At 34.6% G+C, this 57,671-nt stretch carries 22 protein-coding genes (2 of these 22 running past the window's edge); 4 read left to right on the top strand and 18 right to left on the bottom strand.

The features are described from left to right. From ATE84_RS19520 to ATE84_RS19605, 18 genes are all read right to left on the bottom strand, one after another. Positions 1 to 10,146, bottom strand: partial view of an RHS repeat-associated core domain-containing protein gene (locus ATE84_RS19520; RefSeq protein ID WP_101449560.1) — the 5' portion only. 582 nt of this gene lie to the left of the window's left edge; 10,146 of the gene's 10,728 nt are visible here — the first part of the coding sequence; the start codon lies at positions 10,144 to 10,146; its stop codon lies off the left edge, out of view. 647 nt (positions 10,147 to 10,793) lie between these two features. Further along, positions 10,794 to 11,075: a hypothetical protein gene (locus ATE84_RS19525; RefSeq protein WP_101449561.1), complete on the bottom strand. Its 282-nt coding sequence runs from the start codon at positions 11,073 to 11,075 to the stop codon at positions 10,794 to 10,796. Between the two features lie 6 nt (positions 11,076 to 11,081). Beyond that, positions 11,082 to 20,996 carry an RHS repeat-associated core domain-containing protein gene (locus tag ATE84_RS19530; RefSeq protein WP_101449562.1) on the bottom strand — a complete coding sequence of 3,305 codons (9,915 nt, stop codon included), beginning with the start codon at positions 20,994 to 20,996 and terminating at the stop codon, positions 11,082 to 11,084. 15 nt (positions 20,997 to 21,011) lie between these two features. After that, positions 21,012 to 21,731, bottom strand: coding sequence for a hypothetical protein (locus ATE84_RS19535; protein ID WP_101449563.1), 720 nt, complete (start codon positions 21,729 to 21,731; stop codon positions 21,012 to 21,014). After that, entirely contained in the window at positions 21,731 to 32,611 is a 10,881-nt protein-coding gene (locus tag ATE84_RS19540) for a leucine-rich repeat domain-containing protein (RefSeq protein ID WP_101449564.1), read from the bottom strand. The genes ATE84_RS19535 and ATE84_RS19540 overlap by 1 nt, the downstream gene beginning before the upstream one ends. A 72-nt stretch (positions 32,612 to 32,683) precedes the next feature. Further along, positions 32,684 to 38,908, bottom strand: coding sequence for a hypothetical protein (locus tag ATE84_RS19545; RefSeq protein WP_101449565.1), 6,225 nt, complete (start codon positions 38,906 to 38,908; stop codon positions 32,684 to 32,686). A gap of 21 nt (positions 38,909 to 38,929) precedes the next feature. After that, a complete protein-coding gene (locus ATE84_RS19550; protein WP_233195851.1) occupies positions 38,930 to 39,574 on the bottom strand; it encodes a hypothetical protein in 645 nt (214 codons plus the stop codon). Beyond that, entirely contained in the window at positions 39,546 to 40,052 is a 507-nt protein-coding gene (locus ATE84_RS19555; RefSeq protein WP_158237305.1) for an OmpH family outer membrane protein, read from the bottom strand. The genes ATE84_RS19550 and ATE84_RS19555 overlap by 29 nt, the downstream gene beginning before the upstream one ends. A gap of 530 nt (positions 40,053 to 40,582) precedes the next feature. Then, a complete protein-coding gene (locus ATE84_RS19560) occupies positions 40,583 to 41,083 on the bottom strand; it encodes a GTP-binding protein (protein ID WP_101449567.1) in 501 nt (166 codons plus the stop codon). A gap of 126 nt (positions 41,084 to 41,209) precedes the next feature. Then, on the bottom strand, positions 41,210 to 41,668 hold the full coding sequence (locus ATE84_RS19565; RefSeq protein WP_101449568.1) for a small multi-drug export protein: 459 nt from the start codon (positions 41,666 to 41,668) through the stop codon (positions 41,210 to 41,212). 118 nt (positions 41,669 to 41,786) lie between these two features. Next, positions 41,787 to 43,550: a hypothetical protein gene (locus ATE84_RS19570; protein WP_101449569.1), complete on the bottom strand. Its 1,764-nt coding sequence runs from the start codon at positions 43,548 to 43,550 to the stop codon at positions 41,787 to 41,789. Beyond that, positions 43,543 to 45,774, bottom strand: coding sequence for a tryptophan-rich sensory protein (locus ATE84_RS19575; RefSeq protein WP_101449570.1), 2,232 nt, complete (start codon positions 45,772 to 45,774; stop codon positions 43,543 to 43,545). Before ATE84_RS19575 ends, ATE84_RS19570 begins: the two co-directional genes overlap by 8 nt. After that, positions 45,771 to 47,069, bottom strand: a complete 1,299-nt coding sequence (locus tag ATE84_RS19580) for a BatA domain-containing protein (protein WP_101449571.1) — start codon at positions 47,067 to 47,069, stop codon at positions 45,771 to 45,773. Before ATE84_RS19580 ends, ATE84_RS19575 begins: the two co-directional genes overlap by 4 nt. A 1-nt stretch (position 47,070) precedes the next feature. Continuing rightward, positions 47,071 to 47,967, bottom strand: coding sequence for a DUF58 domain-containing protein (locus ATE84_RS19585; RefSeq protein ID WP_101449572.1), 897 nt, complete (start codon positions 47,965 to 47,967; stop codon positions 47,071 to 47,073). Further along, positions 47,964 to 48,980 (bottom strand): MoxR family ATPase, encoded by a 1,017-nt coding sequence (locus ATE84_RS19590; RefSeq protein WP_101449573.1) that lies wholly within the window; start codon positions 48,978 to 48,980, stop codon positions 47,964 to 47,966. Before ATE84_RS19590 ends, ATE84_RS19585 begins: the two co-directional genes overlap by 4 nt. Positions 48,981 to 48,990: 10 nt before the next feature. After that, complete coding sequence (locus tag ATE84_RS19595) at positions 48,991 to 49,611, bottom strand: DUF4159 domain-containing protein (protein ID WP_101451111.1); 621 nt, start codon at positions 49,609 to 49,611, stop codon at positions 48,991 to 48,993. A 133-nt stretch (positions 49,612 to 49,744) separates the two neighbouring features. Further along, positions 49,745 to 51,061, bottom strand: coding sequence for a TldD/PmbA family protein (locus ATE84_RS19600; protein ID WP_101449574.1), 1,317 nt, complete (start codon positions 51,059 to 51,061; stop codon positions 49,745 to 49,747). A 32-nt stretch (positions 51,062 to 51,093) separates the two neighbouring features. Then, the gene (locus tag ATE84_RS19605) at positions 51,094 to 52,734 is read right to left on the bottom strand and encodes a TldD/PmbA family protein (protein ID WP_101449575.1); all 1,641 of its coding nucleotides are present in this window, start codon (positions 52,732 to 52,734) and stop codon (positions 51,094 to 51,096) included. A 681-nt stretch (positions 52,735 to 53,415) separates the two neighbouring features. Here ATE84_RS19605 and ATE84_RS19610 point away from each other — a divergent pair. From ATE84_RS19610 to ATE84_RS19625, 4 genes are all read left to right on the top strand, one after another. Continuing rightward, entirely contained in the window at positions 53,416 to 53,814 is a 399-nt protein-coding gene (locus ATE84_RS19610) for a DUF983 domain-containing protein (protein ID WP_101449576.1), read from the top strand. Continuing rightward, a complete protein-coding gene (locus tag ATE84_RS19615) occupies positions 53,811 to 54,446 on the top strand; it encodes a Crp/Fnr family transcriptional regulator (protein WP_101449577.1) in 636 nt (211 codons plus the stop codon). The genes ATE84_RS19610 and ATE84_RS19615 overlap by 4 nt, the downstream gene beginning before the upstream one ends. Positions 54,447 to 54,512: 66 nt before the next feature. Then, complete coding sequence (locus ATE84_RS19620; protein ID WP_101449578.1) at positions 54,513 to 56,252, top strand: SulP family inorganic anion transporter; 1,740 nt, start codon at positions 54,513 to 54,515, stop codon at positions 56,250 to 56,252. Positions 56,253 to 56,315: 63 nt separating this feature from the next. Further along, positions 56,316 to 57,671: the 5' portion of a rhodanese-like domain-containing protein gene (locus ATE84_RS19625; protein ID WP_101449579.1), read on the top strand. 60 nt of this gene lie beyond the right edge of the window; 1,356 of the gene's 1,416 nt are visible here — the first part of the coding sequence; the start codon lies at positions 56,316 to 56,318; its stop codon lies beyond the right edge, outside the window.

Here is a 57,671-nt window from a genome sequence, read left to right on the forward strand (position 1 = left end):
TGCCATACGATCACCATTATACGCCCGACTAAACATATCATATCCTCCTAACATCAAAGCAGCGTCAAAAAGGTAATTTCCTGTTATATTCTTTGACGGCCTTGTGGCGGTATGACTTGGAGCATTTTCAAGTTCCCATCCCAAAGGATCTCTTGCCCTAAAGCTAAGAGGGTTATTTTTGGGATGATTAAAATCAATTATTGACATCCTTGTACCTACATCCCACCAAAATTCCTCAGAGAAAACAGATTCCAACCCTTCCAACTCTATCATGTGTATAACCCTATTCTCACTAAATGCATAAGGAGAGTTCCATGGATATTCTTTTGCCAAAGGATCCACCGCGAAGAACCTACCCACACGAGGATCATGCATCCTAAACTTATAATTTATAGAATTCCCTTCTCCTTTGACTTCATTATCCATTTCCTGTCCCTGAAAACCATATCTGTAGTTGCCAGAGTTTCCATGCCTATTGGGTAAAAGCATCCCAAAAGGATAGTAATCACTAAATGTAAGAACGTCTGGTGTAAAGGTAGTTAAATTTCCTGTAGTAATCGCACTCTTACGGTCACTTACCACACTCAATACATTACCCAAATGATTACTTAATTCATAGCGCTTGTCTCCTACGGTATTACTAAAAGTAGTTATAGCAGGCATATCTGTAGTCGTGAGCAGTATGTTCTTTTCTTCTAACCCTAATCGGCTACTACCATAGATATGATGTTCTCGTAAACGCATATCGGCAGCAACAGATCCACTGGTGTTTGCCTCGTATACCCCCATCGTATTCCCTTGGGCGTCGCGTGCGTACAGCGTGGTTTTGTTTTCTGGTAATACCGTTTTAGAAATACGATTTCCCAGACCATCATAAGCAAAGCTTATTGTTGTACCATTACTTTTAGTGATCTGTTTTACCTTACCATCTACACGCCACTCGATATTGGTAATTCCTTCTTTTTTATCAGAAATCAGTTGTCCGATAGCATTATATGTATAATTATCTGGATTCTGATCCTCCAGATCATTAAACTGGCTACCTGCAATAGCATCATCTACATGCCCTAATTGATTAGAACGTTTTTGTAATCCTGTATCGGGATCAGTAACCGTTTTATACGTATAGGTAAGGTCATCCATATTCACTACCGTACTCTGGCTATTGACTGCTGATCGTTTTAAAGTATCGAGGTTGCCATTATTATCATATGCATATTCTGAGCTATAATTTTTAGTACCTACTGTTCCTGCTATTTTATACCCCTGCATTTTTTTAATACGGTTAAGCTGGTCATACTCGTAATGGTTGCTCTGTGATGCGAGCATAGACTCATTATTATCAATCAGACTGGTTACCATCTGCTTGATATTACCATTATACAGGTTTTTACTGCTTTGTAATCCTGATGTATTGCTATATGCAAATGAAGTCGCATTGGTCGTACCTACAGATTTATAATCACCAGTATAGTAACTTAGTGAATACCCCATAGCATCTTTGGCTACGGTAGAACCATTGGCTCCATCTCCTCCCATATCGGTATCAGGACTTAGGCTTTCTGAGTTTACTCCTTTTAACCATCCTTGTAAGGTGTATGCATAATCAATTCCCTGTACTTTCTTGTCTCCAAGTACTGTTCTGGCCAGTGGACCATGTGCAAAGTATTGATAACTCGCATCCTGTTCCCAGATCATTCCATGATCAGAAGTTTTGACATTAACAATACGGTTGTCTGCATCGTACTCATATTTATGAATAAACTGATCTGGCTTCCCTTTTTGATAGGTTACCGTATTTACATTACCACTAATCAGATCATAGGCATACTGGGTGCGTTTCATACCCGAAGTAGGATCATCTAGCGTTAGTGCCATTTGCTTATTATGCTGTACCAGTTCTTTTACATTACCGTGGATATCATAGGTATAGAAAATCGCATGGTTATATTGCCGTTCGATTGTAGCTGTACCAAAGGTATCGTAGTAATAAATTGCAGATACGCGATTACGTGTCGTACTTGCATAACTATCTGCATCCAGCACCGTCTCAAAGATCTCTGTTGCTGCAATTTGTAAATCATTATATCGGGTGCGGGTTACTTCTACTCGATTTGCAGCGACATTAACAGGGTAGTTGTCTTCTACTCGTGTAAGGACTTCATTACCACCGGTAGTATATACCAATTTACCCGTAGTATCATTGATACTTATTCCTTTATCTGGTATCAGTTCTCCTGCTTCGATAATTCTACCCAACTCATCATAGGTAGTATAGCTAAATCTGTTATTAATACGTTGTTTTGCATTCTGAGAAGCGATAATCCTACCCAGTTTATCATAAGCAAAACGGGTAATCCCACCATCTGGTGTTTTTTGCCATACCAACTGATTGAGAGAATTGTAACGGTATTGTGTTAGCAACTCATGATTTGGCAACAGACCTGCATTCTCTTTGGCTATGTTATTTGCCCGGTGTTGATTGATTTGTTCATTAAGTGTTACTCCTGATGTATTTGTGGCCAATAATTCTGCCTTGGTAAAACGATCTACTCCTTCTGGAGGAACTGTTTGTAACAGGTTACCGGATTGATCATAATAGTATAGGGTATATTGATATTCTTTATCAAAATACTTCATATCAAAAGTCTCTACAGCATCATCGATTGCTTTTTTGATATATCCTTTAACAAATTCTTCGCGTTTGATCGTGATAAAACTCTCATAAGCATCTCTGGTATACGCAGCTCGTACACTTTTTACAAATTGCTTACAGTCACTATCTTCTGGGACATCTATAGTAACATCACTAAAATCTGTAAGGAAGGCTCTTGGTACACAAACACCTTTGTTCTCCGGTTGATTAAGGTAATCTGTAGTAAAGGCTGCCCAGGTTTTTATTGTACCGCTACCACTAGTATGTGTAAAGTATAAATCGATAATAGCTGGCTTATCTTTGTAAGGTTTACTCATCCCAGGATATCCAAAATTAAACTCGGTAGCTCCAAAACGAGCCATAGACATATAATGTAAGTTTAAGGTCGAGGTGATTTTAAATTTGGTGAGGTAATAATCATAATCATCGACCAGGTATTGTAACGAGTTTTTACAAAATTCTTCCTCTGACACTACATCTCCTTCTTCTTTATCTCCGATACGGTTCATTACCGTTGTATAAGCAGCATACTTCGCTGTACAACTTACAGGCTCTACCAACGGTGGAACACAAACGGTAGGACCACAAGGGATGATTTCGTCTGCGATAACGGTGGCGGATCTTGCTGAAAGTTCATTAGTTCTACTTGATGATGGACTAGAAATAGTATTTGCTCCAGTCGTACCACATAACGTTTCTCTTTCTGTAATTTCCGAAGTTATTCTATTTTTAGTTGTTTGGACTGATTCATTAAGACCCATCTCTAACAAAACATTGAAGTAATAAGTATATCCTTTACCATAATCTCCTGCCTTCATTTCAGGTATGGCAAACGCAGTTACAAAATGAGTTATGCCTACATTTTTAGCGGTTTGAATTAATCCATTTGTGTTTTTATATCGTACGGTAGCATATATAACCCCTTGTATTGTTTCTCTAATAAAAAACACATCTAATATTTGAGCAACATCTTTAAAATCCTCTTCAAAAATGATATCAATCCTATTAACTATGGTACGTTGACGTACTCCACCAATTACATTACCTCTTTTTACTCTTGTATCTAATTGAAACCCTCCTCCAAAAGTTGATGTACTTTCGTAAACCGAACTTAAGTTATCAATTGGTCTGACTGATATATTTAAAGTATCTTTGAATGAAGGTATTTGAAAATTGGTATTGGGGGCTTCTAAAGTTGTAGCAAGGAACTTCTCGACTCTAGTATTGAAATCAACACCAGTAGACCCCGAAGAAATAGAGTTGAGTGGGATTCTTATTCCTGAAGAAGAACCAGATGTTAAATATACATTCATTGCATCCTTTAAATAATTTTCAAATGCTCTTTCTTCAGCTTCAGAGCCCGGTTGTACAATCGACACATTGACATTGTCAATATCCTGAATTTTTGATGCTATCGAATATCCTGTATATTTGGTAAACAAATCACAATCAAAGTCAAAATAAATACGATACCTTGGTGCTATACAAGATGCTGAATCCTTAATTCTACTGAATACTGATATATCATTTCTATATAACTCCAGATAACCATTAGGGTTATTGAAAACATATCCATTTGTCCAGTTTAATGTAGGTACGTAATTAACTATTCCTGCCGAGCTATTGTTTATTTCTTCATATGTTATAGATTGAATATTTACTCCTGAAGCTGTAATACTTTGATAACTTCCTATCTCTATTGAAAAAACCAAAATATCTGCATAGGCTATATAAAAATCAACGTTGTCATCATTTAATGAGCCTCCATGAATACCTTTTTTGTGTTTTTTGAATTTCATGATAATCTGTGTCACATCAGAGAAATCATATACTCCGCCATTAAAACATGTCTCCGGATAATTAGTACATTGAGCTGCACTTTGAGCAGTAAAGAAATCTTTCAAAAATTTATTATATTTTGAATTACTCGCCGAATACACATTTTTTCCTAAATTATTAGCGTTTAACGCACCATTATTTATTAAGTTATTGATAAGCCCAGTTAAATTTTCTGAAAGCTTTTCTTTGAGAGTACAGACAGGATCAATCGGTACAATAGGATTAAAAAATGGGCAATCCACCTGACTTTGAGACTCTTGAACCCCACCTTCTCCAACTGGATATGTAAATACTAATTTCAAATTAGGTTCTACCGTACGTATGATCCCTTCAGTAGTTCTATAGGTGATACTTAACCGCGTATTACCAGAACCTTTTTCTCCTTGTGATAATTTGGCATTTCTCGAAAAAGCTTCAGATCTACTTGCTCCTCCAGAATCCTCTCTTAAATCTAAACAAAGTATATCCTGAATTTTGGCAAAGTCTTGTTGGCTGGCTAAATCTTGAAAATTAATAATAAAACTGGCTGTTGGATTAAAAGAATCAAAACGGCTGAGACTTTCTGAAGTATTTCTTATTCCAGTAAAACCAATACTTATTGTATGGTTAGAAGTAGATTTTATGCCTGATGCTTGCTCTATTCGAAGATCAACCTGTCTATCTGAAATTGGATTCAATCTACGTTGTAGTCGTTTTTGCAATTGTAAATCTTCTTTAAAAGAGGTCATCTTGGCAAATTCCAAAGGTTTTCTTTCATCTAATGGCAAAAACTTAAATGCGAAATCTAGTACTTCTTTAAATCGGTCTTCAAATAATTTTTCTGTTTCCGAATTAGAAGGACAAGCTACCTCGTTATTACATTGGATATCCTCGCCTACCAAATCATTAATATCCCCACAACATAATAGATTAATCAATCTACAGGACGACCTAGTGTTCTTTCCTGATCTTGCAGCAAAACTAGTGTTTCCACCAGAGCAAGATTCATATAGCTTGGCGGTGACTACCTTAGGAAAATGATCGGCTTCCCGATAGGTGATATTTAATTGCTGTTCCTTAATCTCTCCCTTATCTGTATAGGTATAGTTTACATTGGCTCCTGTAATGATCTTGATAGTTGCTGCATCTAATGCGTTCTCCAGTACCATCGTAAATTTAGTCACTCCGGCTACGTCTATGGTATACGTACCTACAGGACCTGTTCTCCAAACTGCTGTTCCGGCTCCAAAGAAGGTCGCCAGATAACTCCCTTTGTATGAATCTAATGCATCCAGAGTTACACTCGCATTATTGATCGTATTATTCTTTTCGAGCTCATATAACAGATTTCGTATCCCGGTCTCAAAACGTGAGGTATTATTACACCCAGAGATATCTGTTCCACTACCATCACCTATATATTCTCCTATACCATCAGCATCTGTAATACTACAATTAGAGATTCGAGCCTGAGTACTACCTGTCAAAATAACCTCCTGAGTAGTGGCAGTACTACCAGTACCTATACGTACTTCGGCTACCAGACTGTATTTAAATACTTTGGCGACGTCATCATAACTAGGGTAGATTTGTTTGATATTGGTAATCATCCAATTCGAGGTTCCATAATTCCCCCAGGTCTTGCCAAAAACAGATGCTGCCGGCAGACTTACTTCAATCGGGATATCACCAACATCCAGGTTATTTTGGTTAAATCGAATCTGAAGCGTTCTATCTCCATTTGTCTTCGTGTTTTTTACGGTAATAGCAACGTCTGTGGGATGTTCTCCTCCTAAATCAGTAAATAGTGCAGGACTTAGATAAGCTCCCGTATAGGCATTACTTGTACTGATTCCTGAGCCATATTCCTTAAAATAATACGTAAGGTACATCTCTAAGTCTCTGGCCTTGGGACAAACTCCGGTTGCAACATAATACTCATAATTGGTAAACCCTGCCAGGTCATCATAAATATCTCTTGAGTTATCACCAGAACTATATAAATTATCAGATGGCTTAAAACGCTTCTCTTTTTTATCATATTGAGCTACATGCGCATCCTTACATAATCCATTAGCGGTACCCGTAATTAACCCCTCTACTTTATTATTGACTGCGGTACTATAATTAGATAGTACTGTAAGTAATGTGGTAGGGGCTGCTTGTGTACCTATACAACCATTATAACATCCTTTGTTTATCCCATAAATATTACCAAATAAGCTTTGGATCGTTTGCTTGGCAGTGGCATAATTTGCTTTATACGTATTCCAGAACTGATCTTTTTTTGCAACATCGGTAAATGTATCTACCTTACCCACTATAGCTCCTGCTGTTGGATTCGCTCCTAAGCCCAAATCACAACTCGAGATACTGTTACATACCAAAGTTGCCAAAGTAAACTCCATTACATTCTTATCACTACCGTTATAGTTTTGAGTAAGAGATTCTTTGATGATATCTTTTCGTGCTCCATGGGAGGTCGTGTTTTCTACTCTGGGGATTACACTCGAAAAATAAGGGTCTCTGCTTGATAACGTTTCTAATGCTCCTAGTAAACCTGCTGTTTTTGCAGCTGTATATGTTTTAACAGATTGCAGGTACATATCAAAGCCATCAGAATTCATCTTTGCTCCACTAACCGTGGCAGTGACTTCACAAACAGCATTGGCATATTCTAAATAACAATATTCAGGGTGATATACTAGCAATGATGATGCCCATTGCTCCTGCCAGATGGCATCACTTAGAAAATCAGAGACATTAGCAAGATATTGGGGTTCTACATATACAAAGTCACGATCACCTGGCTTTTCTATAATAACGGCGCCTTCTTGTAATTTTGGAGTATAGCTGATATCTTCTTGTACCTCTCCCGCATCATTGGTAGAAATTTTGATTGTTTGCTTTATTTTTACATAACTGATCGTACCTTCTTCGTTATAATAGTGTCCTTTTGTGTATACTCCTGTTCCACTTGGTGCAGCGTCATATGATGCATGACGAGGATTTCGCCAGCTATTAAAGACTCCCGAAGAAGTTCTGGCACTGTACAACTCATTGGATTCATTATAAATATTCAGCTTAGCACTATTGGCAGAAGTAGACGATCCTGCATTATTTGAATTCTGGTTATTATATATATTTGCTATATATGCGCCATACTGACCTAATGGTTTCATATCATTAAGCAATGCTGATGCTGCTATACCACAACTAATCGAATTGGCTACGATATCCTCGGTGGTATCGGTAGCATCAATCGTACCGTCTGCACAAGGGGCATTACAAGCTCTAACTAAAGCATCCCATTGGATACCAAACACTTCGCTCAATCTTGTCTTTTCATTGGCTAATTCTGCAGCGGATAGATAGTCTAATTTTGAATAATCATAATTGGCTACCTGAGTAGTTACATAAGAAGCTCTCCCTCCATAATCAGCTATTAAAGCTTTCTCACAATCTTCGCAAGTCACAAAACATCCTTCAAAACTAAGTACCGGTAAATTGGTTACCTCTTCGGGGCTGACATAACAGGCATCATTTTTATCCTGAAGCTTTTTAACATACGCATCTGCATATGCTTCCAAAGATTCTCTACTCACCACCAAACTTTTGGTAATACTATAACTCCCTCTCTTTACCGGTGATACAAATTCTGGTAATACAAACTTCCCTGGGGTTCCTTTACTTAGGTCTATCTTTTGTTTTTTGGAACCCGAAATAAGAGAATTCCCATCGATATCTAAGACATCAATCGCCAGATCATATACCAAAGGATATTGTACATTGTTGGTTGTAGTACAGGCATATTCAAAAAACGGATCATTAGCAACACTATAGTTAAACGTTCGGTTTTCTGCAAAAGCAGAAACCTTGGTACCTGCATATTCTAAGGCATCTTCTAATGCGCCATAGGCCTGAGTAGCTGTTTTTATATTATTATCGGCATTAGTGTCTTTGGCTTCTCTGGATAACTTACCTAACAGATCAACGTTTAGCTCTTTATGTAATAACCCACTGGCATCTACTTCATCTGAGGTTCCGATCAGGTTCGTCGGAGTATACCCTGATAATGCAGTAGCAATAGTCCTTCCTTGTGGATCGATATAACTAATACTGGCCTGACCATTAGGGTCAATCACCATATTCTTTTTATAATGTGCTTTATTCCCTACACTATAACCAAACAAACGGTTTAATTCTTTCTGCTCTGGAGTACCATAATAATACTCCATCTCCTGACCGCTACCCAATTGGTGGGTAACTCCCACACCACTCTTTCTACGGATACGTCCCGTGTTATCTGGCATATATTCGATCTGAGAGAAGGGATGTCCCTCTGCATCAGGTACTCGATCCTTAAAATCTCCACCACTATCATTAGCTGCAGAATAGTATTTACTCGCGCCATTTGATGTAGCCATAGCTTTTGCGGTAGTAGACTGATCCAGAACATTCTGACTATTCAGATCAAAATCTGTATAATCATATGGGGTACCTGCTTGTAAGGTACTCTGATTAAAATCTCTGACATACCCTATTTGCTTTTGTGTTGTAGGAACTGGTAATACTTCTACTGCAACACGACCTTGCGCATCATAGATCACCTCACCTACAATAGTGTTGTCATCTGAATTGATCTTGGTAACCGTTTGACGATTACGTAGCGTACCATCAAAATAGCTAACTACTTCTTTTTTCTTACCTTCTTCTGCATAACTTGACTGAAATTGCCAGTTCTTAGATTTTTCATGATCACTGGTCAACTGATAGACATCAGGCCAACTGGAAACTGTAGTTTTTGATGTAGCTCCACTACTCCATCTTCCATACTTATATTTCGAAACATTCGACTGATAACGACCTACTGCGCGTACTCTATAGATGATATATCCTTTGCTATAAATTAGTGGAATACTATACGTACTATTTGTAGTTTGAATACGAGTGTTGTTTTTCTCAAAATCACGGGTGCTAAACTTAACCTGGCTCGGAGTTAGTGCGGTATCAAAAGTAGGCCCATAACTATCTATCCAGGTCCATTCTAACTGGTAATGATCTACTCCTTCAACCGATCCCCAACTTACCGATAATTCGTTATGAGATGTATCATATACTCCGGTAACATCTGGTGTGGTATCTGATAACTGCTTATAATTCTCCAAAGATAACTCTGATGAAAGGGCTATGTTTTCTGGAACATAACCATTGAGATCTGCAGCCAAACCTGCCCCTAGATTTTCATAAGAACCTTGTTGAATGGTTATACGAGCGCCGTAACTATCAGATATAACATGTTTGCTTACACCAATACCACTACTTCCTGATCCTGAAACCGTATTATGTGCTACCGATAATTTTACTTCATAACGCTTTGATGTATCAAAAGTACCGTTAGATAGTCTTGGAGTTACATTTAGGGTTAATCCATAACGAAACCATCCATAGGGAGGCTGATCTGAATCTACTCGTAAAATCAAACTCGTAGCCGATGAAACCGTAGTTGCATTGGTTAAAATGTTTAGATTAGGACTGAAATCAAGTGCAGTACCTGAACTAATCGCACTACTAATTTCTGATGGGGTATAAGATAATTTGTCCTGACCATAACCTAGGGTCAAAACAAAAAATAAAATAAAAAACTTAAGATATATGCTAGTATTTTTCATAAATACAGTACCGTTTTAGTATGCCTGATGAGTTAAGTGATATCCGTGGAATTATAATAGCACGATTACAAATTCGTGTTGTTACAATTGCTAATGCAATAATACTAGCTCTTAGTTCCATTTTTCGGAACTGGGAAATATTTTTTTACAATAATTATGTATTTTGAGCCTATACACTTATCTATGATATGGATAGCATTTCCTTAGTATATCAGAATCTACTTGCCAAAGATGTATCGGGAGCATCATCACTCCTTTTCTTGAAACAACAAAAGCTACCTGTTACAGTAGCTTTTATCTATAAAATTATATTTCATCCTTTGATCATTGCGCAAAGTCGGGAGACATTTTCGTAGCAATACCGTTTTTTATTTAATCACTCTTCGCAGAGCGAGCAAAAACTGCCCGATACCGTTAGGGAACATATGCTTTTTACAATCGATGCAATGATCAGAGATGCTAAAGCTAGGTTAGCATACTCCTAAAAAACAAAAACCATCTATTTCTAGGTAGCTTTATTATTTCTTATTTTATCTCTCTTGACCCATCTACTCACACCGCTTACTCATAACCGGTACTAGTGTGGACACTAGCATTAGCAATCAGATACGCTATACCCGAGCGGGGGATTTTGTTAACCGTAAGGATTACAAATCCGCACTATCGGTTTCTCCGAAATCGTCCTTTAAATATAATGCTACTTGATGCATCCTAAATGTATGACTTTCATTTTTCCAAAGATTAGAATCCAACAAAATTTCTTCTGCCTCGAACTCATCAATTTTATATCCTTTATAAAGAACTATCCAAGCCTCTGTCATCGAAGCCCCTAAGTTATACAAATGATTAATCAATAATTTGATATCTTCCGTATTGTTTAACGATTTAGTTTTGGTAGTATTAAATAATATTTCAATTTTAGGGTGCATAATTAATTATTTTATAGGTATTTCAATCAAACGATCATCTGAATCAGGAAGTTCAGAACCTTCGGGACGGTCTCTATAAAAACCTAATCTCAAGAAATCATATCCTTCTGATTTTGCGAATTCCGTTAGATCTCTTATTAGTTGTCTATGTGCAGTTGGACCAACTAAATTTTGAGCCGATAAAACATATTTATCTAATGCATCAAAAACCTCAATCTCTCCAAATGTTATTGAATTATCATCAGGATTAATTGTTACTTCTGCTTGTCCAATTATATCTCTTCCATTTTTTCTAAATTCTCCTTCAAAAAACCCACTTTCATTAATAGTAAACTTACCATTTGCTGTTGGCACTTCTCCAACGTATCCACCATAAGATGCATTTAATATAGTATTTAAAAAATTAGAATCATTAAATTCAGGAATAGTTTCAATTGAAGGTGCTTGTAACTCTACTGGTATTCTACTCATTCCTCCTCTAAATGCAGGAATATTATCTTGAACAGGTAGTACTTGTTCCATTATTTCTTGTCTTAAAGCTTCAGACACTGCTGGAAATGTTTCCACCTCTAATTTCGGTGATTCATTAGGAGTAAAACCTCCTGGAACAATTGAAGGAGTCTCACTAGGTAATGTAAACGCCCTTTCCGCAAGATTACCAAGAGCTCTAGCTCCATTCCTTATATTATCTCGTTGTTGGTATATTCCTACGGTTGTAACAACACCTGCAGTTACTACAGTAGCTCCCTCTAGAGATGCTAGCCAAGCTGCCACAACAACACAAGGAGGACAATCTCCTTTAACATCATTAAAGAGAATAGGATTATTCTTCATAGATGTATATGGAGACTCGTTAGGGAAAGTAACAGGATCAATACTTAACCATCTTGCAACTCTTGGATCATATTGCCTAAAATGTGTAGTATAACTATTTCCTTCTCCTTTTAACTCATCGTCTTTCTCACTCCCTTGATATCCATATCTATAATCTGCACTATTACCATGTCTATTAGGTAACAACATACCAAAAGGATAGTAATCACTAAATGTAAGAACGTCTGGTGTAAAGGTAGTTAAATTCCCGGTAGTAATCGCACTCTTACGGTCGCTTACCACACTTAGCACATTGCCTAAATGATTACTTAATTCATAGCGCTTGTCTCCTACGGTATTACTAAAAGTAGTTATAGCAGGCGTATCTGTAGTCGTGAGCAGTATGTTCTTTTCTTCTAACCCTAATCGGCTACTACCATAGATATGATGCTCACGTAAACGCATATCGGTAGCAACAGACCCACTGGTGTTTGCTTCGTATACCCCCATCGTATTCCCTTGGGCATCGCGTGCATACAGCGTGGTTTTGTTTTCTGGTAGTACCGTTTTAGAAATACGATTTCCCAGACCATCATAAGCAAAGCTTATTGTTGTACCATTACTTTTGGTGATCTTTTTCACCTTACCATCTACACGCCACTCGATATTGGTAATTCCTTCTTTTTTATCAGAAATCAGTTGTCCGATAGCATCATATGTATAGTTATCTGGATTCTGATCCTCCAGATCATTAAACTGGCTACCTGCAATAGCATCATCTACATGCCCTAACTGATTAGAACGTTTTTGTAATCCCGTATCGGGATCAGTAACCGTTTTATATGTATAGGTAAGGTCATCCATATTCACTACCGTACCCTGGCTATTGACTGCTGATCGCTTTAAAGTATCGAGGTTGCCATTATTATCATATGCATATTCTGAGCTATAATTTTTAGTACCTACTGTTCCTGCTATTTTATACCCCTGCATTTTTTTAATACGGTTAAGCTGGTCATACTCGTAATGGTTACTCTGTGATGCGAGCATAGATTCATTATTATCAATCAGACTGGTCACCATCTGCTTGATATTACCATTATACAGGTTTTTACTGCTTTGTAATCCTGATGTATTGCTATATGCAAATGAGGTCGCATTGGTCGTACCTACTGATTTATAATCACCGGTATAGTAACTTAGTGAATACCCCATAGCATCTTTGGCTACTTTAGAACCATTGGCTCCATCTCCTCCCATATCGGTATCAGGACTTAGGCTTTCTGAGTTTACTCCTTTTAACCATCCTTGTAAGGTGTATGCATAATCAATTCCCTGTACTTTCTTGTCTCCAAGTATTGTTCTTGCCAGTGGACCATGTGCAAAGTATTGATAACTCGCATCCTGTTCCCAGATCATTCCATGATCAGAAGTTTTGACATTAACAATACGGTTGTCAGCATCATACTCATATTCATGAATAAACTGATCTGGCTTCCCTTTTTGATAAGTTACCGTATTTACATTACCACTAATCAGATCATAGGCATACTGGGTGCGTTTCATACCCGAAGTAGGATCATCTAGCGTTAGTGCCATTTGCTTATTATGCTGTACCAGTTCTTTTACATTACCATGGATATCGTAGGTATAGAAAATCGCATGGTTATATTGGCGTTCGATTGTAGCTGTACCAAAGGTATCGTAGTAATAAATTGCAGATACGCGATTACGTGTCGTGCTTGCATAGTTATCGGCATCCAGCACCGTCTCAAAGATCTCTGTTGCTGCAATTTGTAAATCATTATATCGTGTACGGGTTACTTCTACTCGATTTGCAGCGACATTAACAGGGTAGTTATCTTCTACTCGTGTAAGGACTTCATTGCCTCCTGTGGTATATACCAATTTACCCGTAGTATCATTGATACTTATTCCTTTATCTGGTATCAGTTCTCCTGCTTCGGTGATTCTACCCAACTCATCATAGGTAGTATAGCTAAATCTGTTATTAATACGTTGTTTTGCATTCTGAGAAGCTATAATCCTACCCAGTTTATCATAAGCAAAACGGGTAATCCCGCCATCTGGTGTTTTTTGCCATACCAACTGATTGAGAGAATTGTAACGGTATTGTGTTAGCAACTCATGATTTGGTAAGAGATCTGCATCCTCTTTGGCTATGTTATTTGCCCGGTGTTGATTGATCTGATCATTAAGTGTTACTCCTGATGTATTTGTGGCCAATAATTCTGCCTTGGTAAAACGATCCACTCCTTCTGGAGGAACTGTTTGTAACAGGTTACCGGATTGATCATAATAGTATAGGGTATATTGATATTCTTTATCAAAATACTTCATATCAAAAGTCTCTACAGCATTATCGATTGCTTTTTTGATATATCCTTTAACAAATTCTTCGCGTTTGATCGTGATAAAACTCTCATAAGCATCTCTGGTATACGCAGCTCGTACACTTTTTACAAATTGCTTACAGTCACTATCTTCTGGGACATCTATAGTAACATCGCTAAAATCTGTAAGGAAGGCTCTTGGTACACAAACACCTTTGTTCTCCGGTTGATTAAGGTAATCTGTAGTAAAGGCTGCCCAGGTTTTTATTGTACCGCTACCACTAGTATGTGTAAAGTATAAATCGATAATAGCTGGCTTATCTTTGTAAGGTTTACTCATCCCAGGATAACCAAAATTAAACTCGGTAGCTCCAAAGCGAGCCATAGACATATAATGTAAGTTTAAGGTCGAGGTGATTTTAAATTTGGTGAGGTAATAATCATAATCATCAACCAGGTATTGTAACGAGTTTTTACAAAATTCTTCCTCTGACACTACATCTCCTTCTTCTTTATCTCCGATACGGTTCATTACCGTTGTATAAGCAGCATACTTCGCTGTACAACTTACAGGCTCTACCAACGGTGGAACACAAACGGTAGGACCACAAGGTATGGTTTCGTCTGGGATAACGGTGGCGGATCTTGCTGAAAGTTCATTAGTTCTACTTGATGATGGAGCAAAGGAGTTTTCAAAATTATTATTTTCTACATTAGCATGTCTTACAGATATTCTATCAAAATACGATTTATCAATTATGCTTTTCGGTTTATTAAAAGCTAATGAACGACTTAGCATAGGAGGAGAAGAAACGTTTACTTTTAAAACATCACATAACACCAATTTTAATTGAGTTAAAGAGTTAGTAGTTCCTGGGACTTTTTCGTCTCTAACAGATTCAATCTTAACATTTTTTGCTGTCTTAATATTCCCTAAATTATCTTTAAAGGTAATAGTGCAAATTTTACTTTCGTAATAATCTTTTTCAAGCCCCGTCCTAATAATTTTTATATCTATTATTTCAGAGACATTAAAAAAATCTTCTTCAAAGTACATTATATATCTTAACAACGAACCTGTCTTATAATTTGCGATAATAGTTAAGTGATGATTAATTGCTACTTCATTAAACATACTACCATACAAATTTGTTCTATATGAACTAAAATCATTATCATAAACAAGATTAGGTCGGTTTTCTACATAATAAGGCTCTAACAATGTTTTGTATCGCTCATTTAATTTAAAATTACCAAAAAAAAGTTCATCATATATGGTCGCAGCTGCTTCCTTTGTTATATCTCCTTTTTTAAGTTTTAAAGCCGCGTTAAAACTACCTTTTAACAACTCTTCTAGTTGATTCTCTTCATAACTATTAGTAGAACATACATCCACATCTGTATTATCTAAACTATCAGGATCAGCTTGAAGAGAATAATTAATATACTTATCCATTAAATCACAACCAAAATATAAATATTCTATTTTATTTCTTTGATAAATAGCTACATTATCCCTAATTTGTCTAGAATATAATTCAGTTTCTTTTAAAACACCTTCCCTATCTAAATATTTCAAATTAAATTTTTGACTACGATTGATTACCCCTAAATAAGTAAACCCTTGAATTTCTTGAATATTTCTTAAATCTGATGCGGTAGAGAAATGAGTTTCATGGATGTCTGAAAATTTTATCTTTAAAATACTAGATTTTCTACTACTATTGAATGGTGATTGATAAAATGACAAACCACTAAATATATAATTTTTATTAGAAAAATCAATAGCCTGATCGCAATCAAAAGGGTTAGATTGGCAATAATATGCGCTATTAAATTTAAAAAAATCTTGTAAAAAATTATTATATAGTGAATAATCTTTCAAGGGAATAAGTTTGTATAAATTATCGGATGCCATTTTCCCTTTTGTAATCAATGCATTTAATAAAGACACAAAGCTTTCTTCAAACTTTTTGCCATAAAATGATTCGTCTACACAAATTCCATCCGGAGTTCCTACCAAATCATTAATATCCCCACAACACAAGAGATTGATCAATCTACATTTACCGGTAGTAGCACAAGATTCATACAACTTGGCAGTGACTACCTTAGGAAAATGATCGGCTTCGCGATAGGTTATATTTAATTGCTGCTCTGTAATCTCACTTTTGGCATTATACAAGTAATTTACATTGGCTCCTGTGATTATTTTTATAGTTGCTGCATCTAATGCTTTCTCTAGTACCATCGTGAATTTAGTCACTCCGGCTACGTCTATGGTATACGTACCTACAGGACCTGTTCTCCAAACTGCTGTTCCGGCTCCAAAGAAGGTCGCCAGATAACTCCCTTTGTATGAATCTAATGCATCCAGAGTTACACTCGCATTATTGATCGTATTATTCTTTTCGAGCTCATATAACAGATTTCGTATCCCGGTCTCAAAACGTGAGGTATTATTACACCCAGAGATATCTGTTCCACTACCATCACCTATATATTCTCCTATACCATCAGCATCTGTAATACTACAATTAGAGATTCGAGCCTGAGTACTACCTGTCAAAATAACCTCCTGAGTAGTGGCAGTACTACCAGTACCTATACGTACTTCGGCTACCAGACTGTATTTAAATACTTTGGCGACGTCATCATAACTAGGGTAGATTTGTTTGATATTGGTAATCATCCAATTCGAGGTTCCATAATTCCCCCAGGTCTTGCCAAAAACAGATGCTGCCGGCAGACTTACTTCAATCGGGATATCACCAACATCCAGGTTATTTTGGTTAAATCGAATCTGAAGCGTTCTATCTCCATTTGTCTTCGTGTTTTTTACGGTAATAGCAACGTCTGTGGGATGTTCTCCTCCTAAATCAGTAAATAGTGCAGGACTTAGATAAGCTCCCGTATAGGCATTACTTGTACTGATTCCTGAGCCATATTCCTTAAAATAATACGTAAGGTACATCTCTAAGTCTCTGGCCTTGGGACAAACTCCGGTTGCAACATAATACTCATAATTGGTAAACCCTGCCAGGTCATCATAAATATCTCTTGAGTTATCACCAGAACTATATAAATTATCAGATGGCTTAAAACGCTTCTCTTTTTTATCATATTGAGCTACATGCGCATCCTTACATAATCCATTAGCGGTACCCGTAATTAACCCCTCTACTTTATTATTGACTGCGGTACTATAATTAGATAGTACTGTAAGTAATGTGGTAGGGGCTGCTTGTGTACCTATACAACCATTATAACATCCTTTGTTTATCCCATAAATATTACCAAATAAGCTTTGGATCGTTTGCTTGGCAGTGGCATAATTTGCTTTATACGTATTCCAGAACTGATCTTTTTTTGCAACATCGGTAAATGTATCTACCTTACCCACTATAGCTCCTGCTGTTGGATTCGCTCCTAAGCCCAAATCACAACTCGAGATACTGTTACATACCAAAGTTGCCAAAGTAAACTCCATTACATTCTTATCACTACCGTTATAGTTTTGAGTAAGAGATTCTTTGATGATATCTTTTCGTGCTCCATGGGAGGTCGTGTTTTCTACTCTGGGGATTACACTCGAAAAATAAGGGTCTCTGCTTGATAACGTTTCTAATGCTCCTAGTAAACCTGCTGTTTTTGCAGCTGTATATGTTTTAACAGATTGCAGGTACATATCAAAGCCATCAGAATTCATCTTTGCTCCACTAACCGTGGCAGTGACTTCACAAACAGCATTGGCATATTCTAAATAACAATATTCAGGGTGATATACTAGCAATGATGATGCCCATTGCTCCTGCCAGATGGCATCACTTAGAAAATCAGAGACATTAGCAAGATATTGGGGTTCTACATATACAAAGTCACGATCACCTGGCTTTTCTATAATAACGGCGCCTTCTTGTAATTTTGGAGTATAGCTGATATCTTCTTGTACCTCTCCCGCATCATTGGTAGAAATTTTGATTGTTTGCTTTATTTTTACATAACTGATCGTACCTTCTTCGTTATAATAGTGTCCTTTTGTGTATACTCCTGTTCCACTTGGTGCAGCGTCATATGATGCATGACGAGGATTTCGCCAGCTATTAAAGACTCCCGAAGAAGTTCTGGCACTGTACAACTCATTGGATTCATTATAAATATTCAGCTTAGCACTATTGGCAGAAGTAGACGATCCTGCATTATTTGAATTCTGGTTATTATATATATTTGCTATATATGCGCCATACTGACCTAATGGTTTCATATCATTAAGCAATGCTGATGCTGCTATACCACAACTAATCGAATTGGCTACGATATCCTCGGTGGTATCGGTAGCATCAATCGTACCGTCTGCACAAGGGGCATTACAAGCTCTAACTAAAGCATCCCATTGGATACCAAACACTTCGCTCAATCTTGTCTTTTCATTGGCTAATTCTGCAGCGGATAGATAGTCTAATTTTGAATAATCATAATTGGCTACCTGAGTAGTTACATAAGAAGCTCTCCCTCCATAATCAGCTATTAAAGCTTTCTCACAATCTTCGCAAGTCACAAAACATCCTTCAAAACTAAGTACCGGTAAATTGGTTACCTCTTCGGGGCTGACATAACAGGCATCATTTTTATCCTGAAGCTTTTTAACATACGCATCTGCATATGCTTCCAAAGATTCTCTACTCACCACCAAACTTTTGGTAATACTATAACTCCCTCTCTTTACCGGTGATACAAATTCTGGTAATACAAACTTCCCTGGGGTTCCTTTACTTAGGTCTATCTTTTGTTTTTTGGAACCCGAAATAAGAGAATTCCCATCGATATCTAAGACATCAATCGCCAGATCATATACCAAAGGATATTGTACATTGTTGGTTGTAGTACAGGCATATTCAAAAAACGGATCATTAGCAACACTATAGTTAAACGTTCGGTTTTCTGCAAAAGCAGAAACCTTGGTACCTGCATATTCTAAGGCATCTTCTAATGCGCCATAGGCCTGAGTAGCTGTTTTTATATTATTATCGGCATTAGTGTCTTTGGCTTCTCTGGATAACTTACCTAACAGATCAACGTTTAGCTCTTTATGTAATAACCCACTGGCATCTACTTCATCTGAGGTTCCGATCAGGTTCGTCGGAGTATACCCTGATAATGCAGTAGCAATAGTCCTTCCTTGTGGATCGATATAACTAATACTGGCCTGACCATTAGGGTCAATCACCATATTCTTTTTATAATGTGCTTTATTCCCTACACTATAACCAAACAAACGGTTTAATTCTTTCTGCTCTGGAGTACCATAATAATACTCCATCTCCTGACCGCTACCCAATTGGTGGGTAACTCCCACACCACTCTTTCTACGGATACGTCCCGTGTTATCTGGCATATATTCGATCTGAGAGAAGGGATGTCCCTCTGCATCAGGTACTCGATCCTTAAAATCTCCACCACTATCATTAGCTGCAGAATAGTATTTACTCGCGCCATTTGATGTAGCCATAGCTTTTGCGGTAGTAGACTGATCCAGAACATTCTGACTATTCAGATCAAAATCTGTATAATCATATGGGGTACCTGCTTGTAAGGTACTCTGATTAAAATCTCTGACATACCCTATTTGCTTTTGTGTTGTAGGAACTGGTAATACTTCTACTGCAACACGACCTTGCGCATCATAGATCACCTCACCTACAATAGTGTTGTCATCTGAATTGATCTTGGTAACCGTTTGACGATTACGTAGCGTACCATCAAAATAGCTAACTACTTCTTTTTTCTTACCTTCTTCTGCATAACTTGACTGAAATTGCCAGTTCTTAGATTTTTCATGATCACTGGTCAACTGATAGACATCAGGCCAACTGGAAACTGTAGTTTTTGATGTAGCTCCACTACTCCATCTTCCATACTTATATTTCGAAACATTCGACTGATAACGACCTACTGCGCGTACTCTATAGATGATATATCCTTTGCTATAAATTAGTGGAATACTATACGTACTATTTGTAGTTTGAATACGAGTGTTGTTTTTCTCAAAATCACGGGTGCTAAACTTAACCTGGCTCGGAGTTAGTGCGGTATCAAAAGTAGGCCCATAACTATCTATCCAGGTCCATTCTAACTGGTAATGATCTACTCCTTCAACCGATCCCCAACTTACCGATAATTCGTTATGAGATGTATCATATACTCCGGTAACATCTGGTGTGGTATCTGATAACTGCTTATAATTCTCCAAAGATAACTCTGATGAAAGGGCTATGTTTTCTGGAACATAACCATTGAGATCTGCAGCCAAACCTGCCCCTAGATTTTCATAAGAACCTTGTTGAATGGTTATACGAGCGCCGTAACTATCAGATATAACATGTTTGCTTACACCAATACCACTACTTCCTGATCCTGAAACCGTATTATGTGCTACCGATAATTTTACTTCATAACGCTTTGATGTATCAAAAGTACCGTTAGATAGTCTTGGAGTTACATTTAGGGTTAATCCATAACGAAACCATCCATAGGGAGGCTGATCTGAATCTACTCGTAAAATCAAACTCGTAGCCGATGAAACCGTAGTTGCATTGGTTAAAATGTTTAGATTAGGACTGAAATCAAGTGCAGTACCTGAACTAATCGCACTACTAATTTCTGATGGAGTATAGGATAATTTGTCCTGACCATAACCTAGGGTCAAAACAAAAAATAAAATAAAAAACTTAAGATATATGCTAGTATTTTTCATAAATACAGTACCGTTTTAGTATGCCTGATGAGTTAAGTGATATCCGTGGAATTGTTCTGCTAATGTGATCTTCTGTTTTGATAAAACATTGATGTAATCCTTAAGAACAGGAGCTGTAGAATTTTCTAATCCTCTATATTTTAAATAAATGACCAAACGACCATAGTCCATTTTTCTGGTAGTATTATTATCTACAAACGGGATCAGTTTAGAGAAAAACAATTCTTGTTTTTCTATCCAATAATTCTCTTTATTAATATGTAGTATCACTTTACCATATTGGTTCTGAATATTAGGTTTGGTAGATACCATTTCACAAATCAAAACTCCATTCTTTTCTGTAACTATAGTTTTATCATAATACTCCAAGAAACTATTAATATTTAATAACTGATTTGATGGAGAAGACTTAGAGTTCATATAAATCGCCGTTTTTGCAGCATGATTGATATTCAATTGCCCCTCTGTGAATTGAAGGATTTCTGAATCCATAATTTTAATTAGAGAAAAATCATTATTCTTTACTATTTTCCCCTCATAAGATTCTGTAACAGTATTTCCTGTTAATCCCCTATGCATATTATAAGTCACATCAATCTGATATTGTTTTTTATCATTGTATGACTGTGTTACCTTATCAAAGAGATCTTTTACATCTGTATTTTGTGCATTGCCCTGCTGTATACCTCCTATACAACATAATAAAATGGCTATATACTTATATATATTTTTCATTATTTCTGCCCATTAAGTTTAGAATTTCCAGAACGTGTTTCCTGAATAGTAAAGACTCCTTTTTCTGTTTCTTTTTTGACGCGTATCAAACCACCTTCCTGATCATATTCATAAAAGGTTGCGTAATTATTTTCGTCTAATTCTGATTTCAACCTTTGTGTAATAGGATCGTATACAAAAGTTTTCATATTACCTTTAAAAGGATGCATCCTGATATCATCAAAATATATGTTCAACTGCTCTAACCCGTCTCCTTGTATATTACTTTCTAAACGAATTTGCATATTAGTTGCTTCTAACGGGATTGTAAAATCAGCAGAAACCCTTTGCCATCCATCCACTATTGCTCCTTTTGGTTTAAATTCGATATCTGTTCTATTTTGAGGGTTAATATCAATCCCTTCTTTATTTCTATATCGTAATCGCAATAATGAATTTACATACTCCATTGCCTGATAATCTGGATCTATAGTGTAGGTATATTTAGTAATTTTAGAAAACATCCCTGATGTTCTATAACTAGTATTTACAATATTATTTCTGTTATAGGACAATGATCCTCCATCGATTTTAAAAGAGGAAGTCATACAAAACTTAGTACCACATATAGAAGTTCCTGTAAAATTTAAAGCAAGAGTAGGATTATTCAGAAGTGGATAAGAGTAACTATGCCCTTTCACATATGGTGTTGTATATCTAAATTGAGGTGCCTGTTTTTTACCCGGAACCAATGAAAACTCAAACCCTACCGTTCTTTCAGGACCAACCCCATCTTGTCTTTCTTTGACATATTTAAAATCATATATGGTTAAATTTTTATCTACAGCATTTTTAAGAAATGGAATTAACACATCAAATTCTCGACTATCGGGTTTTGGAACATAAATCTCTGGGATATGTCTATTTCCAACTACTGAAGCTAAAATTTTGTCTTTCACAATATGATTTAATAAATCTACAAATACATTGCTCACTTCACTGAAATTTCTGATTATCGGATTAGTTGCTTGCAATCCATCTTCTCGTACCCAAGCACTTATTACATAATGTTCTCCTGGTTGTGGGCGAAATCTTTCGCATCCTATCAATGAAGGAGGTAGTTCTTCTTTTATTGTTACTGTCACTTCCTCTCTAAATGTGCTTGTACAACAACCAATATCACCTGGTGTACAGTTTATATCAGTTTGGGCTGCATAATAAGTTCTTCCATCAACAAGTTTTTCTGTAGGACTGTATGCTGTTCCTCCGAAAGCTGCATCATACCATAGGATATTATTTCCTGTAGCTACCAAATCTGAAACATGTACTGGATCATTTGTATAAAAAATCTGATTTTTATTGGTAACTATTGGTGAAGGAACATCAAAAATAGAAACGGTGATTCGCTTTCTGGTACTTTCATTATTTAATGGGTCCCGTTGAACTGCATAATATACTCCTTTATCAACTAAACCTTCTGCAGATGTATATGTCTCTGTTCCGGTAGCTGTTTTGTACCAAATCAATGTATGACCACTTAAAATTGTATATCTAGTTCCTAGATTAGCTATGGTAGTCCCTTCTGATTTACAGAAATACTGCCATCCATCTCCTTCTGGCTCAAATACTTTTACGGCAACAACAACTTCAAATCTACAGCTGGCGGTACCTTGCTGCGCAAAATATGATTTTTTATCCTCTAATACAGTATTAATATCGAGAGGCATTCCTCCTGTAGCTGCACTATACCAACTAATATTTGTTCCTGTGATTTTAAGGTCTTTAATTTTTGAATTTGATAGTATCGAAAATGCCTGATAATCTTCTTCTCCAATTCCCGGAGCATCTTCATCCAAATTCACTTTTACTCCTACTCTTGGATTACTTGTATTTCCTTCTGCCCAATATACTATAGGGTCCAATTCTGTAGTCCCAATTAACTCTGTTCCTCCTGTTTGAGTTTCATACCACTTAACTGTTGGAGTATTAGAAATCGGAGATACTAAATCACTTACTGTTGGTATTTTCTCTGAGCTACAAAAAGATTGAGTCGAATCCCAATTAGGTACAAGTACAGAAAGAGTGATAGAGTTACGTACCAAAGTTAATCCTGTAACCACACTATTTGTAGCTGTAAAATAATACACTCCAGCATCTACTGTAGTTGCATTGGTAATGATAAAATCTTTACTGGTTGCTCCTGATATTGCTACGCCATTTTTATACCATTGATAACTATTATTACTACTCGTAAGTGCATTACTGGTAAAAGTTATAGATTTGCCCGTGTAAATAGTATGATTTTCTACGTTATCCACTTTTGCCTGAGGAGCATATAAAAAGCTCGTGAGATTTGTCTTGTACGTATTAAATTCTGGTTCAACATTCCAAAATACAAATCTATTCGAATCAATCATCATATGTTTCAGACTAGACAACTGGCTTAATACTTTAGGTATTCTTCCTGAAAGTTGATTTTCACTAAGATACAGTTGCTCTAAATTTGTCAATTGCCCAAATTGAACCGGGATTGGTCCCGACAACTGATTTCTTGCTAGTTCTATATACTTAAGGCTTAATACATTTCCTAAAGTAGCAGGTATTCTTCCTGAAAGCTGATTATCATTTGCTTTGAAATCTTGTAGTTTTCTCAGATTCCCTAATTCAACAGGAATATTATTGGTCAATTCATTAGTACTCAACCATAAAAACTGGAGGTTGCTTAGAGCTCCAAATTCTACCGGTATGCTTCCTGAAAGTTGATTATGATTTAAATAAAGGTGTTTTAAACTACTTAACTGTCCTAATTGAACTGGAATACTTTCTGAAAGTTGATTTCTAAATAAACTAAGTTCTTCTAATTTAGTAAGATTACCTAACAACGCAGGAATGCTTCCTGACAACTGATTATCACTTAAACTAAGATACTTTAAATTCAACAAGTTACTTAACTCAACAGGGATTGTTCCTGTTAATAGGTTACGATACAAACTAAATCTTTCCAGACTCGTGAGATTACCCAATTCTACAGGTATATTTCCTGTGAGTTGATTACCCATCGCTTCCAGAGTTCTCAATCCTTTTAATTTTCCTAAATCTGATGGAATTTCTCCTGTTAAATGATTCCAGGATAAATATAGGTGTTGTAAGCTCGATAATTTTCCTAGAGTAGACGGTATTCTACCAGATAACCTATTGTCATTCAATCGTAATGTAGTAAGGTTAACTAATTGAGAAATCGAAGTATGAATTTCTCCTGATACATTATTTTTTGGTAACGACAGGGCCGTTACTTTCCCATCCACAACAGTAACTCCATACCAATCACAAACTGGGACAGTATTAGATAACCAATTCGTATTGTTGGTCCATGTTGGTCCATTTGTGGTATTGTAAAAATCTATAAGCCCTTGCTTTTCTGATGCCGACACACCACAAGAATCTGCTGGAGCTATAGATATTGTTATCGAATTACGTTCTATTGTTAATCCTGTTACGATACTATTAGTTGCTGCAAAATGATATACTCCTGCATCGCTTTCATTAATAGTATTAAATACTAATTCTTTATTGGTAGCTCCTGGGATGGCTACACCATCCTTATACCACTGGTAACCATTATTGGTACTGGTAAGTATATTAGATGTTAAGGTTTCTTTTAAACCAGCTACAATGGTTCTAGACTCAGTCTCATCAACTTTGGCCTGTGGGTCGTAAATAAATCCAGTTCCTAACTTAGTTTTAAGTACACCAAACGTAGGTTCTATTCCTGAAAACACAAATTGATTACCAAAAATGGAGAAGTTTCTAAATCCAGCAAACTGATCAAATCCAGCAGGAATGTTACCTGATAATTGGTTATTATCTATCTTAAACACCTCTAAATTAGTTAATTGAGTAAATGTAGCAGGAATTTCTCCCGATAATTGATTATTAGATATTGTTATTGATCTTAAATTACTAAGTCCTCCTAACTCTTCCGGAATACTACCTGTAAGTTGGTTTGAGTTTAACTGAAGATCTACTAGTTTTGTTATCTGCCCTAATGATTTTGGTATACCACCAATAAGAGTATTGTTAGATAACAGTAAGTGTTCTAAATTTGATAATTGACCAATATTTTCGGGAATTACTCCTTCTAACTTATTATTACTTATATGCAATGTTTGTAACTTGGTTAATGATAACAACTCTACTGGAAGTACTCCCGTAAGCTGGTTATCTGAAAGTTGAACATCTTTCAAACCAACCAATTGAAACAAAGAAGAAGGAATATTACCTGTCAACGTATTTTTTATTAACCTTAATGAGGTTACTTTTCCATTAGCCACACTTACTCCATACCAATCACATACTTTAGAATTAGGATCATTGATTAACCAAGGTTTATTATTTGACAATGTATTAGCCCAATTAGCACCATTAGTAGTGTTATAAATATCAATCAGAGCCTGACGTTCTGTTGCTGATATTTCACAGGAAGTGGTGCCTACTTCTAATTTTATTTGATGGCGTGTTAATGTCAATCCTACAACCACACTATTTGTTGATGTAAAATGATAAACCCCAGCATCTGTAGCACTAGCAGAAGCTATTACAAAATCTTTATTTGTTGCTCCAGTAATTGCCACATTGTCCTTATACCATTGATAGCTATTCTTAGTACTGGTCAAAGCAATGCTGGTTAAGGTAATGGGCTCTCCTACTACTGCAGGTATTATTTCTTCCTGATCTACTTTAGCTTGTGGGCTATAGCTAAAACCAGCTCCCAATTTTGTTTGTAAAGCTACAAATGTGGGTTCTACTTCTGAAAATATAAATTGATTACCGAAAAGGTCGAAGTTTTTAAATCCAACAAGTTGAGCTAACCCTGTAGGAATACTACCTGACAATTTGTTATCATTTATTTTTAACCCTTCTAAATTAGTTAATTGAGCAAACTCAACTGGAACATTTCCTGAAAATTGATTATTACTTAATTCTAGCTGTTTTAATTGTGTCAGCTGCCCTAATTCTTTCGGTAGGTTTCCTATAAAATTATTATTAGACAATATGATTTGCTCTAAGTTTGTTAGCTGTATAATTTCAATAGGAATCTCTCCTTCTAATTGATTACCTGACAAATCAAGTTGTTTTAAATTAGTCAATGCAACTACAGAAGTTGATAAACTTCCTGTCAAATTGTTATTGCCTAATTTTATTTCTGTAACCTTTCCTTTTACTACGGTTACTCCATACCAATTACATACTGGAGTATCTGTTAACCAATTCGTTTTTGTAGTCCAACTTGTTCCCCCTGTTTGTGTGTAGAAGTCTACAAGTGCTTGCTTTTCTCGAGCAGATACTGAACACACATCAGATGTAATCTTCAATGTAATAGGGTGACGTTCTAAAGTCAAGTCGTGTACAATAGAGTTGGTCGCTTCAAAATGATATATTCCAGCGTCACTTTGTTTTGCTGCTGTTATTTTAAATGTACTATTTATAGCTCCAGATATTGCTACACCATTCTTAAACCATTGATAGCTATTATTACTACTGGTAAGTGCCTTTGTTCCTAATATAATTTCTTCACCTAGTACAACTGGTTGTTCCTCTTCCAAATCGACTTTGCCCTGAGGGAAATATTTGAACCCTGATCCTAATCTTAAATTATATGCATTGAAATCAGATTCAAGATCAGAAAACACAAACTGATTATCGTTAAGATACAATAGTTGCAGTTTAGGTAATGTAACTAAGGTGGAAGGTATTTTTCCTGAAAGTTGATTATCCTGTACCCATAAAGACTCTAAATTTGACAATTTACTTATTGCCTCCGGGAGTTCTCCTGTAAGTTCATTATTGTGAGCATCTAATGCTTTTAGATTTGATAACTGACCGAATGTAATCGGAATAGTTCCTGAAAGTTGATTATTATAAATATATAAAGATTGTAATTTTGATAAGTTCCCTAGTTCTACAGGAATATCCCCTGAAAGATTATTGTTATATAAGTTTAAATCTACCAAATTAAGTAATTCTCCAAAAGTCACCGGAATACTTCCGGAAAGTTGGTTATTATCTAAATGCAGTGATTTTAAGTTTAACAATTGTCCTAATTCTACTGGAATATTTCCTGTAAGAGCATTGCTATAAAGGTTTAAATCGGTAAGGTTAGATAAAATTCCTAATGCTACAGGAATCTCTCCAGATAGTTTATTTCCCTGGAGGTGTAAATATCTAAGATTACTAAGTTTCGATAAAGAAACAGGGATCGTTCCTGTTAATTTATTGTGCCCTAAATACAGAGACCTTAACTTGCTTAATAATTCTAATTCTGTAGGAATCTCTTTATACAAATCATTTTGATTTAGAGATAAAAACTCCAGGTTTGATAATTGTGCTATCTCTACCGGGATTGTTCCTGTAAGCTGGTTTGTTTCGAGATTTAGTTTTACCAGGTTTGTTAATCCTTTTATTCCTAATGGGATATCACCAACCAAATTATTACTCACTAACTCTACCGCAGTAACTTTACTACCTACTACAGTAACACCATACCAATCACAAACCGGAACTGTAGCAGATAACCAATTTGTATTATTAGTCCAATTCGCTCCATTTGTGCTATTGTATAAATCAATTAATGCCTGTTTTTCTGCTGCAGAAACTCCACAACCATCTGCTGGGCTTATTGACAAGGTTATTGGATTACGAGTTAATGTTAAGTCTGTAATTATGCTATTAGTAGCAGTGAAATGGTATACTCCGGCATCTGTATCTTTAGCATTAGAAATAACCAAATCTTTATTGGTTGCTCCTGTAATTGCCACATTATCCTTATACCATTGATAACTGTTTTTTGTACTGGTTAATGCTGTACTAGTTAAGGTGATATTGCCATTTTTAATAACCGATAAAGTTTTGGTTTGATCTACTTTTGCTTGAGGTATATACTTAAAATTTGCCTTTAACTTTGTTTTAAATGTTGTAAAATCTGATTCGAAATTAGAGAATATAAAATTGTTATTGGCAAATTCTAAAACGGTAAGATTTGGTAATTCTGAAATAGGAGAAGGTATTTGCCCTGAAAACTCGTTACTACCAATACGTAAAGCAGCTAATTGAGAAAGGTTTCCAATAGAACCTGGAATCTGACCTATCAATTTATTAGAACTTAAATTAATATTTTCAACATTTGTTAACCCTCCTAATTCTAAAGGTATTGGACCTGATATTTGGTTAGAATGAAGAAACAAAAATCTTAATTTCAATAAATTACCTAATTCTTTAGGAATCATACCTCCTAATTGATTTTTGTATAGTGCTAATCCATCCAAATTAGATAAATTTCCAATTGAAGAAGGTATATTCCCTGTAAATTGATTATTATCTAAACTTAAAGTTTGTAACTCTATTAAATCACCAATTGAAGAAGGTATATTTCCTATAAGCTGGTTTGAATATAAATATAGTTGTTTTAAATAAACCAAGCCATTTATTGAATTAGGAAGTGTTCCCTTTAAATTATTATTGGAAATATTTATAGATATTAGCTTTCCATTCTCAACAGTAACACCTGCCCAATCACATACTTTAGAAGTAGGATCATTGATTAACCAAGGTTTATTATTTGCTGTTGTATTAGTCCAATTTGCTCCATTTGTACTATTGTATAAATCAATCAATGCCTGGCGTTCTGCTGCAGAAACTCCACATACATCTGCAGGGCCAATAGTTAAAGTTATTGGATTACGAGTTAGTGTTAAGTCTGTAATTATACTATTGGTAGCAGTGAAATAATATACTCCGGCATCTGTATCTTTAGCATTAGAGATAACCAAATCTTTATTGGTTGCTCCTGTAATTGCAACTCCATCTTTATACCATTGATAACTGTTTTTTGTACTGGTTAATGCTGTACTTGTTAAGGTGATATTACCATTTGTAGCTACGGATAGCGTTTGTGTTTGATCTACTTTGGCTTGAGGAGCATATTTATAATTAACATCCAATTTTGCGACATAATCATTATAGAAAGACTCTAAACTAAAAAACTTAAATTCATTTTCTTCTAAAGACAAGGAAGTTAGATTTGTAAAATCATTTGGGTTTACTAAAAATAGTGTATCGAATTTATTATTGCTTAAATCCAATTTTGATAATTTGGTAGCCCCTACAAAATTTGACATATCTACTCTTCCGGTAAGATTATTATTCGATATATCAAAGGTTTCTATATTTGATAATAAAGAAAACTCTTCTGGTAATAGTCCGGTAAGCTGATTAGATGATATATTTAGATATTGTAAGGATGCAAAATTATCTCCAGAAAAATATTCTAATAGTACCTCTCCAGAAAAATTATTCTCACTTGCATCCAAATAGCTAAGTGATATAACTTGTTTTCCAATATCTAAACTGCCAGAAAAATTATTTTTACTAATATCTAAAACTTTTAGTTTTCTTATATGTAAATTATTTAAAGGTCCTGATAAATTATTCTCCTTTAAGTTAAGAGTTCCTAAGTTAGTAAGGAACTCAAATAATACACTAGATACATCACCTGTCAAATTATTATTTGGTAATTCTATAGAGACAATTGCATTATTCACTACTGTTACCCCATACCAATCACATAAAGGAGCATCTGTTAGCCAATTAGTATTGTTAGTCCAATTCGCTCCATTTGTAGCTGTATACAACTGGTTAAGAGTCTGTTTTTCATCGTCAGTGGGAACTCCACATACCTCTGCAGGGCCAATAGTTAAAGTTATTGGATTACGAGTTAGTGTTAAGTCTGTAATTATGCTATTGGTAGCAGTGAAATGGTATACTCCGGCATCTGTATCTTTAGCATTAGAAATAACCAAATCTTTGTTGGTTGCTCCTGGAATAGCTACATCATTTTTATACCATTGATAGCTGTTGTTTGTACTTGTTAATGCTTTACTGGTTAAGGTGATACCACCATTAGCAGCTACAGATAACGCTTCTGTCTGATCTACTTTATCCTGAGGAGAGAATACATAATTTACAATTTTTGATTTATAGGTAGAATGTTCTGTTTCAAAATTTTTAAACACAAAACCATTGCCTCTAAATCTAAAATTAACAAGGCTTGCTAAATTAGATATTTGACTCGGAATAACCCCATTTAGATTATTATCAGAAATTGATAAAGTTTGTAAATTTGTAAGATTCCCTAATTCTATTGGGATTTTTCCTTCTAGTTTATTGCCTGTTAAATATAAAAAAGTAAGTTTAGACAAGTTCCCTAAGTTAACTGGAATTGAACCTTCAAATTGATTATGTCCTATGTGAATAACTTTTAAATTTAGCAAACTACCTAATTCTGAAGGAATAGGGCCACTTAATTTATTTATAAGTAAAGATAAATCTGTTAGGTTTGACAAACCAGAAATAGATATTGGAATTGATCCTGTCAATTTGTTACGCCCTAGAGATAAGACTTTTAAGTTAACGAGATTGCCTATAGTAGTGGGAATATTCCCTGAAAGGGTGTTTCCAACCAAGGATAATGATTCTAATACTAATAAATCAGAAATAGAATTAGGAATTGTACCTACCAAATTATTACTATCTAGTTTTAGACCTGTCACTTTATCTCCTACCAGAGTCACTCCATACCAATCAACCACTGAAGAGTTTGGGTCATTAATAAGCCATGGTTTATTGTTGGCTGTTGTATTAGTCCAATTTGCTCCATTTGTACTTGTGTATAAATCTATCAAGGCTTGACGTTCTGATGCAGGTACTTTTACAACTTCGGTAGAGGAAATTGATACTGTAATTGAGTTTCGGGTTAATGTTAATCCAGTAACTATACTATTTGTTACTGAACAATGGTATACTCCAGCATCTGTACCCATAGCATTAGTAATCACTAAATCTTTACTCGTTGCTCCAGTAATAGCAACATCATCTTTATACCATTGATAACTATTATTGGCACTTGTTAATGCTGCACTTGTTAATGTAATTGACTGCCCTTTAGGTATTGATCTGGTTTCAGTTTGATCTATTTCCGCTTGAGGTGTATATAAATATCTGGTTAGATTCGTTTGGTAATTTGCATGTTCCGTTTCAAAATCACTATATACAAAATTATTTCCTCCAAATTCTAAAGTATTCAAAATATCAGATGACGCTATTGCCGATAATCCCGATGGTATTTTACCCGAAAAACTATTGTTTGCAATCGCTAACGTACCTAGCTTAGTTAAATTACCAAGCGAGCTTGGTAACAGGCCTTCTAGTTTATTCCCTGATAGGTATAAAAAAGTTAAATTAGACATATTTCCAATGCTAACCGGAATAGTCCCTTCTAATTTATTAAAAGCTATATGAATAACTTTTAAGTTTGAAAGATTCCAAAATCCTGATGGAATAACCCCACTTAATTTATTTAAATACAGGGAAACACTAGTCAGATTTGACAAATTTGATATTGATGCAGGTATTGTTCCTGTTAATTTATTACGAGCTAGTGATAAACTTTTTAAATTAATCAGGTCACCAATCGTATTAGGAATACCCCCAGAAAGTGTGTTCTTGTTTAATGATAATGATTCTAATCCTAATATATTGGATATAGCACCAGGAATTGTACCGACTAAATTATTATCATCTAGTTTTAAAACAGTTACCTTATTGGCTACTACAGTTACTCCATACCAATCATTCACCGAAGAATTTGGATCATTAATTAACCATGGTTGATTATTTGCCTGTGTATTAGTCCAGTTTGCTCCATTTGTACTAGTATAGAAATCTACTAAAGCCTGACGTTCCTGAGAAGAAACCTGTGCTTTTGCAGACAAGCTATTAAAAACAACTACCAGTACCAGTAAAGAATACTTCGTGAGCTTTGATTGTATATAAGTTAGATTTTTCATGTATCTAAATAGATTTAGATTATTTTTTAATGTGTTTATCAATGAATTCGAATTTGATATCGATTATATAAATTAATGCTTGATTTGATCTAAATTTCCCCATTCAGGCTCTCCGCACCTTTTATCTCTTCTTCCTTGTGATTTCAAATCGATTGAAGTACCTCGTACCGGACTTCCATTATTTTTATTCAAAATCATGAATTCCATTCGCCAGGTATTATCCCCTTTTTTGGATTTTGCTCTCACCACATCAAAATCAAGATCTATATACTTTTGCCCCCTTATATCCAATACGATATCTTTGAAAACAAATAATTCTCCAGTTTTATTTCTAACATCATTATCATTAAAAATACGTTTATCATTAATTGATAATGACATCTGTCTATAGTTTGTTTGATGGAATACTATTGCATACTCAATAGTTTCATTTGGATTACCATATATTGTAAATTCAGCACTTCTTCCTACACATTCTTTTACACCTCCAGCCATATAAAGCACTTCATTTGTAGTATATCGCCCAAATACTTGAGGTATAGGATCGTCGTCACATTCATCTCCAATTTTGTCCCCATCATAATCATAATTATTACTTGGTGTAAAAGGACAATAATCTTCGTCATCCTTAATTCCATCATTATCATAATCTACATCTTTAGGTAACTCACCAATAAGATTACGTTCTAAAATTGCATTTTCGTTTGCAGGGATTAATAAACTATTTCTACCGGTATGAGATACTTGATCTGTTATTTGCACCCCTTCAAATCCATCTTTATCTACCGAACCTTTGAAGTTAAAATGAGCACTATCAGCCTTCATGAACACATAATCCTCAAAACCATCCATACCCATATCACGATATCTACTATTAGAACTCACTGCGGTAGGCAACGTATAATTGTAACCATATTGTGCAGTAGAATATCTACCTAAAGCATCTTTGTTTTCTAATTCTGCTCCAAAAGGACTGTATTGTGTTACTTCGCTTGCAAATGTCCAGGCATTATTAGCTGTCGTAGATTTTTTCCAGGTTTTATCTTGCATCAAAGCATAGTAAGGTGTGAACTCTTTAAAATAACCTTCTCTACGAGTGTTAACTTTAGAAGTTGTACCTTCATTAACATCTAAGCGTTCTGTTAAATAGGCGTGAGAACGTTTTGCTCTCCACTCTCCTTTTGCATTATAAACATAAGGGTTAAATGGTTTTTCAAAAGGATAATCTTCTTGTGAAATATCTTCTAGTTCTTTTCCTCCCAAGGATTCTTCAATAAATTTTAGCTCACTTTCACACTGACAATTCCAAAAGTCATTATACTCTACTGCGCTAGCATTTATAATTCGTAAATTATCCACGGTTGGTGTATTTGCACTTAACGTGAATGTATTAGTATCTATCTGATTCAATTTAGCTCCATTACTTCCCTTAATTGGATTTTTCATCATTGTAATAGATCCCATATTGGCCATTTGTTGATTTCTATGTCCTGATCTTACAATTTTGAAGTTAATGTCTTCACTAATATTTGCTCCTTCTGATGTATTAATGACACTTCCGTTTCCTTTCATTAACATTACTCCATCACCTGCTGGATTAAACCCAACTACCCAAAGTTTATCACTTCTCTTTGCTCTTCCGTAAGTAGCAATTATTTCATCACCAAGCGTAAAATATTTCTTAGCATCTGGTATAGTAAAGAAATTACCTGATCTCTTTAGCGTTCCTGTAATACCAATATTACGGGATGCTTGTCCCATATTATCATAAGCCCAATATGCCGGGAAATTGAAGCTATAGTATTCATCATCAAATTCGTTGACAGTTCGGGTTAATAATACTTGCCCCGTTTCTGCATCCCAAGCTTCATTTATTGTAGATACTTTAGATCCGAGATCTGTAGCTATTTTTTCTTTCATTACTGCAGTGGTATGAATCACTTTTGTTGTGATGGTAGAATATGCTACATTTTCAAGTTCAGTACGAGAAGGCACTATAGTTGGGATAGGTACTACAACAACTCCGAATATTAATGCAACTACATTAGCTTTAACTCCTTCTGTCTTAGATTTAGAATAACTCTCTCTAAAATCTGTAACCACGTCATAATCAACACCAATCTGTCTATCATAAAGTACCTTCCCTTCTTTGGTAATTACTGGTAGTTTATTATCCAATCGAGTGACATCATCTTCTTTGGTGCTATATTTATATTCTACAGATGATATGGGTTTATCTTGATTTTCTGCATATACTTTCTGAAAACGCATCTTACCATCCATATCATTAGTATGAACCATAAAACCTTGAGATAATGCATATTCATTTCTTGATTTAACCTCTCCTCCAAAAATTCCCTGTAAAAGATTTTCTAAAAATTGATTCTGATTTGTAGCATAATTATTAGGGCTATCAATATCTGTATAATCTACTTTAGTAGGGTAATCCTTAGAAGTGAAAAACTCTGAAACTACCTTACCCGTAGCATGTTTTGATATTCCTTCTCGTGCTAGATTACTTACTGTAACTTTACTGTAGGTTACTGCTGACGAAGGGAAAAAAGATTCACCAAATGGCTTTTCTACATAGTTTACCTCTCTTGGTGCTATCAAACGATCAGAATGATTATAAAATGGCTCAACAAATGGGTTTTCCTTACTCTTGTTAGGCTCATAAGTTGCTACTCCACTAGAACTTCCATCTTCCAAAGTATATTCATAAGTTTGTCCATACTCTTTAGTATATTTTTCATTGGTATCAGGAATAGTAGGATCTACCATTTTATTCCATTGATCTCTCATTACCAGTTTCTTTATTCGTGCACCTCCTCCTAATTTGTAATTTCGTGGAGTTGACAGGCGTATCCAGGATTTATCCGGCCAAAAACGTTGCGCACATAAAAATTCATTACTTCTTAATTTAGCATTGGGACCGGTAAGAATATCTTTATTTGCTTTAAAACTACTAATCACTTTTTTAGCGATAGACTGTATGTTCTCTGTTCTATAATCAGTATTTAACCCATATACTAATCCATTCAGATATCTTCTTCCAAAATACCATCCTGCTTTAGAAATTGGATTTACTTGTTTAGTTCCTGTAATCCCCCCTTCCATATCAGTAGTTTTCATGGGAACAGCTGCATAAACAGATCCATTGGGAGCAGTAAACACATTAGTATTTCCATCTATTTCAAAATATCCGGTTACATAATCATAGTCATTACTAGTATCAGATAACGCACCAGCTTTGGTCATATTCATTAAGAATCTAAAATAAACCGGTTTACCTTCTATTCCTTTCAAATATTTTGATCTAAAATCCGCATCTGTAGTAGCTGTTTCACCAGATGGTAATTTTACATAAAGGTATCTAGCATCTTTGTTTCCAGAAAACTTATACAGCCTTGTATTTACGGGATCAAAAGGCGTTGACCCATCTTCATTTCCTGCTCCAACCACTTTAAACATTTGCAAAGGATTTCTATCTTGAACATATTGATAGTCATCACTTTCATAAGTCATGTCGATTTTTCCACCTGATGGTAAATCAATTGACGTTAATGACCAAGCTGAAACATATTTATTTTGTAATTCCTTGTCATCCTGTTGTACGAATGGAAATTCTGGCGTTGTAATAGGGTCTTTAGTATTACACCCCCCACTTGTATTGGGTTTATATCCACTCCAAACATCATAGGATTTTAGGTTATAATCGGGATTAAACCCATCATAATTGAAAGTATACGGAGTATACTTACCCATTTGCGAATTTCTATAAGTAAAGTACACTTTTTTTAGTGTTAGTTTTCCTCCTTCATTACGTAACTCATTACCACTTGGGGCTTCATTACTATTATTCTCTACACTTTTACACTGAGAGTAATCATAAACAAAATGTGCTGTTTTGATAGCACTTATAGGCAAATCATTAGTAGCATCGTCATCTAATATTTTGGCTTTAATAGCTTCTGGTTTCGAATACAATCTAATCTTATCAATCTTAAACATTTGTTGCCCAGAAGATGAAGCACCTCCATTTTCTCCTGTTACTCCACGCGCATCTTTACGTGAAGACAAGTCAAATATTGCCACATGAGTTTTGGTTACAATTTTATCTATATACTTTATCTCCTTTTCTCCATAAACATAACTTCCTTTTTGATCTGCTTTATCTGTGTTTAACCCTGCATTATACGATGCCTTATTGCTACCGTAAGGAATTCTCCATTTATAATTATCTTCTTTATTGGTATATATAAAATTTGTATATGCCCCCAAATCATCATCTGTAGGGCCATCTCCTTCTAAATCCTCATAATCTGATGATAATACAGAAGACAATAAATATGAGTGTGCATAAGCCGGAGTCTCTACAGCGTCATAAAAATTATCTATTCCACTTCTATTATTTGTAGAATTTTCACCACTTTGGTAAGTCACTAAACCATCTGCACAATTAAAATTAGTACTGTTTGTCGCAAATGTAACTTCTCTTTTTATTTTATTGTAAGCAGTTTCTCCAAACACGTAGGTAGATCCATCACTGTTTAATACTCTTACCTCGGCAGTATGATGTGGTTTTGAGCTTTTATTTATACGAGATTTAGCATATCCTTCATTATAAAATTTAAGCAGTTCTTCTGCACTAATTTTCTGTACATTCTGATTACGAATATCTCTCGATCTTTTAAATTTTGAATTAAAACTTGGTAAAGGTCTATATTTTGGAGTATTATCAGCATTATATTCTTTAATTCTAAAGTGATTATCAGCATACTTGTTAAAGCCTTTTTTGCTTCCTCCGATTTCTAAAGCAATAGGAGAGTATCCTCCCAAATCCTCAAATAATTTTTGATCTTTATCAATTCTAGGCTCTCCAATATATTTAAAATATACAGGTTCATAATCTAATAAATCTCCCGATTCTTTGATGTCTTCTTTCTCTTGTTTAAAATGTTGCAAGGCCTTTGTATCCCATATCCCAGTTCTACTTACTGATGGAGCACTAGTAAAATTAGCTCCAAAATGGTATCCTGTTCCCGGTTCTATTTCTATTCCCAAACTTAAACTAGAACTCTCATCTTTAACCAAATCGTCATTAATCTGTCCTACCTGACTTCGAAAAGGTCTAAACATTCCACCGGCTCCCTGACCTTGTACTGTATAGAGGTCATATGTATAGTTAGAAACTGGTAAAGCCAATGTAGTTTTACTAATGATATTATCTTTTTCTCTATTATAATCTTTAATATCATCTGGAGTTGCGTGACCGGTGAATTCATATCCATATGCTTTTTCAGTTTTAATAGGATCTTTAACCTTTTGTACAGATCCCATAGCCGATATTTCACCTTCGACATCTGCACCCCAAATATCACCTCCGAGAGATACTGCTACAGTACCATTATTATTTACAAAAGCTGTCCTCTTACGAGGTGTAAGCGTAACATTACCAAAAGAGATAGATCCTGACCCCGAACCAAAACCGGCTGATCTATTCCTAGCTTTTTCTACTTTACTATAATCTTCATGGGTCTTATCTTTTATTCCAGTCAATCCCATAGAACTTGAAATATTAAACGATTTCAATCCCTGATTAGAATTATAAGAAACTCCTGCATTAAGCCCACCTGTAATTGCAGCTTTTTCGCTAACACCTTTAGTTGCAGAAATACCAACACTAGGAGAAACGGTAGCTCCTTCTGTCGCTGAAGTCTCTACACTCATCCCAACCGATACAGTATTTGCTAAATCAAAAGAAATACCATAAGAAGGAGTAAATGATATTCCTGAATAATTGTTGTATTTAAGATCTACTCCAACGGACGCTTTGGCTTTTACACCATCATTATTCTCATAACCAAATAATTGAATATCTATTTGAGCCGCTACTCCTACAGTAACGTTAGGCTTCATATTACTTTCGTAAGTCATTTCATCCCCTTTAAAATCATCAGGAATTCCTCGTACTTGTCGATTAATCTGTCCTACATTAAGATTCCATCCTAATCCAACCCAAGAAGACTCTTGATCCATGGATACCCCTGAATTATAAGCTAGATTTAATGGATATCCTCCCACATCCATCACAGGTATATTGTAATTAAAATTCCCTGAGGATAAATTCACCATATCAGAAGTTCCGATAGGTGTAAATGAATTAAACTCTGGTTGTGATGGACCACTGGTTAATGCCCACAATTGCATAGGTTGCATCATTTGTACAATCAACTGTATTGCCAAATAACTTGCAATTACTTTTGTAACTTTACTTTCTCGTATTGTATTGATCATATAACTAAGGGTGTTATAATGTTATAACTTAATAGGTGTTTCTGTAAACTTAAATTTTAGTATTCCGTTTCCAAACAAGTGATCCTGATACACTAGTTTAATGTTTTCTTCTGGTGAAATGTTGTCAAAATGCAACAACAATCTTTTAAAAGGAGCTACTTTAAAATTCCTTTCGAATGTGGTGCCTAAACAAGGGATCGTATCTCCTGATTGCGTGACAACTTTAAAATCATTTTCTATTGTAAAAGACATGTATTTTACTGCTGATTCATAATCAAGATTTGTATATTCAGATTTCAACAAATCATCTTCCTGCTCTTGTTGAAATTCTATTTCAATTATTCGTTCTCTTTTAAGGGACTCATATATAGAATCAACTTTATGAAGGTCATGATTTCCTTCATTTTTCAAAATATAATATTGTAAAGGGACTAATGTGGCTTTGTATTCTATATCTGACAAAAAATGAGAAACAGACTTAGATTTCCACCCAGAATTCTCTAAATTGAATAGTTTATACTCTATTTTGGAATCTTGAGTTTTACTATCTTTTATGCAAGAAGAGAAAAACAATAGTATCCCTAGAAAAACAAACCATGTGTTTTTCTTGTACATACAAAACACCAGTGCTTTTATTTTAGTTTCCTTCATATTTGGCATTTGCATATTCTAATACTTTTGTTGTTATATCAATTTCTTCTTGAGCATACATTATATTGCCTACACCTTGTGTTCCTAATATAATCTTACACTGATTTGCTATACCATATTCTTTTACATATTGATTTAGTCTAGTCCAAACTTTTTGACTTATATCTTTAGAGAGGTATTCATTCATTTTTTTTAACTCTTGATCTTCTGTCCTTAATTGCATTTCTAATTCCAGAGCTTTTTCTTTATTCTCTTGCTTTCTTAAAATAGAATAGATTGTATATAGACTATCTAGTTTCTTTTTTTGTTTTGTAATTTTTTTATTATTAATTTTTCCTAAATCCTGAGACATATTAAAGCCATTAAAAAGTTTAACATTGTCGACATAGACAACATCGGTACTAGAAGATTTGAAAAAATAAAATGCTGTAAAAATTACTATCAATAACAAGACGTTACATATCAATAGAAAAGTTGTGTGATTCTTTTTCAATATTGTAAATTTTTAGTTTTAAAAGTATTAAGCCTATTTTTTTAAAAGCGCCAAAACTACTATATATATAGTAATCTGCCAATATCTATGACAAGAGATATAATCTCTTCTTTTTTTCAAAAATGCACGTTTCTACAGCTACATTTCTTATCATAATTTCATGAGATCATAATTATAAATCTACATATCAAACCTTTATGGTTCAGTCAAAATATGTTTGTTAAATAAAAAGGTAATTTACCTTCTATTTTCACTCCAATATTTTTGATTTTATACGATCGTTTACATTTAATCTCTATTTCGAGTACAATATTAATAGTTACTAGTTCCATTTTTCGGGACTGAGTAAAAAAAAATAAAAATAATTTTGAAGAAGTAAAGAAGAGTCCCTTCTTTAGGGCATTTTGAGGATAACTAAAGGTCTACAACTAAGTCTATATTACTTCAAAATATGAAGTACTATATAGACATGTATATAACAAATTAAATACTACGAAGTAATTTATTGACCTATTAGTTTACGATACTTTTTATCTTACTGAATTTAATGTGTTCTCCATAAAAATATACAGTGTATGCATTTCCTTTTTACCAGCTTGTCTTCCTAAACGGCCAGCAAAGTAGAGTACAAACCAAGTAATAAAAAGAAAAAACAGAGTGATTACAGGAATTAAGTAAGATTTATCTAGTCGTATATTAACATACATCCAAACTACGGTTGCGATAAATAATGTAGCAACTACAAAATGTAAAAACATAAAAAGCGTCCATACTGTAGGACTCGGTCCAAAAAGCCCTTTTAGTTGTGGTTGCTTTTCATCAATATCATAAATCTCGAGATGAAGTTGAGGAGACCAGAAATGCTGATCTTTTTTTGGAATACGTATAAAAATGTGATGATCTACTCGGCTTACTTTAAAATCCTGACAAGTCTTAGCTGTTTTTTCAAAAGCTTCTAGTGCTTCTTCTGATGGTATATCTAAATTCTGAAAAAACCTAGGCCGTAAAACAATATCATTTGAGATTTCCATAAATGCATTTAAGCATCAATGTTACTATATTTTTTATTTTTTATTAATGATTTTTATCAGTTTTAGGAAACTCATTATGAATCTGTCAGAACTATGCAGTAAAATTTAATTATATGATATGAAAGTTTAAGCAATTCCCTTCATAGTAAGTAATGTTGTAACCCAAACAATAACAGAAGAAAAGAATATCCCGACGCTATTGGCTACAAAAGCTTTTCGTTTTTTAACCTTGAATAAATACGTAGCAATACTTCCTGCATACACACCAGTACCAGGAATTGGAATCATAACAAATAAAAGAAGTCCCCAAAATCCATGTTTTTGAATTTTGCTCCCTGATCCTAATTTTGCTCTTCGTGCTACAGATATCGCAGCTTTTTTATAAAATTTCCACCTAAGCAAATAGGTGTTCATCTTTTCCAAAAAAAACATCATCAATGGAAATACCAATACATTAGCAAAAAAACATAAGACAAATACCAAATAGATATTCAATCCATTAAGCATACCATAGGGAATTCCAACTTTGGCCTCTCCAAAGGGAGATAGACTCCACAAAACCGCAATAACTATATCTCGAATCACAAACAATTTTTCTTACAGCATGCAAAGTTAATATTCTAAATGGTTTGTTCGACAATTATCAATCTTAAAAAAGGTCTAAATTATCTTCATAACTCTAATTTTAACAACAAAACTCTTTTTACAACTTCGATAACTTAGGTTCCAGCCACAAATATGCTACACATAATAAAAACAAAAGATAAAAACCTAGAAGTGGTATTGGCCGTATAGTATAGTGCTGGACTATCTCTTTTTTCAACGATTTTTTATAATATCTTCTATTTTCTTCAATTGTCTTATATCGTGTTTGTGATTGCCAATAAGATGTATCTGTTACAAAATATTGAAATGTTTTTGTTGTATCCTGTTCCAAAAACTGGATATTCCACCCAAGGTCTCTAGGATAAGTAACCCCTTTCCATAGGTTTAGTATCTCAATATCTCTACGCATCGAAACACCATATTTTTTATTAATTTTGATTCTTGGTTTTGATATTGATGTTCTCACATCAAAGGCAAAAGGGTGATTCTTATATGCAAGTATTGATGTTGCTCCCCATTCTATTGGTAAAGTTTCTTTACTACTTAAACTAGTAATGAGTTTAGCCCATATTTGTTGATAAGCAGTAGTGTGACCATTTAATAATAATTCATATGTATTTTCTAACACAGTGGTTCCGATTTTACCTTTCCCGATGTGTTTATATCCCGATATGGTTTTAGTGTTAGGTTTAGAATGAATACGTTGTAGTAAAAGTTCATCTTTAAACACAAAAGCGTATTTAGAAAAATTTTTTTTTTTCTGATCATCTAATCTGGTTTCTGTATTTTTTTCTGAAATAAATTCAAAACCTCCTAAACTTTTTGAAGATCTAAAAAAATTAGGGTCTGGTTGGATAAAAATACCCAAACCATTCTCTTTTACAGAATTCTCTAAGGCGGTACGTGATTTTCTGCTCAAATTTTTAAGTGAATTGGCATCAATGATAACAAGATCAAAAGGTTCTAGATTCTTTTTAGAAAAGGCTCCCAAAGGCATTCTTTCCATATTAAAATATTCGAACTTATACCTTCCTTTGGTGATCTGACTTCGAACAAGTACTTCATGCCCCATTTGTGCCAGGTAGTTTTTAAGATACTTTGTTTCAAAAGTCGGAAAACCATTTACCACTACTATTTTTAAAGGAGTATTCTCTTCTACAACTATAGGTATAGGATCTCTAGATAGAATTTTCCCTAAAGAATCTTTTTCAACTAGAGAAAAAAGATAGTTTCCTTTTACATTAAGGTTAGTTGCTAATTGAAATTTTTGTTGTTTATCAAGTGCTAAAGAAACTGAGTCTAAACCTGCTCCTCCTGGGCCTTCTAAAACAAGGATATTCCCTTTTCGAGGATTTGCATATAATCCTGTAAATACCTGACGTTCACCTACACTATTTTTATAATGATATTTAAACCTAACTACTCCAGAAAGTATGTTTTTCCCCAGGTAATTAACCTTATAATTATCCAATTGCCAGAGGTCATAAGGCTTTACACCGTATCCTAGTATAAAAACAGAATCCGGAGTGTTTACATCATCAAAAATAGAATGATTAGCTTTATAATTATATATTTTTAGCTTTTTATGAATTTTCTCCAAGCTATCCAATTGTTCTTGATCATAACCCTCGGTAAGTAAAATCATTTTAGCAACTACATTATTAACAGTAGAAATTGCAGGTTTTAGGGCTATAATAACAAGTGAGGTAATTGCCAAAAAGGCTATTACTATATTTACCCAAAACCTACGTTTCCCGAACCGAGACCATTCTTTCCACCCAAAAATCAACCATAGCACTACCGCTCCAATACCGATTTGCCATATCCAATTCTCATTCAAAAAAGTTATTTGATCAATCATGAATTTCAAGTTCTTTTAATAATAATTCATTAATTTCACTTGTTAACATTTTCTTTTTAAACGGGTTAGGCTGTAATTCGGGAAGCGCATAAAACAAACCTTTCTGTACTTCGGTCAAAATTGAAGATGATATTGCTCTGTCTTCGGTAATCTTTTTTAACTGTTGTAAGGTCTTTAAATACTTCCCTGGATTTTCAATAGCTTTAGCAGCTAATTCATTTCCTGCCTGTTCAAAAAGAAGTTTATCTTCATTGGTAATTGAAGTTTTATTAGATATCAATTGCTCAAGTCTCAAAACCGTCTTGTGAATAGAAGGATATATTTCTGGTAGTTTTAGCTCTTCCTTTTTTCTATAATTAGACACTTCGTCAATTTTACCTGTTAGTCTCTTATCTTCTTTAATTGGTGGAGGGTCAAAACCAATACGATGTACATAGACTCGAGCACTATTTTTTATTTCCTGAATCAATTTAAGTGCTCTATATTGATATGGTAGGGATTTTTCGGGAGTATATAACCGTAAATACAACTCTGCATCCCACATTTCATTAAGTGCTTGTCTTAATTTACTTTTTAAAGATTGTGTAAAAAGAGTTGACTCTTCTGGGTCATCATGATTATGTAAATATTCATGTAGAGGGTCATGAGTTTTCTTGCCATCCTTTTCTTCATCCTGAGGCACTAGGTTATGCTCATTTTCATTATCGTGATCATGGGTGTATGCTGCCAAAGGATCTTCATCGCTATGTTCTTCTTCATCACTATGTTCTTCTTCAGGCATTGCTGTATTTTCCTGATTTGCTGCCCCAAAATCTGATTCATCCCCCATAAATTCACTATACTTAAGGCGTAATACTTTTTGATCAAATCCTAATTCATTACTTTTAAATTTAAAGTCTTTTTCTGATAGCTTCAACTTATCTTTAATGAGTTTTTCTGTATCAATAATTAATTGGCGTTGACTTCTAAAATAATCAGGCATTAGATCCACTCCCATCGTTCCTTCTACTGCAAATTCATCAGAAATTGTATCTTTTATAACCGCAAAAAAGGTTTCACTTCTTGAGGTATTGGGTTTGGGTTGCTTAAGATCTAGTGCTTCAATATAAAAATAAAGCTCATCTCCCGGCTCCATATTCATTTGATCCAGATCTATTTTTTTTGATAAGCTAAGATTTTTACGGCCTCTAAATACTTTGCTGTCAAAATCTAATTTTTCCTCTCTAAACTTAACAGACTCACCAGATCCTTTGCTAACTGTCGCTATGATATATACTTCTGCGACACCAAAATCATCGGTAACAGAGGTTGTAAATGTTATTCTTTTGTTTTCATCATAAGAAAAGGAAGTAAACTGTTTCAAATCTGTAATTTTTATATCTGGGCTTTTATCCTTTATAACTTCAATCGAATATAAATCAGATGCATATGAAACTCCTTGCATATCAGTGAATTTGAAATTATAAAACCCTGATGTATTTAAAATTGAAGTTCTTATATACCCATCATCAGTCAACTTCATAGGATAGCTATTTTCCATACTCTCCATATTTACACTTTTAATTTTGGTGTCAAATTTTATTTCCCAGAACAATCGTGATCCTTCTACAGCTTTTACTTCCATTTTAGAAGTCTTAAGCGAAGGTTTCCCAGTATAAGCAGGGTATTGTATGGTTAACAGCTGACTTTCTAATCTAGGTTGTTGAGTTGAAATTATTGAATCTACAGGTTTAAAAATGATCTCTTCTGGTTGTGTTTTTGGTTCTTGTGACCGTTGTAAATGATCAAGGATATGAAACTGATGTATTAAAAAGCCAGTAAATATAAATAGGCCCATAATAGTACTTCCTCTTAGCAAATGACTTGGAGGCTTTATAGTTTTTATCTTGTCAACAAGCTGTTTTGTTACCTTGTGTTGTTGCAATTTTGCCAAGCTAGAAAGCTGCTCTTCGGGCAATAACAAAAGACCTGTACTATACTCAGCTACATCAAGATGTTGATCAATATAACTGCTCACTTTTTTCAAACCCGGTTTCCATGGTTTCATAAAAACAGTAATCAGTGCAATCCCAAATACCAAAGTAATAACTGAAAATACTGGATTTAAAAACAAGAAATACACAAGAATAGCAGGTCCTAATGCGTACAACAAAATCTCTATCCATAGCATTAATTGCCAACGCTTTTTAAACCGAACTAATATTTTTCCGCCCGACTCCATCATTGCTTTCTATATTTTGCTACGATACGCTCCGTTATCAATAATAGTATTAATAAAAGCCATAGCCATCTAGAAATATCTAAAATAGTAGCATTCTCTTTATTTTGCTTAAAATCCGCAGCTATCGGAAGTAATTCCCCTGTATGTAAAACTCGTTTATCATACCGTCTTATTTTTTCTTCCAGATTTTCATTAAGATTGAGCATCGCCAGTAAATGTTCTGCAAAATACTCATTTACAACATGTTCTGTATTAAGAGGTTTTGTAAGGTAGAAAACATCTTTTGAAGGCCCTTTTTCTATAATGCTATGAGATAAATCATCTGGTTTATAAAGAAGTACTGTCGAAGATGTTTTTGGAATTACGTCTTTGCTTAACCATATTACTGCCTTAAAAGAATCCAGATGTATCGTATCACTATTCTGTACTGTATGTACATCAATAGGTTTGTTAAGATATTTTGATAATGCATTATAAGCAGCTTCAACATATGCCTTTTCATTAGACAAGTTGTCTTCATAAAATACTAATATCCTAACAGGTGATTCTGTAATAAGAGGATACTGTTCTTGTTTTCCGTTTACCAGAAAAATTACACTATCCATCTCTTTATTAAACTCGATTTGATTACTATTCATAGCAACAAGCTCTTTATCAAAAGATAAATGTTGATCATCACTTGATACAGAAAGGAACTCTATTGTATTCTCTTTTTTAACAGCACTAAGGATATTCTTAATTGGTTTTCCAGGATCTAGAATTATCCATGATATATTTTTATGAACCCGTGGCCTCTTTCCTTTTATACCCGATGTGAATGCATTGGTAAAAACTACAATGCTATCTGTTTCTAATGTTTCCATTTCTTTAGCTAATTGCCAATACTTAGGAGTGATGGTAGAGGTTTTAGGTAATGGATCGTTTTGATACTCCGGAAAACCTGATTGTAATAGCCGTATTGGCACTTCAGTCCCTATTGTATCCAAAATAGCACTTACCTCTTCATATTGTACTAGAGAAGGTTCTACAATATAAGTGACGGGCACTTTAGTAATTTTTCTTTTTATCTGCGGTCCAGCGATGAGAAAAACAAGTATACCAATCAATAGTATTCGCAGTAACAAAAGCCACAATTCATTGATTTGAATACTACTCGTTTGTTTTGAATCTGACTCATCAAGTAGTTGAATACTTCCTATTTTAATTGTTTTTCCTTCCTTCTTACTCCATAGATGTATGACTATCGGTACAATAAGTCCCAATAAAGCCCATAGATATGTAGGATTGAGAAAAAACATATCAAATTAGTTTATTTCGTTTCTTCAGAAATACTTGTAAAGCCTCTCCTATATTTTCATTCAACTTAAACAAATGATAACCTATATCATTGGCTAACAGAGTGTTTTTTGTGTTTTTCATCATTTCTTCTAATGCAATAAGGTATTGTTTTTTTGCTATCTTAGCATCTACCTTACGCCTTGCTCCTGTCTCCAGATCTTCAAATGTGACCGTACCTTTATAGTCAAACTCTAGCTCATTTTTACCCATTAAGTGTAATACTATCACTTCGTTTTTAGGTGTTTTTAAACGTTTGACAAAGGAGGTTAATTCTTCACTATGTTCATATAAATCAGTAATAAAAAAGATCAACTCTTTGTGACTTCGATCATGAAGGTTTTTTGATGTATTGGGATCTTCTGGCCATTTTCCTTCGTTCTCAATGTTAATCAATTCTAGCATTAAGCGATTAAAATGTTGTTTTTGAACCTTAGGGTAAAAACTGTATAAACGATGATCATTAAGTGCAAAAAGTCCTACAGCGTCTCCCTGGTTTTGAGACAGGTATGCTAATGAAGCCACTAAAACTTTAGCGTAATCCATTTTAGTCAGTCCTTCTTCCTTATGAAGCATAGAAGTACTGGCGTCTACAATAAATTTTACGGCAATATTACTTTTTATCTCCGATTGTCTAATATAGTATCTTCCTGATCTGGCTAACATTTTCCAATCCAGCAATCGCAAATCATCACCTGGTTCATAATTACGAAATTGACTAAACTCCATTCCCGGACCTACACTTCTACTATGATTATGTCCAGACAGATATCCATCAACTATTACACGTGCAATAAGTGCTAGTCCAGATACACTTTTTATAAGTTCTGGTTTTAATAATTGATGATAATCCTGTTTCACTTATTTTTTCCATTTGTAGCTACCGGAATAGCTTTTAATAGTTGATGAGTAACCTCATCTGATATTATCCCTTCGGATTCTGCTCTAAAATTTACAATAACCCTGTGGCGTAATACAGGTATAGCTACATGTTCTATATCTTCAAGTGTAACCGATAAGCGTCCCTTCATCAAAGCACGTGCTTTGGCTGTTAATATCATTGCCTGGCCTGCTCTTGGACCTGCTCCCCAATTCACCCACTCTTTTACGTATGCATTTGTAGTGGTTTCTGGCCGTGTTGCTCGTATTAGCTTACTGACAAATGTGATAAGATCATCACTAATGGGTACTTCTCTTACCAGGTCTTGTAATCTTAATATATCCTCTCCTGTAATTACTTTATTAAGTGTTTCTTTTTTGGTACCTGTAGTATTTTTTAAAATAGTAGTTTCCTCTAACTCACTGGGATATCCAATTTTTATATATAACAAGAAACGATCTTGTTGTGCTTCTGGGAGCATAAATGTACCTGATTGTTCTATAGGATTTTGAGTCGCGAGAATAAAAAATGGCTTGTCAAGAGCATAGGTTTTACCAGAATATGTCACCTCAAATTCCTGCATCGCTTCTAACAGTGCCGCTTGAGTTTTTGGTGGGGTTCGGTTAATCTCATCTGCCAAAATAATATTTGCAAAAATGGGCCCTTTATTAAACTTAAAAAATTTCTTTCCGGTACTATAATCTTCTTCAAGTATTTCGGTACCAATAATATCAGATGGCATTAGATCTGGTGTAAATTGTATTCTTTTAAATTTCAAATCAATGGCTTGTGCCAATGTTCTTATCATTAATGTTTTTGCCAATCCCGGAACTCCTTCTAACAATGCATGTCCACCTGCCAGAAAAGTAATAAGTAATTGCTCTACGGTTTCCTCCTGCCCTGTAATTACCTTACCAATTTCTTTTTTTAAATTCGTAAGCTTCTCTGTAAGTACATTCACCTCTTGCTCAATACTTGCTAAATTTTTATCCATACACCTTCTTTTATGATGTCAATGCATACATCACTATATTTACCCCAAATCGGGTATTATCAATTTTATACCATCGTTTATTTCGAAAATCATAGTCCCATTCACAACCATAATCTTTATTGCTGAATAGAACCCCTATCCTGCCATTAATTTCAATAGCTTTTAAATAATCATGTACAAGATCATCTCCCCATCCGTTAAGTTCCTGAGACGTAGTGGGCGGGCCATCTTCAAATTCGAAGAAAACGTTATATATCTCATGGTTATTAGGGATTTTTTTTAATTGTTGAGGTCCAAAGATATCCTCCATTTGCCGTTCAAATGATTTTGAGAATAAACCGTCAATATCATGATTACAATCATCTGCAAATACAAACCCACCGTTCTTAACATATTTCTCAAAATTCTCTCTTTCCTTCTTTGTAAATTGCACTAGTTTATGCCCAGATATGTAGCAAAATGGGCTTTTGAATATTTCATCGCTACTCAGGGATATAATTTTTTCTTGCGTATCTACTTTTAAGGTAGTGTACTCCACTAGAGAGTTTAAAAGGTTGGAAGGCATTCTTTGATCTACATCCCAATCTCCCGACTCATATTGCAATCTTGTAAAAAAAAACTTATTACTCAATGCAGTTATTATTTTGACTTTCATAAATACTCTAACCCACAAAATCTTAAAGCTAGAAGTTAGAATAGTTACGAAAGAAAAACTGGTCATCATGAAGCTAAGCAAAACGACCAGTTTATGTTATTAATTAAAGTTATACCGCATCAGACAAACTCGTAAATGTGAAATCTCTCACCTTCATATAAGGCACTAAATTACCATTTATCCTAACTTGCTTACCGAGTGTTTCGAGATTATTGAGCATGATAATCGGGCTCTCATTAAATCTGAAGTTCTTTACCGGATGTTTTATTTTTCCATTTTCGATATAGAACGTTCCATCCCTGGTAAGACCTGTATATAAAAGAGTTTGAGGGTCTACATTTCTGATATACCATAATCTGGTAACCAAAATTCCTTTTTTGGTTCCTTTAATAAGGTCTTCTAAAGATTCATCTCCTCCTTGCATAATAAAATTAGATGGAAAAGGTACTGGGTCGACTCCTTTCTTTTTTGCCCAGTAACGGCCATAGGCCAAATTTTTCACTACCCCATTTTCTATCCAATTCATCTTCTTTAAAGGTTGCCCTGCGCCATTCCATGTTCTAGTAGGAACATCTTGATTTAAAGGATCCGACCAAATATTTACTCGTTCGTCTACGATTTTTTCTCCTAATTTGGTTCCTCCCCCTTCTTTAGACATAAAGCTACGCCCTTCATCTGCGGTTCGTGCATTGAGAGCACTTCCTATGTTTTGCAGTAAACCAACTGATGCCGCAGGTTCTAGAATTACGGTATATTTTCCTGGCTCAATAGCTTTGGCTTTTTTTGACATTACTGCTTTATCTATCGCTATACTAGAAGCTTTTACCGCATCAAATTTATTAACATCATTAAAGTCACGAGATACCCATCCTGATCCTGTACCATCGTTAGTTCTCATTGTAACAGTGAAATCAGAATTCGTAGATTGATTATATGCAAAAAGCCCTTTAGAATTCATTATTGCACTAAACCCATATGAGTCATTAAAAAACCCAGCAGCTGTAACATCTTTTGCCGCGGCGGGCTCAATACTACTACTTGCTACTGTAGCACGATACTCTGGTGAGATATTGGCCGAAGTCTTGTTAAAAGTTATTGATTTATCATAAGTTTGAGGCCCCAAAGCTTCCATAAACTCAGGGTTTTCTGGTGAAAGTTTTGCTAACTCTTCTGCCCTTTTTACTACTTTTTTCAAGGATTCATCATCAAACTCATCAATTGTAGCCGTCCCCGATTTTTTTCCGAAATTAGATTGTACCACCAAATTTTGATTAGATCGATGACCCGCAGTAGAAACTGTATTACGTGCATAGCGGATATTACCACTTTCGCTTCCGCTCATATTTATTTCACAAGCATCAGCAGTAGAAAAGCTTAATGCTTTTTCCATAATTTGCTTTGCTTCTTCTTTTGTATATATTGCCATGATGTTTTTATTAATTGTTGGAAAAAGATGTTTTAAATAGTTCTACCTGTATTAATCACATTCACATTATTGAATCTGGTAGTAGAACTTCCGTGTGATACAGCACTTATCTGAGAAGGCTGTCCTTTACCATCAAAGAACGATCCGAATAACCTATAGTCATCTTTGTCGCATATTTTGGCACAAGAATTCCAAAACTCCTGTGTATTAGATTGATAAGCAACGTCATCTAACATTCCTACAATCGCTCCATTTTTAATTTCGTAGAAAGCGATACCTCCAAACTGAAAATTATATCGTTGCTGATCTATAGAATACGAACCTCTACCTGCAATATAAATTCCTTTTTCTACATCTTTTATCATGTCATTAACATTATACTTCTCTTTACCTGGTTCTAACGAAACATTAGGCATACGCTGAAATTGTACATCATTCCAACTCTGAGAATAACAGCAGCCATGAGATTCATTCTGATCTATCATATGAACCTGATCTCTGATCGCTTGATAATTGGTTAACACACCATCACGTACAAGATCCCATTGCTTTGTTTTTACTCCTTCATCATCATACCCAACAGCTCCAAGAGATCCAACTTGTGTTTTATCTGCTACCAGATTTACAATATCACTACCATACTTAAAGTTTTTGGTTTTCCATTTATCAAGAGTAGCAAAACTTGTACCTGCATAGTTTGCTTCATACCCCAATACCCGATCTAATTCTAGAGGATGCCCTACCGATTCATGAATGGTTAATCCTAAGTGATTAGGCTCTAATACCAAGTCATACTTACCAGCATCTACTGATTTGGCACTCAATCTTTCTTTAGCTTGCTTGGCTGCTATACTAGCATCTTCTATCATATCATAACTACCCCTGTACAGTTTCATTCCTGCTGGTCCGTCTAATTTTTCTGAATCCAAACCATCCATATACTCATATCCCATTCCCATAGGAGCACTCATTGCCTGACGTGATTTAAATTTATTATTAGCGCGATCAATAGCAGTAACCGTAAATGTTGGCCATATACGATGAACATCTTGATCTATATATGATCCATCTGTAGATGCAAAATATTTTTGTTCATTCACCATAAAAAGGCCTGAATTCACAAAATTGGCTCCATTTTTCATTGCAGCTGCATTAGCACTAAGTAACAAATCTACTTTCTCTGAAATAGGTACCTTCTTGAAATCCTTTGTAATAGGCGTTTTCCAGGTAACTTCTCCATGAGATTTTACCGGAGCTAGTTTTACAGGTACTTTTTGAATTTTTGAGTTTGCCTTTGCAATGGCAATCGCTTGTTCTGTTGCTTTCTTAATCCCTTTTTCAGTTACATTATTGGTAGAAGCAAATCCCCAGGTACCATTGGCGATAACTCTAATACCAATCCCAAAAGATTCTGTATTTACTACATTCTGAACCTTATCTTCTCTAGTAAATACATATTGATTCAGGTATCTACCTATTCTTGCATCTGCATATGATGCTCCCAAAGTTTTGGCAGTATTCAATGCTATATCAGCAAGGCTTTTTTTGATTGCGACATCCATCCCCGGATTTAGCAAAGCTTCTGCGGAAATATTATTTCCCATAAGCATGGATGGCATCATTAATGCGCTAGATCCCAGTCCGGCGTATTTAACAAAATCTCTTCGTTTCATATAAACCTCCTTTTTTGATTGAATGAATATTTATTTAGTTATGATCTTTACTATTTTAATGTATACTATGTTTTAAATTTATAAACATAACTCATTAGTATATATCATTTTTTGCAAGAAATACATTTGTTGTTATTTCAGAAACAACTTAAGAAAAAGTATTAGCGTTTTTATTCTTTATGATCACCCCAAGCTAAAAATCATATCATACCAAAAAGAAGCTAATTAAATTCACTTATTATTTTTAGTATTGCACTAAAAGTAGAAAATTTATGTCAAATAACAAGAATGCCAAAAAATGTTAAAAAAGGAGTAAGAATTTTCATTCAAAAAAATAACAGAATTCAAAAAAAATAAACATAAAAACCTTAAAATCAACAAGATAAAAAAATGAAATTCCTCTAAAACATATTCAAAAAATTACTCATAAAATACCTGATCCTCCAGATTTTAACAGATTTAAAATTTTGTTAAACTTTTATTTTTTTAACATTATTGTTATCAGAAACACAAAATACCACTATATAATCTACTCATTTACAACACAAAAACAATATTAACCTATACATATAAGAAGTCATACCAACATCTTATCTTTTAATAAAATTCATCCTTAGCTGTGTAACCTTTGTTACTGATATTATTTTTATGATGTTTTACTTTTATCCAAAATTCATCAACATGTTTGGTAAAGGTTCAAAATTGTATAGTATTTTGTTTTTAAAATGTCCTAGATGTCATAATGGACCATTTCTAGAAGCTAACCCATATCATTTGAAACACTTCAATAAAGTAAAAAAAAGATGTCCTTCCTGTCAGTTAAAATATAGTATAGAACCCAGTTTTTATTATGGTTCGATGTATGTTTCTTATGCCGTTGGTATAGCCATAAGCATCGCGGTTTTTATTCTAATACAGCTATTTGGATTAAATCTAACTCCAATGTACATTTTTATCACCATTGTTACATCTCTTATACTTTTAATGCCATACATCGGAGCTGTTTCAAAGTTGATTTGGGCAAATTTTTTCTTTACCTATGATGCATCTATGGCTAAAACCAAACAAGACCCCAAATGATTCAAGAGTTAAAAAACAGTTACGGACGCCAATTTGAAAATGCTTTGATAAATGATATACTGCAAGTCGGAACTTTTAGAGAAGTTCCTGAAGGGTATAAATTGATTGAGATTGGAGATTACATCAAAGGAATGCCATTGCTTGTATCTGGTGCTGTAAAAATACTTAGAGAAGACAAAGAAGGAGACGAATTGCTATTATATTACTTAGAACGAGGTGATACCTGCTCAATGGCAATGACTTGCTGCATTGGCCAAACCCGTAGTGAGATTAGAGCAATAGCTGAAGTAGACACCAAACTTATTATGATTCCCATTAGAAAAATGGAAGAATGGACAGCTAAATATAAGTCCTGGAGAAATTTTGTTTTTGAAAGTTATCATAATCGATTAAACGAACTCCTTATCACTTTAGATAGTATTGCGTTTGATAGAATGGATGAACGCCTGGTTAATTACCTAAAGGAAAAAGCACGAGTTAATAATGAGTATATTATTCGTAATACACATCAGGAAATTGCACAAGAGCTACATAGTTCTAGGGTAGTTATATCTCGCTTATTAAAAAAATTAGAACAAATAGATAAAATAGAATTACATAGAAATTATATCAAAATTCTTGATTTATCATAGTTATGCAACCAATGTTACTGGTCATATATTTATGTTCAGTTACTTTTAGTTATAAATCGCACATACATGTTAAAACGATATTTTCCTGTTTTTCAATGGCTTCCAGATTATAAAAAATCATTTTTATCAGGAGATATTGCTGCAGGCTTAACCGTCGGTATAATGTTAATTCCACAAGGAATGGCATATGCTATGATCGCAGGTCTTCCTCCAGTATTTGGACTATACGCTGCCTTGATTCCTCAAATAATTTATGCTATTATGGGTACTTCAAGACAATTGGCAGTTGGTCCCGTAGCCATGGATTCCCTGCTTGTAGCATCTGGATTGGGTGCACTTTCAATTTTGGGTATTGAAGAATATATATCCATGGCGATTTTTCTCTCTCTTTTTATGGGTAGTATTCAACTTATCCTGGGATTGTTAAAAATGGGGTTTTTGGTTAATTTTTTATCTAAACCTGTCATAAGCGGTTTTACTTCTGCAGCTGCAATCATAATTGGACTTAGCCAATTAAAACATCTATTAGGAACAGAAATCGAACGAAGTAACCAGGTGCATATCTTATTATATAATGCATCCAAAACCATAGATGAAACTAATTTTTTAACCTTAACTATCGGTATTCTAGCAATTGTATTTATTAAAATCATAAAAAAAATAAACAAAAAAATTCCTGCAGCTTTAATTATTGTTATTCTCGGAATCGTTGGTGTTTATACCTCGGGTATCCATGATATGGGTGTAAAAATTGTTGGTGTAATACCAAAAGGGTTACCAGAATTTGGGATACCTTCTGTTGATTATTCAAGAGTTTCAGAATTGGTGCCCATTGCTCTTACCTTAGCTCTTATTGCTTTTATGGAGGCTATTTCTGTTGCCAAAGCTGTAGAAGAAAAACATACAGAATATGAAGTTAATCCGAATCAGGAATTAATTGCATTGGGAGCTTCTAATATTATTGGTTCTTTTTTTCAATCCTACCCTACTACAGGTGGCTTTTCAAGAACAGCAGTTAATGATCAAGCTGGTGCAAAAACAGGTATAGCTCCAATTATAAGTGCTGTAGTGGTTGGATTAACTTTATTATTTCTCACTCCCCTATTTTATTATTTACCCAATGCGATTCTGGCAGCTATAATCATGGTAGCAGTATTTGGATTGATCGATATAAAATATCCTATTGCTCTTTTTAAAAACAGAAAAGACGAATTTGGTCTCCTCATCCTCACCTTTTTGATTACCCTTACTATAGGTATTAAAGAAGGTATATTATCAGGAGTACTATTTTCTTTATTGATAGTGGTTTATAGAACTTCAAAGCCTCACATTGCGATTTTAGGAAAAATAAAAGGCACCAATTATTTCAAAAACATTAATCGTTTTAGCAATGATATTGAAATGCAACACCACATTTTGGTTATCCGTTTTGATGCTCAACTATACTTCGGAAACAAAGATTATTTCAAAAAAGAACTCTATAAACAGGTAGACCTAAAGGAAAAAGAGCTTAAAACCATTATTCTTAATGCAGAAGCCATAAATTACATAGACAGTAGTGCTGTTCATGTACTCAAACAGATTGTAAAAGATCTCAAAAACAAAGATATTCAGTTTATTATTGCCGGGGCAATAGGACCTACTCGGGATATTATATTTAGTAGTGGTCTGATCAATATTATAGGTAAAGAAAATCTTTTTGTAAAAGTTTATGAAGCATATGACCACTGTAATAATCCTAGTGAAAAGACTGCCATACAAGAAAAAATTTCTCAGCAGACAAAAAAATCATCTTCTGTAACCTAAGTAACTGTAAAAGAATAGAATCCAAAGTACCTTTATAGTATAAACCTTTAAAAATGAATACTCATGAAAATAGAACAAATTTATACGGGATGTTTAGCACATGCTGCTTATTATATAGAAAGTAATGGAGAGGCTGCAGTTTTTGATCCTCTTAGAGAAGTACAGCCTTATATCGACCGTGCAACTGAGGACAATGCACAAATAAAGTATGTTTTTGAAACACATTTTCATGCAGATTTTGTGAGTGGTCACTTAGATTTAAGAAAAAAAACAGGAGCAGAAATTGTTTTTGGCCCCAGTGCAAAACCAGATTATGATGCCACAATAGCAGAAGATGACCAGGTTTTTGAAATTGGAAATTATAAAATCAAAGTAATCCATACACCAGGTCATACTATGGAAAGTACTACATACTTACTTATAGATGACGAAGGAAAAGAGCATGGAATTATTACCGGAGACACATTATTTATTGGCGATGTAGGACGTCCTGACCTTGCGCAACATGTGGTATCTGAGTTAACCGAAGAAAAATTAGCTGGTCATTTATATGATTCTCTTCGTAACAAAATAATGCCTCTAAGCGACAATTTGATTGTATATCCTAATCATGGGGCTGGTTCTGCTTGTGGTAAAATGATGAGTAAAGAAACGACAGATACTTTGGGGCACCAGAAAAAAGTAAATTATGCGTTGCGTAAAGACATGACTAAAGAAGAATTTATCGATGCATTGCTTACCGGATTAACTAATCCTCCAGGGTATTTTCCTCAAAATGTCTTAATGAATATTAAAGGTTATGATAGCCTTGATGAAGTGATGGATCGTGCTATAAAACCATTACTTCCAGACGCTTTTGAAGTGGTCGCTAATGAGACAGATGCATTAATGCTTGATACCAGAAATGCAGAAGATTTTGCCAAAGGATATATTCCTAATAGTATAAATATTGGTTTAGAAGGGAGTTTTGCTCAATGGGTTGGAGAAATGATTCCCGATGTGAAACAAAAAATACTACTTATTACCTACCCAGGAAAAGAAAAAGAAGCAATTACCCGATTATCAAGAGTAGGATACGATAATACTGTTGGATATCTTGATAATGGTTTTGATTCATGGAAAAATGCTAAAAAAGAGTTTGAAACTTCAAAAAGAGTTATCGCAGAAGAATTTGGAAAATCGTATACCAAAGAAAAATCTTTAGTTTTTGATATTCGTAAAAAAAGTGAGTATAACTCAGAACACATTATTGATGCAACAAATATTCCTTTAAACGAGATTAATAAACATTTAGCAAAATTCCCTAAGGATAAATCTTTTGTTATATACTGTGCAGGTGGATACAGAAGTATGATCGCCTCTTCTATTTTAAAACAAAGAGGGTGGACTCAATTTGCAGATGTGATTGGTGGGTTCGAA

Source organism: Aquimarina sp. MAR_2010_214 (genome assembly GCF_002846555.1).
Lineage (GTDB): Bacteria > Bacteroidota > Bacteroidia > Flavobacteriales > Flavobacteriaceae > Aquimarina.

Excerpts from the sequence above, each read along its gene's own strand:
- ATE84_RS19525 (WP_101449561.1), bottom strand. The coding sequence starts at position 11,075 with ATGCACCCTAAAATTGAAATATTATTTAATACTACCAAAACTAAATCG.
- ATE84_RS19530 (WP_101449562.1), bottom strand. The coding sequence starts at position 20,996 with ATGAAAAATACTAGCATATATCTTAAGTTTTTTATTTTATTTTTTGTT.
- ATE84_RS19535 (WP_101449563.1), bottom strand. The coding sequence starts at position 21,731 with ATGAAAAATATATATAAGTATATAGCCATTTTATTATGTTGTATAGGA.
- ATE84_RS19540 (WP_101449564.1), bottom strand. The coding sequence starts at position 32,611 with ATGAAAAATCTAACTTATATACAATCAAAGCTCACGAAGTATTCTTTA.
- ATE84_RS19545 (WP_101449565.1), bottom strand. The coding sequence starts at position 38,908 with ATGATCAATACAATACGAGAAAGTAAAGTTACAAAAGTAATTGCAAGT.
- ATE84_RS19550 (WP_233195851.1), bottom strand. The coding sequence starts at position 39,574 with ATGCAAATGCCAAATATGAAGGAAACTAAAATAAAAGCACTGGTGTTT.
- ATE84_RS19560 (WP_101449567.1), bottom strand. The coding sequence starts at position 41,083 with ATGGAAATCTCAAATGATATTGTTTTACGGCCTAGGTTTTTTCAGAAT.
- ATE84_RS19570 (WP_101449569.1), bottom strand. The coding sequence starts at position 43,550 with ATGATTGATCAAATAACTTTTTTGAATGAGAATTGGATATGGCAAATC.
- ATE84_RS19575 (WP_101449570.1), bottom strand. The coding sequence starts at position 45,774 with ATGATGGAGTCGGGCGGAAAAATATTAGTTCGGTTTAAAAAGCGTTGG.
- ATE84_RS19580 (WP_101449571.1), bottom strand. The coding sequence starts at position 47,069 with ATGTTTTTTCTCAATCCTACATATCTATGGGCTTTATTGGGACTTATT.
- ATE84_RS19590 (WP_101449573.1), bottom strand. The coding sequence starts at position 48,980 with ATGGATAAAAATTTAGCAAGTATTGAGCAAGAGGTGAATGTACTTACA.
- ATE84_RS19600 (WP_101449574.1), bottom strand. The coding sequence starts at position 51,061 with ATGGCAATATATACAAAAGAAGAAGCAAAGCAAATTATGGAAAAAGCA.
- ATE84_RS19605 (WP_101449575.1), bottom strand. The coding sequence starts at position 52,734 with ATGAAACGAAGAGATTTTGTTAAATACGCCGGACTGGGATCTAGCGCA.
- ATE84_RS19610 (WP_101449576.1), top strand. The coding sequence starts at position 53,416 with ATGTTTGGTAAAGGTTCAAAATTGTATAGTATTTTGTTTTTAAAATGT.
- ATE84_RS19615 (WP_101449577.1), top strand. The coding sequence starts at position 53,811 with ATGATTCAAGAGTTAAAAAACAGTTACGGACGCCAATTTGAAAATGCT.
- ATE84_RS19620 (WP_101449578.1), top strand. The coding sequence starts at position 54,513 with ATGTTAAAACGATATTTTCCTGTTTTTCAATGGCTTCCAGATTATAAA.